A 57,671-nucleotide genomic window follows, 5' to 3' on the forward strand; every position below is an offset into this window, starting at 1 on the left:
ACCCGCAGAATCAACGTAAGAATTTGCTCGTCTCCTCCATGTTCTCCTCACTCGCCTACGGCATTGGTCGGAGAACTGTCGTCAACTCACGCGCATTCATCCCACACTCCTAAAAGTGAGATGTGGGACTTCTGCTGAAACTAGTTAAAAAGAAATGCGTGGAGCATTTCTTATTTCTGGAGTAGCTTCGGCGAGCAATTCTGCAACAGTAAAGTTAAAAGTATTCGCTACAAGATTGCTGGGGAAAGATTCGCTTTTGGTGTTGTAAAGTGTTACAGCATCATTAAAAGCCTGACGTGCAAAAGCAATCCGGTTTTCAGTGGAAGATAATTCTTCCATCACCTGAGTCATGGCGCGATCGGCTTTCAATTCTGGATAAGATTCTGAAAGTACCATCAAGCGGCTTAATGCACCCGTCAGCGCCCCTTCAGCATTACCCAATTGTTGCATCGCTTGAGGATCGCCAGGATTTTGCACAGCACGACTGCTAGCATTAATTGCAGAATTTCGGGCAGCAATAACTGCTTCTAAGGTTTCTCGTTCATGTTTCATATAACCTTTCGCAGTTTCCACTAAGTTGGGAATTAAATCATAGCGGCGCTGCAATTGAACATCGATTTGAGAATAAGCATTTTTGTACCGATTCCGATATTTTACTAAATCGTTGTAGCCATTAATGATAATTACAGCAAGAATGGCAACCAAAGCAACAGAAAATATTAAAAGCCCCATATTTTTAGATTATTTCCATTAGATACTTACTTTATATCCAGCAATATTTATGTGGATATAAAGATGAGTCTACTTGTAGGAAGTTGGCTTCGTCGTCTGTAAAATTAGTTACGCAATTGCACTGATATAGATAATTTGTAGGATTTTTTAAATAACCACAGAGGCACAGAGAAGCCAGTGTATTGCGCGGGTTCCCCCCGTTGTCGCAACTGGCGCAACGCAGAGAGAAAGAAAAGTAAAAAATAGCCCAAACCTTGAGTTTCCGGTAGGGGCAATTCATGAATTGCCCCTACCGCGTGTAGTTTTGCGTAAGTCCTAGATAAGAGAAATAATTTTTCGCAATTCTAAATTTTTATAAATTATATAATCTTCTCTGTGTACTCTGTGTCTCTGCGGTTGATTAAAAATTGTAATCAGTTAAGTTACCCATGAATATGAGTAAAGAGTGAATAACCACTGATAGCAAAAATAAAAAGGATGGCGGCAGGAAAAATTACTACATCCCTGACAATAAATAAAATCCAATCTTTTCTTAATTCCTGTTTAAACTTGAGTTCTCGTAGTTTTCGCTCAAGTTCTACGTCTTCTTGTGGCTGCAAGTTTTCAGTTGACATAATGAGTGGATCGTCACCTTTACTGGCAATTATTTCTGATAAATCTTTTATATCTGTCATGCTGTTCAAATACCAATAATTTCTAGTTTTAAGATTGTAGTTATGACCATTCTGCCCTGTACAATTTTTCATGCGGAATATGCCATTTTATGTAAAGCTTCATTTATCCGCATCAATTCCGTTTCACGCCTTACCAAAAGCGCATCAGCAATTGAGCAAACACTTTACCTACATTGAACCTGGCTATATGATGCTCTAGACTCGACCTTAGCGCACCTTTATCAGATCGTGAAAGAATGATTGAGAAAAACGAGTATAGACAAACATGATAAAAATGCTAGCTGAAAACTTGATGGGAATTGAGGCAGGATTACAAACTAATTGGGTTTGGCTAAATGCCAGCTTGCAGTTTGTTAGCTGGGGACTTTTTTCACTTTTACTTGCTGAGGTCTTGAGAGACAGCTACCATGCTTTGTGTCACCAAGTCAATTGGCTTGCTAAATGGCACAACAAGCACCATAGCGCCTATCGCCGCGATTTATCGATAGTTTCCCTGAAAATTTACCAAGAATCCCAACTCTATCACGACATTTTAGAATCGAGTCTACTGCTGGTGATATTGGTAGTCATTGCCTTAATTGTCCAGCAGATGGGGTTTTGGTTGGGAGTAGCTTATGGTTGCACCTTCTTATATGGCGCGTCTGTGCGATATTTCCAGGGAAAAATTGATACAGATTTCAACCACCTCCCCGGCCCTTTAGAGACAATACCATCCATTTGGTGGGTGAATCGGTCTTACCATTGGCGGCATCATTTTGATGATGTCAACGCTTATTATAGTGGTGTCTTTCCCTTAGTGGATAAAATTCTTGGTACAGGACTGTCTCTCAAGGGTAAAACTATCGCTTTAACCGGAGCATCAGGAGCGTTAGGGCAAGCGTTGGCGGCTGAACTTGTAAAGAATAATGCTAAAGTCGTGGCGTTAACCACTAATCCAGAAAAATTAGTAGAGCAAGTTGGGGTGAAGGTGGTTCCCTGGCAATTAGGTAATGAAGCTGAACTCAAGGATAGTTTAGAGAAAGTAGATATTTTAATTATCAACCACGGAATTAATGTCTATGCCACCCGCACACCAGAGGCTATCAATTCCTCTTATGAGGTGAATACCTTTTCAGCATTACGGCTGATGGATATATTTGTGACAACTGTAACAGGGCCACAGGCAAAAGCAACGAAGGAAATTTGGGTAAACACTTCTGAAGCTGAGGTTTCTCCAGCACTGAGTCCGCTTTATGAACTCAGCAAAAGAGCGTTAGGAGATATTGTTACCCTGAAGCGATTGGACAGGGATTGTGTAATTCGCAAGTTAATTCTTGGCCCATTCAAGAGTCAACTTAATCCCTATGGTGTGATGTCTGCACAGCAAGTTGCTCGTGCTATCTTATTTTTCGCACGGCGAGACTTCCGAAATATTATTGTGGCAATAAATCCTCTTACGTATCTGCTGTTTCCCTTAAAGGAAACTAGTACATGGCTATACTATCGAGTCTTCAGCCGCACAGCGAAAAGTGAACAGGACTTACGTAAACAATAGCCGAAACCCTGATTTTAGGTAGGGGCAATTTATGAATTGCTCCTACAGAGTTTAGTTTTGCGTAGGCGTAGCCCGCCGCAGGCATCGCTCCGAGTGAGTGCTGATTATTTAATGTTGAAAAAAGCATACTCTTATGGAGTTTTAAAATGTAAAGGCTATTCTATTCTGTTTCATTTACCCTCAAAACTATTTAAAATCTCTTCAGGTAAGGGACTATCAAAATTATCTGGAACAATGAACTCCCCAGCACATAAGCCATAAGGTCTAATTTGTTGAAAGGTGGCTGAAACTGGTTTAATTTCTGCAATAGGTAAACCTGCTTGCATGATAATAATACTTTCTCCTGCTGCTACTTTTTGAAGATAACTAGTTAGATTTCGCTGGATTTCATTAATTGTTACGCTTAACATAAGATGTATGTGTAGAAATATTTCTAGTATATGAAGTTGAGAGTTTTAAGTTATAGCAATGACTATTCTAGATTTAGCAGCAGCTTTTATGCTTAATTAACTAACTGCAAATTCAGTATACTGTCTGATATCGGCTGGTTGGAAGGCAAGAACAATTTGATTTTTAGGAATACCAGCGTTAACAAGTTCGTTGGCTATACCGTATTCTGTACCGTCTCTTTGAATCCATATTTTGCCGTTGATAATATCAAGATGGACTAAGCAACCATGCACCCGTTGATTATTTTCCCAGCCTAATGTTAGTAGTAGGTAATGGTTGGCGGTTTGGTCTATAATTAGTTGTCTTTCTAGTTCTCCGTAAGCATAGGTAAGTTGGGCGTATTCGGTTAATATTTTTTGAATGACTTGGCGATAGTTATCTAAGGTATCCATTGCAGTATCACTTCTCGTTTTGAGTCGAAGACAAGTAAACAAATTTTATCTCACGCAAATACGCAAATGCAAAAAGTAAGAATACAAAAATATAGTAATATTTTAAATTAGTAATGTTTCTGAAAATATAAATAATTACTATGTCAAATCCAATTCTAATAAGTTTAAAAATTTATCTTGAACAATATTGCTGTGATTTTTTCAGTAAAAGGCAAATAGACACTATTTTTTCAGGTGGAGGCTTTACCAGGGATGAATCAATAAATTGTGAGTATAAACGTGATTTAATAAATCAATATTATAAATCAGTCGATTGGGAAAGTCCAGTAATAATACCCAAATTGAATCAAGTTATAGAAACAATATTGTATTCTATTCATTTATCTGATGATGCAAAAAATAATTTTCGTAAAACACTATCAGACATTGGCTTTAAATTTGATGAAAATAAAGTAATTTATCAGCCAATTATTCCTAATAATAGTTTATTTATATCACAATTCCCTGTTGGATTGCCATTTGGAAAGCCCAAACCAGAGTTTGCTGTTCAAATTGATAAAGGTAGCCAAAAGTTAAAATTTGAATGGAAAAATGGTATTGGAATTATAGACTTTAATGTTTATCCTGATTTAACTTATCAAAAATTAGCACAAAACTTTAATTTACATTTAGGAACAACAGATGGAAGTTTAAGAAGAGCCTTGAAAGACATGAATCAAACTGAATACGAAACAAAATTTTTTCTCCATTATGCTAACAAATTTAATATGGCGAATCAAAATACAGCATTTACGGCTGTTATGAGGTACAGTAGCAGCAACTAGCAAACCAGTTTCTTAAATGTTGAGGATTTATTAAGTCAAGTGCAACAGAGATGAGTTTATCAACCATTTCTGTTGTAGTTGGAGAAAAACTGCGTAAAAAAGATTTAAGTTGTGACCACCATAATTCAATTGGATTAAAATCGGGAGAATATGAGGATAAACAAATAACTTTCGCACCTACAGCTTCAATCATTGGCACAATTGAGTCTAGTTTATGTGCGGATAAATTATCCATCACTACTACTGCTCCTGACCATAAATTTGGCACTAAAAACTTCTCAACAAATAATTCAAATGCAATACCATCCATTGAATTATTCATTGTCATTAATGCCACTACTTTTGTAATACTAATTGCTCCAATTACTGTAACTTTTGAGCCTCTATAAAAGGGGTTGAGAGAGTAGGCTCTTGTTCCCATTTGTGAACGAGCATGAGTCCTTGTTAATCCAAGTAGAACACCAGTTTCGTCCAAAAATACTAAATTTTCTGGCTCTATATGTTTGACTTCTTCCCAATAATCTAATCTTAAATTCAGGACTCAATAGTCCCCGCTTGGGTACTCCGCTTTGTTTTTTTTTCCGATTTAATCCTAATTTCTGTAACGCACGACACATTGCACTTTGACCTACCCAATTGCCAGTCTTGTCTGCAAATAATTCACACAACTCTATCAATGTTGCATCGGGATGTGATTCAACTAATTCTCTCAACTCTATGTCAGCATTTGTTAGATGACTAAATTGTGGCTTTCCTCGCGGCTTGGATTGTAAATTCCCTTCAAGTTTTTGTTGCTTTACAAGCTTTTGAACTAAACTTTTTGAGACGGAAAATATGTTAGCTACTTTTCTGATTGAGATGTTTTTTTGAAGATGTGCTGCAACTATTTTTTCTCGAAGATCGACAGAGTATGACTTCATTTAAAGGTATTTATATTTTAATTTATTGTACCTCATAACAGACGCAAGTGCTGTATACCTATACTCATACCTCAAGCTTGGATACAGTGGCATTCACAATCAAAAAAATATTTAAATCCTACTTCATCTCTGAATATTAATGATATTTATAGGGTTGACTTTGTAGCTTTCTGGAAGAATAAAAAATTTGCTATTTTTATTGACGATATTAGTCATTATGCAACTCGTAAGCACAATCAGGAAACCTGGTTAGCTAGTGAAGAAGAATATTATAAAAATATACAGCAAGATAGAAAATTGATGAAAGAAGGATGGTTTGTAATTAGATTTAGTAATTGGGAAATAAAACAAAAAGAATTATTTGATAAAGCAATGATTGATTTACAAGAAATAATTGCCTTTTCTTGATGTTTTACTCTTCTTCCTTCGTGCCTTCATAGTTAGTTCAATCCATAACGCCGAACAAGAAAGAAGGGATAAGCTTTGGCTTATCCACAAAAAATCAACTAATCAATCATGGAGTTCTCGATACCCAAGAATTGATATACTCAACTTTTAACTTCAGTCGGGATAAAATGCAAAAAATTAAACAGATGCAAAACCAGTAAATTGCCGGACATAAGGTGATCTAAAACCCAAAACAATATCTGTTTTCGGTACTCCTAACTCTACTAATTCATTAGCTATTCCTTCCTCAGTCAAATCGCGCTGAATCCAAATTTTTCCATCTTTAATGTCTACATGAACAACACAACCATAAGCGCGTTCTTCATTTTCCCATCCCACATGAACTAGAAGATAGCGATTTCTTTGACAATCAAAAATTAACTCTTTCTCTGTTCCTTCAGATAAATGATTTTCTGTATGTCTTCCTAAAACTGTTTGCACTAATTCTGAGTAATTCATTGCTTCCATAAAACAATCTCCTGTTTAATAGGTTCAAATATCAGCAACTTTAATTGATGTTCAGTAATTACTTCTTGAATAAACGGAATCAGAAAAAAATCTTTATATATTTCATAACCAATCGCTAAATATAAAATGCGGTCAGATTCTTTTTTTCTTAAAACAGAACGGTAATTAAGTGTTTGTCCTAACGCTGTATGAAATTCACTTATTTCTGATTTCCCTAGAAAAGATTTGACCTCAACTGCTATCTTTTGCCCCTCCTTTTCTGCTGCTAAAAGCCTTTCTGCTCCTAAATCGATACGAAATTCAATACCATCTACTGTAATAGATAAAGGATCATGGGTAATTAACCAATTATCTTTTTCTAAAGCTAAACGAACTGCATTGTGAAAGAAATCTTTCGCTGACATGGAAAGTTAAAATAATCATCTAAATCCTATCTTACCTAATTTTAAGTAAGGTGTTGCACTTTGCGCTCTTTGCGCGAAACACAAAAAAAAGGGATAAGCAAAACGCCTATCCCCGAAAAAATCAACTAATCAATGTATCAAGTTCCACTTGTCCAAGAATTGATGTACTCAATTTGATCTGCTGTTAGGCTATCAATTGTGATACCAATAGCTTGCAACTTCAACCGAGCAATTTCTTGATCTACTTCCACAGGAATTGAGTGCAAACCAGGGGCTAACTTACCCTTATTCTTCACCAAGAATTCACAAGCCAAAGCTTGGTTGGCAAAACTCATATCCATTACCGCGCTGGGGTGTCCTTCAGCCGCAGCTAGGTTAATCAAGCGTCCTTGTCCAAGAACGACAACTGATTTACCATTTTTCAACTTATACTCTTCAGTGAAAGGACGAACATCTTTAATTTCCTTAGCTTGTGCAGCCAAGTATTTCAAATCAAGTTCTAAGTCGAAGTGACCAGAGTTACAAACGATCGCACCGTCTTTCATGACATCGAAGTGTTCGCCGCGAACGACATGCTTGTTACCAGTCACAGTGATAAAAATATCACCTTCAGGTGCAGCTTTAGCCATTGGCAGGACGCGGAAGCCATCCATTACGGCTTCAATTGCCTTGATTGGGTCGATTTCGGTGACGATGACGTTAGCACCCATCCCACGGGCGCGGAGGGCTGTACCTTTACCACACCAGCCATAACCGACGACAACAATGTTCTTCCCAGCCAACAAAATATTTGTGGCGCGGATAATGCCATCTAGGGTTGATTGCCCAGTACCATAGCGATTATCAAAGAAGTGCTTGGTATCAGCGTCGTTGACGTTAACTGCGGGGAAGGTGAGAACGCCTTCTCTAAACATGGCGCGTAGCCGCACGATACCGGTGGTGGTTTCTTCGGTGCTACCAATCAAATCAGCGATTTGGTGTTGGCGGTGTTGGATTAAAGCCGCAACCACATCGCTACCGTCATCAACAATAATGTTGGGGCGATGATCTAAAGCTATTTGGACGTGGCGGTTATAAGTTGCGTTATCTTCGCCTTTTTGAGCAAAGACAGGAATTTCATGATCGGCGACGAGGCTAGCGGCTACGTCATCTTGAGTTGATAAGGGGTTACTAGCAATTAAAAGCGCATCTGCACCACCGGCTTTCAGAGCGATCGCCAAGTGTGCTGTTTCTGTTGTAATGTGGGCGCAAGCTACAAGGCGTAAACCAGCGAAAGGCTTTTCGATCGCAAAGCGATCGCGGATTTGCTTCAAAACCGGCATTTCGCGTCCAGCCCATTCAATGCGCTGTCTTCCCAAGGCAGCTAGGCCGAGGTCTTTAACCTCGTGCTTTAATCGGGGAGAAGTTGCGGTCATCAAAAGTTACCTCAAAAAATTAAAAAAGGCACGTAAAATTTACGCACTCTACTAGGTTATTCTACTACTGGCGATTTTTGCTTGGATGAAAGCAAATCACTAGTTAATAGCCCTCAAAACTAGCTTGACGTTTGATCGGTGGAATGTCAACTTTCTCTCCAAGTTCTTCCTTTTTGTTTTATCTTTGGTAAGAGCAAGACTCTTATCAGCCTTACCTGCTGATTCTCAGTACCTTGTCACCTGTCTAAAGATAGAGGACAAACAAAAAAACATCAAAATTTCATTGTCTAAAGGGAAAACCTCAACTTTAGATAGGTACATCTACCCAAAGTTATTGCGGAGGATAGTTATAGAAGTAGTCACCAGTAGATTTGATTTAAGGAGGTGTTTGAGTGCGTTTTCAATTTTTGGCGATCGCCAGTTCAGTAGCTATAGGCGTTGTATCTGTGCCAAAAGCCACAGCCCAGATTCCTTTTTTACCGCAGCTGCAAGCTCCCAGCAGTGTGAGTAATGATTCAGATAACAGAGTTGTTTCGGGCTGGATTTATTTAGATGGTCGTCGGTTATTTCAAATAGCGGCATCAAGAACCAACTTTCCTGAACGTTCAGAAGATATTCAAAAGAAGTTGGAGAAAATTGGTCAAAATTACTTTCAGTCACCAGCAAAAACAGCAATCAAGGTAGAAGTTCGGAAAGTCAACGAATTACCAGTAATTTATGTCAATGACCAATATCTGATGACCGTTACTTCAGAGGATGCTGGACTGCGACAAGTAGATATATCGACATCGGCAAATCAAGTCGCCGAATCGTTACAAGAAGACTTGCAACAAGCAAAACAAGAAAGACAAACTCAATCTTTAATCGACCAAGGTAAAATTGCTACGGGTACCGGAGTGGTAATGGTGATTATGAGTTTGGGTCTATATGGCTGGCAGCGACGTTCCCAAAAGGATTCAGGTTCAGTCAATCCTATTGCCTCCCAACCCCCCAGAGAGCTGCTAAACTCCCCAATTTCACCAGCAGCAAATCAACCAATTACAACACAACTGAATCAACAGCAAAAGAAGCATCTTCAAGAAGTCAAAAGACGATTATTTCAGCTAAGTCAAGCCGGGATTTGGGGAGGTGGAAGCTTTTTTATTTTGGGTCTATTTCCCTATACACGAGGGTTTCAGGTAGGAATTCTTAATGCTTTCCAATTCCCTTTGCGATTAGGTGTTGTATGCCTGGGAATCTATGTAGCCATCCGTTTGACATACGCCCTAATTGACCGCTTCGCCTCCACTCTGATCAGCAGTGGTGCTTTCCTGACTCCAGAAAGTTCTGCACGGCTGCAACTGCGAGTTTCCACATTTTCTGGTGTGACTAAAAGTATCACTACTGCTATCTGGATAGGAGTAGGTTTTTTGCTAGCGCTAGTATCTTTGGGGATAGATATTGTTCCCTTGCTAGCGGGTGCTAGTTTAGTTGGTGTTGCATTATCTTTGGCCTCGCAAAACTTAATTAAAGATGCGATTAACGGTTTCCTGATCATTTTAGAAGACCAGTATGCTTTAGGCGATGTGATTAATGTGGGAGACGTGGGAGGCTTAGTAGAAAATCTGAATCTGCGGATGACCCAAGTGCGGGATTCCGAAGGGCGCTTGATCACAATTCCCAATGGTGAAATTAAAGTTGTAGCCAATCTTTCTAGTCGTTGGTCACGTGCCGATTTAACGGTTCCCATCGCCTATCAAGCCAATACAGAAGAGGCTTTGAAGTTGATTGAAACAGTTGCTTTCGAGATGAACCAAGAAATGCAATGGCAGCGTCAAATTTTGGAACCGCCGCAAGTTTTGGGAATAGATCAATTTGGCGATCGCGGTTTGATTATTCGTGTCTGGATTAAAACACAGCCCCTCAAGCAATGGGATGTAGCACGGGAGTTTCGCCGCCGCCTGAAAGTTGCCCTAGACCAAGCCGGAATTTCCATTTCTGTACCTCAACAAGCGATTTGGGTAAATGACGAGCAGTCGTTAAATTTTCAGAGTAACGGCAAATCTCATTAGAAATAGGACTTACGCACTTAAAACCTGAATGAAACCTCGATCCTCCCTTTTTTAGGGGGGATTATGCTCCAAACTAGGGAAAAAAGGAGAATAACCCATACCCAGGATCTAAAAGTTTGTGCGATCGCCAACACTAAACCTTAATAAATTCTTATATTAATAACAAGCTACTCTGTCCATAACCAGTATTAAACTGTTCCTGGATTTATGTTTGTCAATACCTTCATCAAACGTCCAGTCCTAACTACGGTCTGTACGTTTATTATCTTGCTGCTGGGAAGCATCTGTATTCCGATCCTGCCCATTTCTCAGCTACCGGATCTCGCCCCGGTGCAAATCACCGTTAGCTCCAACAATACTGGTGCGGATGCTCAAACAACAGAAAGTACTGTCACCAATATTATTGAGCGACAAATTAATGGTGTTAAAGGTGTATCCTATATATCTTCTAATACGGGTAATGATGGTTCCAGCAATATAACTGTCTCCTTCCCAACTGATGTAAATAGCGATATTGCTCAAGTAAACGTTCAAAATAAAGAAGGACTTGCTTCACCTCAATTGCCAGATACTGTTCAACGAACAGGTGTCACCGTCGAAACGGCATCGAGCAGTCTGCTTCTCGTCTATGGGTTTTACTCAGATAATAATGAGTATGACAACATTTTTATCAGTAATTATGTCGATCTGTTTATTCTCGATCAGGTCAAACGGCTTCCTGGTGTAGGAAAAGCTACGATTTTTGGGGAGCGCAAATATGCTATGCGTCTTTGGCTTGATCCCAACAAGCTTGCTCAACATAAACTAACTCCTCAAGATGTGACAACTGCCCTGCAAGAACAAAATATTCAGGTGGGTGCAGGGGCAATTGGTAAGGAACCAGCACCAGATAATCAAAGCTTTGAATTTGCTTTACGGGCAAGCAGTCGATTTAAAGATGCGGCTGAATTTGAGGATATGGTGCTGAAGGTGAGTCAAGGTGGCACTAATGGCACTACTAATAGCACCACTAATAGTACCAGCACCACTAATAGCAGCAGTAATAGCACCCTAGTTAAGCTCAGAGATATCGGTCGAGTTGAACTGGGAGCCGAGAGCTATCTGGCTGATGCCAAATTCACCATTCCAGGGAATGCTCCCAAGCCAGCCGTGGGTTTGGGGATATATCAACTTCCGGGTAGTAATGCCCTAGACGTTGCCCATGCTGTTGAAGACCAAATCAAAATACTAGAGAAGAGTTTTCCACCTGGACTAAAAGGACAGGTGGCATTTGATACCACTCCATTTGTAGAAATTTCTTTAGAAGAAGTTCTACAGACTCTGGTTGAAGCGATTATCCTGGTAGTCTTGGTAATTTTTGTCTTTTTACAAGACTGGCGTACCACGATCATTCCCACTGTGGCGATCCCCGTTTCCCTGGTTGGGACGTGTGCGGCTCTCTTGGTTTTAGGATTTCAGATTAATACACTGACCTTATTTGGTTTTGTTCTGGCCATCGGTCTTGTTGTCGATGATGCCATTATTGTGGTGGAGGCAGTTGCAGTCAAACTGGAGCAGGGCTTGAGTCCCTTGGAGGCTGCGATGGAAGCCATGAAAGAGTTGACTGGGGCAGTCATTGCCACTTCACTTGTACTTATGGCGGTATTCATTCCAGTTACATTCATTCCGGGTACTACTGGGATTGTCTACAAACAATTTGGGTTAACCGTTGCTTGCTCTATTGCCATTTCGACCTTCAATGCTTTAACTTTCTCTCCGAGTATGGCAGCCATCCTCATGCGCCCGGCTCAGACTCCACGGGGCCCTTTGGGGTGGTTTTTTGGGCTGTTTAATCGGGGATTTAGCTGGTTTACGCGGCGCTATGTCGGCTTTGTTAGCTACCTTACCCATGTCAAGCCGATTGTAATTGGGGTTTTCATTACTGGTTTAGTAGCAACGGTTTTGATGTACAAAGCAGTGCCTACTGGATTTATTCCAGAGGAAGATCAGGGTTACTTCTTTGTAGTTGTCCAAGGGCCTGATGGGGTTTCTTTGAAATACACCGAATCTGTGATGGAGCGGGTTGCCAAGGAAGTAACATCGCTTCCCGAAGTTCAAGCTAGTTTTATGATCAGTGGTTTTGGTTTCGATGGCAATGCTTCCAATTTAGGCATTGCCTTTGCTAACCTAAAACCCTGGAAAGTGAGAACTGAAGAATCTCAGTCTGTCTATGGAATACTTCAGAGGATGAACAAAAAGCTCTCTGCAATTACAGATGCTAGAGCGATCGCTGTCAATGCTCCGCCAGTTAGAGGATTAAGTAGTACAGGCGGTTTTGAGTTTATCATTCAAGATAAAACCGGAAGTGCGCCGATTCAAACCCTGCTTGATACTGCTCAAAAATTCATTGGGGCGGCCAATAAAAACCCTGCTCTCCAACGAGTCTTCACTCAGTTCACCGCAGACACTCCTCAGTTTGACATCCAAGTGAACCGCAACCAAGCCAAATCTCTCGGCGTTGAACTCAACGACATCTTTGGGGCGTTGCAAAGTTACTTGGGGTCGCAATATGTGAATGACTTTGTGCAGGGACAGCGACAGTATCGAGTATATGTGCAAGCAGATGGAGTTTTCCGTTCTAATCCAGATGATATTGGCAAGCTCTATGTTCGCTCTGCAAGTGGGGTGATGATTCCGTTGAGCAATTTGGTGAAGGTTACTCCCTTTGTGGGGCCGAAAACCATCTCCCATTACAACTTATACAGGTCAATCAAGGTACAAGGCGCTCCGGCTCCCGGTGCTAGTTCTGGACAAGCGATTCAAGCGATGGAGAAACTAGCAGCAGAGGTCTTACCTCAAGGGTTTGGTTACGAGTGGACAGGGACTTATCTCCAAGAAAAGACATCTGGGGGATCTACGGGCTTGATTTTTGCCTTCGCCTTCGTTATTGTCTTCCTGGTGCTCGCGGCTCAGTATGAAAGCTACGTTGACCCGATCATTATTTTGCTGACAGTTCCCCTGGCAGTATTGGGAGCGATGACGGCGATTTGGCTACGTTCCAATATTTTCATGGCAGGTAGCCTCTTCCCCAAAGTGGTGGATGATATCTATTGCCAGGTAGGTCTGGTGACTTTGATTGGTCTAGCTGCAAAGAACGCGATTTTAGTCGTGGAATTTGCTAATCAGCAGCATGAGCAGGGCATGAGCTACACACGAGCGGCAGTGAAAGCGGGGCAAGAACGTCTGCGACCCATCTTAATGACCTCCTTTGCAGCGCTCTTAGGATTTTTGCCCTTGGTGATCTCTCAAGGGGCTGGAGCCAGCAGCCGTTGGTCTTTAGGAACAGCGCTCTTTGGGGGGCTGATGCTTTCAACGTTCTTGAGTTTGTTCTTGGTGCCAATTCTGTACATCTTAGTTAAGACTCTGGCTCAAGCTATATTTTCTCGGAAGCGATCGGGTGGCTCAAAACCTCCAGATTATCCAGATGGAACTTCGGCATCTGAACATAGGGCTTTACCTTCTGGTTCAAGTCTGCCAGAGACACAACTCAGGTCTCAGCAAGATGGGATAACCTGAATTTTATGATTCACCCTTTCCCTGAAACCCGCTAGAAAATGGCTTTGACAAAGAGTACTGGCCTGAATCCAAGCGTATTGCATTATGGGTGAAGCCTTAATAAGACTTACGCAAACAATAGCCAAAAAGAAAAATTTTTTTCTTAGAGCAATTCATGAATTGCCCCTAGTGCGTTAACTTTTGCGTAAGTCCTACTTAAGTAGTGAGAGCGTGATGTTCATAACATCCTCCAACTTTGATACCATTTTCTGTAATTTCCTGCTTGCTAAAAAAGTTAGTCGAATAGAAATTAAGTACTTAGATAAGGAAAAGTGAAATGGGACTTAGCGAAGGACTTTCAAACCCGACCAAAAAGGCTATGGTCATAGATGAATGTTGCAACATGATAGAAGTACAGCTGGCATCCAAGTCAGGTATGAGCGGTATTGCTTTGAAAACTGCCTTCGCCGCCCTGAAGGGAGTCAAGCCAGGGTATATCCCCTACGTAGTTGAGCAGATCCTGCCGCAGTGCTTCACGGCACTCGATCCTATTTGGAGTGAAGGCGTAGAAAAAGGCGATCCGGTTGGACACCTGAGTAAAAATCGCTCTCATACAGCAGATGCGCTACTGAGTGTCACTGATGCTAGGGTCAAGAACGCCAAACGCCAAATTGTGCGAGGAACCTATGAAAAATTTCGCGGTTCAGCTAAAAAGCACGTGGAAGAAGCAGTGCCAGATTTAGCCAAGGTAATCGATAATTACACTAAGGTTTAAGGCAGAAGGCAGGAGTAATATCACTTATAGGATTCGACACTTATGTAAGCTCAGTGACTGCCCCTCCTGAAGTAAGAAGGAAGCTGACGCAACATTGGGAGTCTTAAACCCTTGTTCTCTAGCGATTGATAAACGTATGCTGCCATTCGGTGCGCCGATGGCTGGCATACCGGGCAAATATTGTACTTGTAGTACCAAGGTGTTTGGTGAGGATCTCGATTTTAAAGATGCTATATCTGCTAAACGTCCTGATATTTTCCGAGTTAGCTTGAAACAGCAAATAATCAGAAACTATCTGAATTATTGTTTTAATAAGCTTGCAATTTATGAAAAAAATTACTGTTTATCGATACCGCACTTATGGATTAATTGGGTTAATATCCTTAACCGTCGTATTAAATACAACTACATCTGCCCTAACACAGTTAGCAAGTGATTCTCCAATACAGCATACTCCTATCCCTGCTTCTAACCTGATTTGGCCAACCCAAGGGTTTATTTCTCAAGGCTTTCGCAAATATCAACATGAAGGAATTGATATTGCAGGGGCATCTGGAACTCCGATTATTGCTGCTGCATCGGGTAGGGTTGTAAAAGCAGGTTGGGATAATTGGGGATTAGGCAATGCGATAACTATTAAACATCTTGATGGCAGTATTACTATTTATGGTCACAATCGCCGTTTGTTGGTGAGCAAGGGTCAACAGGTCATTCAAGGTCAAATTATTGCTGAGATGGGATCTACGGGCAATAGTACAGCACCTCATCTCCACTTTGAAGTTCATCCAAATGGTCAAATAGCAGTTGATCCCCTTCGTCTGTTGACATCCTTAACTGCAAGTGTTTTTCCTGCTTCTAAAGTTCAACAAGTTGATAACCCTAACCACCCAGTCTCGACACGCCCAGTAGCAAAGCAGGCTTCACCTTCACAGCTAATTCCAATAGCTTTTGCACCTATTAATAATATTCAGTGTAATGGAGTTATCATCATTGAGGGTGAGACTGCAAATATTCGTGTAAAAGTATGTGAAGAAAATGGTCAGTTATTTTATATTGGGCAGTTGAAGCAAGACCCAAGCAAGCCGATAAAAATTGCAGCTTTAAATATTGGTCAAGGCAAATATCGAGCAGATAATGGTAGTTTCTATTATTTAGTCAGCCCTGAAAAAGTGGAAGTTTGGCGAAATGGCACTCAGATGCGTTCTGACAGATTTTATACTTTAACCAAATCGCCATAAAGTTAGCATCTAAGATTCGTCAATAGGGATTTTAGTTGATTGCGATTTGGCATAGAGATAATACAACAGTAGTGCCAATAGGTTTCAATCCCTAATAGGGATTTTAGTTGATTGCGATGTGTGTGGCATAAATGGTGAGTACAGGATTTTACCTTGCGTTTCAATCCCTAATAGGGATTTTAGTTGATTGCGATCTATATGGTAGGGATAAACCCTACCGATTACTTTAGTTTCAATCCCTAATAGGGATTTTAGTTGATTGCGATCTAGAAATTAGAGAAGAATTACGTCGGATTCAATTTGGTTTCAATCCCTAATAGGGATTTTAGTTGATTGCGATGGGTATGGCAGGGTTAATAAGTCTTGTAGATTTCGTTTCAATCCCTAATAGGGATTTTAGTTGATTGCGATGCGAAAGTATTCCTCGCCACATCCCGGATAACGGTTTCAATCCCTAATAGGGATTTTAGTTGATTGCGATGCTATCAGTTATCAGTTTACTGAGTTCCCCATAAGTTTCAATCCCTAATAGGGATTTTAGTTGATTGCGATAATGTAATAATAGGTAGAGAAAGAATTGTAATCAAGTTTCAATCCCTAATAGGGATTTTAGTTGATTGCGATTATTTATCGCTTGTTGGCGGCACGACCATTATAAAGGTTTCAATCCCTAATAGGGATTTTAGTTGATTGCGATCCCAGTAAGTTTAAATCTGGGGTAAACGACGCATTAGTTTCAATCCCTAATAGGGATTTTAGTTGATTGCGATTCGCCGTTTCCATCAGGCTTTCCGTAATGCCGAGTTTCAATCCCTAATAGGGATTTTAGTTGATTGCGATCATCTTTTACATCTCCTATCCACTGTTCTCTGTTTCAATCCCTAATAGGGATTTTAGTTGATTGCGATCGCTGGCATCTGAAAGCCTTCTGTTATTTGGTTTTCAAGGTTCAATAGCGCGAATAGGAAAATCATAACATGAGGAGTGGCAATTGTGCCAGACGAAAATAGCTGAAAGCCAGTCCATATAAGGTGCGCGGATGGCTTTAAGATTCTACAGCCGTCAAGTTCTTGCATACACGGCAATTCAGCCATTTTTATAGTAACCTCTTCACCAACACCTACCCATTCGCGCACTTGGCAAAAAAACTAGTCTGATTGCAAAGTAGTTTACGATCTATGAGCTTACTACAGATGGGAGCATCCAAATTTGGCAAAAATATACGGAACTGACGTAAAAACCCTTTTAAATCCTCTTCCCTTTGTGTCCTTTGTGTCCAACTCTTACGAGACGCTGCGCGAATGCGGTTCGTTTTTTATCCTCCAAGGTAAGTCAAAATTCCGTATGTAAACTTAAACTTGCACATTTGGGATGCTCCCACTACAGACTTTCTTTTATTTCTAGCGAAAACAATTGCCACCTCTCAAACTTCTGCATCTTACATTTGTAATCCTCAATTTGTTATAAAACTTAAAATTTTTCCTTAGCAGCTAACATTTGTAAAATCTTTTCTACACGATCCAACTCTCCAACGATTCGCCGAATTGGGTGAGGCCAAACCTTGACCAGGGTAGGCGTTGCAGAAACCTGATTGAGTTCTGCTTGTTCTGGATGACTTAAAACATCAATCACTTTCAAAGTATAAGGATGTCCCAGCGATCGCTCCAACAATTCGTGTAAATTTTGCAGAATACGTTCGGTTGTACTGCTATGTCCTGCTACAAACAAGCGGAGAACATAGCCTTGTGTAATTACTTCCTTTTTTTGTACTATTACTGGCTGGTGGTATTTTGGTACAGGTTCAGAAAGGTCTAGACGAACAATTAAATCGCGATCTTCCCAAAGCTGCGGGAATGAGGAACGATAAGTTGTTAACACCATGCGATCGCACAACCCCTCTTGCCAAGGAGCTGCTTGCCATACTAACTCCCCTGTGCCAAAAATGGCATTAAGCAAAGCTTGATGTCTAATTACAGCAGGATAAGCTTCAGCAAAAGTTCGCACTTGTTGAGTGCGCGGATCTAACCAGTGGTCAATAGTCGCAGTATAACAAGGCACTAAAAAGTGCGGCGGCTCTGGTAAATCTAGGATTTCTTGCAAAGCCGAACATAAATGCAAGTGCCATCGACCCTGCTTGCTAGGATCGATGCAGTAAATTAAATCTCCTCCAGGTGTAAATAGGGCAATGCCTTTAAACAACTGGGGTGTAGATAGTTTGTTTGTTGTCAAGTTATTCACAAAGGCTAGCTAAAAGTAAAAATTCTCTCTTTTACCTTTTACCTTAGCTATAACTGCAACCAGGATCGGAAAGATATTTGGAATTGGGGACTGGAGACTAGGTACTGGGGACTGGGGACTGGGGACTGGGGACTGGGTGGAGATGAGGGGGATGAGGGAGAATAAATAATTACTAACTACTAACATTGACCAATTCCCAATTCCCAATTCCCAATTCCCAATTCCCAATCTTAAACTCGACCTCGGAGAAACTGGGCCATTTCGTTAGGAGTTGGCGACATTTCTAGAGCAGTTTCTTCAGTGATACGACCGTCTTGATAGAGATTGAGCAATGACTGATTCATCGTAATCATCCCGTCAAAGCTAGCTTGTTTCATCAACTCGCCAATTTCATCATACTTGCCGTCTTTGATCCATTCTTTAATCGCCTCAGTATTGATCAGCACATCGTGGAAAGCAGCCCGCTTCCCGTCAGTTGTGCGACACAAACCTTGGGCAATTACTGACACTAAAGACTCGGAAATTGCCACTCGCATTGCATCCTGTTCGTCACCAGAGTAGAGATTGAGAATCCGCTCAATGGTTTTGACAGCGCTATTGGTGTGCAGGGTTCCCATGACTAAGTGACCAGTCTGAGCGGCTTTTAGGGCAGTGTTGACTGTTTCCTTATCGCGCATTTCTCCCACCAGAATCAAATCTGGATCTTCCCGCAAAGCTGCTTTCAAAGCGTTGTCAAATTTTCGGGTATGCATTCCCACTTCCCGTTGTTTGACTAAAGACTTGCGGCTTTGATGGATAAATTCTATCGGGTCTTCAATGGTGATGATATGCTTGGCCATTTCCTTGTTGATGTAGTCAACCATCGCTGCCATTGTGGTGGACTTACCAGAACCAGTGGGCCCAGTCACCAAAATTAAACCTTTGTGGTGATGACAAATATCCCGAAAAATTGGCGGTAAATTCAACTGTTCCATAGTTAAGATTTTCAGTGGAATCAACCGCAAGACCATCGCAGGTCCTCTAAGGGTGCCAAAAACATTAATCCGCACGCGAGCAAAGTCGTATTGAGTTGCTCCGTCAAATTCTAAATGTTCTTCAAAGCGCTGAATTTCCCCCTCACTCATCACTTCCCGCAACCAACTCATGAAAGCTTCTTTATCTGTTTCTGGATAATCCGTTGATTGAATTTCTCCTCGGCTGCGGAAGCGGGGTATTTCACCTACACCCAAGTGCAAGTCAGAATATCCCTGATCGTAAGCTAGCCTGATTAACTTCTCTAAAGTCGGCCCCGCACTGCTGTTTTTAGAGGTAACTGAACTAGGTATTGGCGGAGGAGCAACCGGACGATGACCTGCAACAGGAGCGTTAGTACTCCTCTCCATTGACATATCCAATGTTTGTGTCATCTGCCTCTGTGTACTAAAGGTTGGCGGAGGTGGCGGCATTGGGGGCAGGTTACGTTCGGTAACAGAGTTAGAATTTGATGGAGACTGTGATTCTGTCATATATCTTCACATTTCGCGGTTAAAAAGTTGAATTAGCGAGAAGTCAAGTCACTTACCTTGATGACTTTTGGAGAATGCTTGCGTGCAAGCTCTCATGGCGATGGGAGGCGATTGAAATTCTAGAACCACGGTCAATCCATTTCATCCACCTCGATTTGTATCTTTTTTTCCAGAAATTTTGCTAATCAGAAAATTTAGAGAAATTATTTAACCTATCTAAACTGGTTTAACACACCCGATGGTTCAAAAGACCTCAGCAATAGCACAGAGATTGATTTGTATTTTATATAACATTTGTTTAAACATAAATATTTTCAGTCCTTAGATGAGAAATTTATCCCAGACATGGACGCAAATTACCAGCAATTAACAACACAAATACTGATTGTTCATTTATTCAGCCCATTTTACAATTATGAGAATAGCTATTAATTTTTATAAGAAATGTTAAGCTGAGTAGGAGCAATATCTGGGGATCAAGGTTAAAAGCTCATACCTTTGAGGTTATACACCTGAAGATAGATGCAGAGAACAAGTTCTTCTAATAGATGTAAGGTCAAGTTTACATCCACAATTATAAAAAACTAACTGTAAACTTTAGTAAATAAATGCTCATTTTTCCGATTAGTTTTTATATACTGGATTTCACTGAGAAAGAAAATCAGTTGACTCGCGAAAAGCGGAATCTAACTGAAATTAAAAATTGTTGTGTATTGTTGGGAGGAAAAGTCAATGGTTTCTGCTCAAAGCTCTAATCTAGGAAAGACCTACTCCTTGTTGATGATTAAAAGCTTTTTAATATGGACTTTTACATTAGCAGTATGCTTGTTAGTTGTGGGTTTTCCACTAGTTGTCTTGATGGCTACGGTCGGATGTCTGTTGTCAATCGTTTTGCAATCTGTGATGCCTGTTAGTGCTGTTTTGCTTGTAGCAGGCGCTTTAATCATGTTTAATGTCATGGCAGTTGTATTGGCTGCGGGTGTGCTAACTCTTAAAGGAGTTCATCCTAATGAAGTCAAATGGTTAAGCTGGCTGCATGGAGAGGCAGACCAAATGCAGGCTACTGTTTACGCTGCTTGCCCTTTAACTTGTGAGATTAAAATTTAGTCATTACAGGTAAATACGACAAACAGTGCGTCTGCCCGGTTAAGCCGGGTTTTTTCATGCTTTTTAGTTATGCGATCGCATTTTAATTCGATAAACAGTGCATCTACCCGATTAAGCCGGGTTTTTTCATGCTTTTTATATGATTTATCCTTTTATATTTATGATTTGTGTGATGATTGACTGCCAACTCTTGACTATTTACCATAGACCATTGACTATAACCATTGGCAAATGACAGATGACTAATGACTAATGACTAATCAAAAACGGGTTTGCATTATCTTGGGTACTCGTCCCGAAGCGATTAAACTCGCTCCAGTGATTCAGGTTTTCCAGAAGTCTTCAGCTTTTGAGTCGCAAGTAATTTTAACTGGACAGCATCGGGAGATGGTTGAGCAAGTTATGCAACTGTTCAACATCAAGGCAGATAATGATTTAGAAATTATGCAGGTTCAGCAATCTCTGAATGATATTACCTGCCGCAGTTTACAAGGGTTAGAAGCGTTATTTAAAGAGAAAAAGCCAGATTTAGTGGTGGTGCAGGGAGATACTACAACGGCTTTTGCGGCAGCTTTGGCAGCGTTTTATCAAAAAATTCCTATTGGTCATGTGGAAGCAGGTTTAAGAACTGATGATATCTTCAATCCTTATCCAGAAGAAGCTAATCGGCGGTTGATTTCTCAAATTACTCAGTTGCACTTTGCGCCGACTCCTTGGGCTGTGGAAAATTTGCACCGTTCTGGTGTTTTGGGTGAAATTCACATGACGGGTAACACGGTAATTGATGCGCTGTTGAATGTCGCTGCAACCCAATCTGTTTGTAATGTACCAGGCTTAGACTGGGATTCATATCGCGTTCTGCTAGCAACAGTTCATCGGCGGGAGAATTGGGGAGAACCCCTCTTAGCGATCGCTCAGGGCTTTTTACAAATCTTAGACAAGTTTCCTGATACAGCAATGCTTTTACCATTACACCGCAATCCGACAGTGCGAGTCCCATTACAAGAGCTTTTAGGGAATCATCCGCGAATTTTCTTGACAGAACCTCTCGATTATGGCGAACTGGTGGGAGCAATTGGGCGATCGCATCTTTTGCTCACTGACTCTGGTGGCTTGCAAGAAGAAGCCCCCAGCTTGGGAAAACCAGTATTGGTTTTGAGAGATACCACCGAAAGACCAGAGGCTGTTACAGCCGGTACAGCCAAACTTGTAGGGACTACGAGTGAGAATATTTTTGCAAATGCTGCTGAGTTACTGAGCAATTCAGATGCTTATGAAGCAATGGCAAATGCAATTAATCCCTTTGGAGATGGTCATGCAGCAGAGCGCATTTTACAGATTGTGCAAAATTACTTGGGTCTTTTATCAGAAACATCAACTTAGGAACTTAGATTAAACTTCCCGCCAAATTTCTGTTTTTTAGGGTGCTTGAAGAAGAATTCAGGAGTCATAATCGGCTAAACCTTAGCTATCCGCTAACAGGAGTCAGAATATTTGTTACTCTCCCAGAAACCGCTTTGCATCTACAAGACACGACACGCTGATTAAATCCCCTAAATTTATTTATGGGGATTATGTTTTGACTTCTTAAAAAGAGCATAGAAAAAGTAATTAGCTACAAAGCCACAAAACAAGGCGTATTTTTGTGTATGCTTTGTGGCCAAGTGCCTTAGCGATACCTTTCTGGGAGTAAATATGGAACGCGCCATCTCTGCGTTGGGAATTTTAGTTTTTATCGGTATATCCTACGCCTTTTCGGTTAATCGTCAAGCGGTGCGTTGGCGGATAGTGGGGTGGGGTTTGGGATTAGAATTTGCATTGGCACTAGTGATTCTTAAAACTCCTTGGGGTTTGAATGTGTTTAAATTTCTGGGAGATTTTGTCGGCAAATTTTTAGCATTTTCTGATGTTGGTGCCAAATTTGTCTTTGGAGAAAATTTTAAGGATCATTTCTTTGCCTTCCAAGTGCTACCGACAATTATCTTTTTCTCTGCCTTCATCAGCGTCTTGTATTACTACGGCATTTTACAGCGAGTGGTAAATGTGATGGCGTGGGTAATGATGAAAACAATGAAAACATCGGGTTCTGAATCTTTATCCTGTGCAGGTAACATCTTTTTAGGGCCAACAGAGTCGGCGCTGATGGTTAAACCATACATAGCGAAGATGACGCAATCAGAACTTCATGCTGTGATGACGGGTGGTTTTGCCACAATTGCGGCTGGAGTACTAGGGGCATACCTTTCCTTTGGGATACCAGCAGAACACTTAATTGCTGCTTTTTTTATGACTGCTCCTACATCGTTGGTGGTATCAAAATTACTCTATCCAGAAACAGAAGTATCAGAAACGGTTGGAAAAGCAAAAGCAAATGTAGAAACCAATTATGTAAATGTAATTGATGCTGCTACTACCGGAGCAATTGACGGCGTGAAGCTAGCAGTTAATGTTGGGGTGATGATTATCGCCTTTTTGGGATTATTGGCTGCTTTAAATGCACTGCTGGGATGGTTGGGGGCATTTGTAGGTTTACAACAACTGTCATTACAGTGGATTTTATCTTTTGTTATGGCTCCAGTGGCGTGGTTGATGGGCGTACCTTGGGCTGATTGTCGGCAAGTGGGGGCGTTATTGGGTACAAAGACAATTCTCAATGAGTTTATTGCTTTTCTGGATTTGAAGGCATTAATTGAAAGTGGTAAAATTTCTCAACGGGCAGTAATTATTGCGACTTACGCCTTATGTAATTTTGCAAATATAGGTTCAATTGGCATTACAATTGGCGGCATTACTGGGATAGCACCTAATCGCCAGCATGATTTAGCTCGGATGGGTTTAAGAGCGATGATTGGCGGATTGTTAGCGGGTTTTATCACCGCTTGTATTGCTGGGATATTGATTTGAAAAAGCTCAAAATCTATCAAAATAAAAGTTGATGATTTTTATTTGATGAGAGTAATAAAAAGGCATAGACTACCCACTTATCAAGAAATAAACCAGCGATCGCAGTAGCACCGTAATTCTTCAGTCATAATACCCACTAGCTAGTAATATTTAGGCTAGAATTGACAGAAATTGCCCTAAAATCTATGTAAACACGATCTGCTAAATCCTACGTTAAATTTAAATTTATTTAACTTTATAGAATGCCAGACGCGGAAAAGTCCCAAAGTCAGATGGCTAATGAGAAACTGCTGCACCAGGAAGTTAGTAACAAAGCAGATTATTCGCTGCGAGCCTGGAAAGAAGAGGGAATGATGCTTCTGTTGGCTGATGGCACTATTCAGGCTTGCAATACAGCTGGTAATCGCATTCTGGGACTAACCGCAGAACAGCTTGTAGGGCAAAATTTGCTCAATCTCAAGTGGCAATTTATTCATGAAAATGGCTCTCCAATGCTGCGTGAGACTCACCCGGCGATCGCTGCTCAGAAAACAGGTAAACCTTACTTGAATGTCGGATGTGGCTTTTATAAGCCCAATGGTGAGCTAATCTGGCTATTGTTGTCTTCACAACCTCTATTCCAAAGTGGAGGAACCACTCCCTACGCCATCGTCACAACTTTTTCGGATATTACAGGATCTCAGACCGCACAACTTGAGGAAAACTGTAACTGTACTGAAGATACTCAACAAGTTGATGGAAATGAATTTCCGGCACTGTGGGACAGTCAAAGTTTGTTTAAAAAAATTGCTGCCACTCTTCCAGGGATACTCTATATATATGACCTAATTGAGCAGCGAAATGCTTACGTTAATTACAAAATTGCTCAAGGTTGGGGCTACACACCAGCACAAATCCAGGCAATGGGAAAGGAGTTATGTTCTCAACTTCTCCATCCTGAAGATTTGGCCCGACTCCCTACCTATCTTGAAAAATTTAATTCTACTTGTCAGGGCGAAGTTCTCAGTTTTGAATATCGGATTCGACATGCTAATGGAGAGTGGCGTTGGTTTTGTAGCTATGACACTGTGTATAGCAGAACTGCTGAAGGATTCCCACAATATCTTTTGGGAATCGCTTTTGATATTACAGAGCGACTACACACAGAAATTTCTCTGCGCCAAAGTAATGAAAGGTTTGAACTAGCGGCGGCGGCGGTTAATTGCCTAATCTATGACTGGGAGATGCAAAGAAATACTGTGGAAAGAACTCAGGGTCTAACTGAGGTTTTTGGCTACCCGCAACAAGAAGCTGAACCAACCTTTGAGTGGTGGCAAAAACTCATCCACCCTGATGACCAAGAAAGAGTTAATGACCAGTTCATGGCTAGTATGGCCAATGGCAACCGTTATAGCATTGAGTATCGAGTCCGTCACCAGGATGGCCGCTATTTGTGGGTGAAAGACCAGGGGTTTGCTGTCCGGGATGGAAATGGTCAGGTAGTCCGGGTAGTTGGTGCTAGTACTGATATTACCGAACAGCAAGCTGCGCTACGCGATCGCCAACAAATTGAAACAAACCTGCGCGAAAGTGAAGAACGGATTCGGTTAGCGACTACCGCCGCAGAACTGGGTATGTGGTTTTGGAATATCACTACCAACGAGTTAATTTGGACAGAGAAATGTAAGCAGCTGTTTGGACTAAACCCAGAAGTCGAAATGGACTATGAGCTTTTCCTCAACTGTGTACATCCAGAAGACCATCAACGCATCAATCAAGCGATCGTTCGCTGTTTTAAAGAAAAGGTAGAGTATGACATTGAATACCGCAGCCTTTGGTCTGATGGTAGCATTCATTGGATTGCTGCTAAAGGTCGTATTTTCTGTGATGCTGAGGGTAAGCCAGTCAAAATGATGGGTACTGCTCAGGATATTACCCAGCGCAAACAGGTAGAAAATGATTTGCGCCAGCGGGAAACTCAGTTAAGGCGCTTAGTTGATTCCAATATTATTGGCATTATGTTCGCCAATCTTGACCACATTACTGAGGCGAACGAGGCTTTTTTAGAAATGGTGGGTTATACGCGAGAGGAACTATTCGCAGGTAAAGTACGCAGACAACAAATGACTCCACCGGAATATCACGCTCTCGATCGCCAAGGGCTAGAGCAACTTTTAACGGTTGGAGTATGTAATCCTTTTGAAAAAGAATACATCCGCAAAGATGGCTCGCGCATTCCGATACTAATTGGTGGTGCTTTGGTGGAAGAAGATCCGGTATCTTGGATCTGTTTTATTCTTGACTTAACCCCAAGGAAGCAATTAGAAAAAGCACTTAGACAACAAGCAGAAGAACTCAAACAGGCAAACCGGAACAAAGATGAGTTTCTCGCTATTCTCTCCCACGAATTGCGATCGCCCCTCAACCCTATTCTCGGCTGGTCATCCCTCCTCAGAAGCCGCAAGTTTGATGAAGTTACCACAAATCGGGCCTTGGAAACCATCGAAAGAAATGCTCAATTGCAGATTCAATTAATTGATGAGTTGCTGGATGTCTCCCGAATTATTCGCGGTAAGTTGAACCTAACTTTTGCCACTGTTAACCTGGCATCTGTAATTAATTCTGCATTAGAAACAGTCCGGTTAATAGCAGAAAGCAAATCTATTCAGATAAAAATGCAGCTTGACTCCAATGTTGGTAAAGTATCAGGCGATCATTATCGCTTGCAGCAAGTTGTGGGGAATTTACTCTCCAATGCTGTCAAGTTCACTCCTGCCAATGGTTCAGTGGAAGTCAACCTATCATTGAGTAGGGAATTGACTTCCCATTCAGCGCTGATTCAAGTTAAAGACACAGGTCAAGGTATTTCCCCCGAATTCCTACCCCACGTATTTGAACATTTTCGTCAAGCCGATAGCAGCACAACCAAAAAAGTTGGTGGGCTGGGACTGGGATTGGCAATAGTTCGCCATCTGGTAGAGTTGCATGGTGGTATTGTCACCGCAGATAGTCCAGGAATTGGACAGGGAGCAACTTTTACTGTTACACTGCCCCTGATGCCAGAAAGTATGGTGACAGAGCAAGCAGAGGAAACAGAGAAGAAATTTAACTCGTCAGCGATCGCCGGAATACGGATATTGATTGTCGATGATGATGCTGACACCCGGGAGTTTTTGCATTTCTTGCTACAACAAAATGGGGCGCTGACAAAAGTTGCAGCATCGGCAAATGAGGCGATAGCTGTCATCGTCAAGACCTTACCTGATTTATTAATCAGCGATCTAGGAATGCCGGAGATAGATGGCTACAACCTAATTAAGCTACTTAGAGCTATGCCCAAGGAAAAAGGAGGGAAAATCCCTGCGATCGCTCTTACCGCTTATGCTGGAGAAAGCCATCGGGAGCGAGTCTTAGCCGCTGGTTTCCAGAAACACATTGCCAAACCGGTAAAACCAACTGAACTACTAACCTCAATTGCAGATTTGCTAGAGCAAAGATAAGTAAAGCTTCTGACTTGCTCAAAACACGAAGAGACGTTGCACTTCTATGAAATTCAAAAACCCTAGTTTATCCTTGGGTTGATTTTTAGAAAACTGTCTTTTGCAAAAGAATAATTCTTAGCCAAAAATCCCCGCGCAATCATGCCCCTAATTTCTGATTGCGATCGCTAATTTCCAGTTTATTATTTGAAATTTTACCATCAAGGGCAACTATCTAAAGAGTGAAAGTTTTTCCTCAAAATCCAGCCATTAGTTAGTTGTATAATATTAATCAAAGATTAATAATAACAGCATATCGCCAAGACACATTTTATTTCTTAAATCTTGCTAAAGATCGTGGTACATTGAACTTGACGGTATTAACCATCCTCGGCAATTATAAAGATCCGGCTATTAAAAGCCAATAACCTTGCTGCTTGACTGCGATTTTATCAGCTATAAAATCGCCTACTCGCACTAATTATCTTTATTGTTGCAACATACTATTTTACCACAGTAACGCTGCTTATGGTTATTAGTGTGACCTGCGGTTCTTTAAAAATCAAATAGGAATCCTAATACTATGTGTGGTGAACATTTGGATAAATGTGGTGAGGTGTCAGAGCAGCTACTCATAATGTCCAACATTTAAATTTTCCAGAGTTAAGGGTTGTATTTGTGGTTCCCATGTCGAGGTAAACCAAGCAACCATCTGGATACTTAATATTCACTTAACCTTGCATCCAGTATTTTCCAAGAGTCAATCCAAGAATTTCAAAAGAGGGTATTTCCATGTTTAGTTTTTTTCGTTGGCCATCAGCAAGGGTTGCTTTACTAGTTCTAGGAATGACAGCTGCTACAATAACTCCTATCGTAATTTCTACCCCAGCTTCATCTCAAAATACTGTTCCATCAGCGACACCATCGCCTACTTCAACAGTTAACTTGTCTGATGTCTCCACAGATTATTGGGCGCATCCCTTCATTCAAGCCCTAGCTGACAACAATGTGATTGCTGGCTTTCCTGATGGCAGCTTCAGACCAAATCAAGCTGTGACTCGTGCTGAATTTGCTGCCCTGATTCAAAAAGCTTTCCCTAACCAGAACCGAGTTCGACAATTAACCGCAGGCGGATTTAGTGATGTTCCTGCTGGCTATTGGGCGGTTTCTGCAATTCAGTTCGCCTACGAAACTGGATTTTTGGCAGGCTATCCTGGGAACGTATTTTCACCAAATCAACAAATACCCAAGGTACAGGCGATCGTTGCTTTAACAAGTGGTTTGGGTTTGACTGCTAGCAGCACTGGAACCAGTACTGACCTCAGCACCTACTACACTGATGCCTCAAGTATCCCGAACTATGCTGTTGCAAGTGTTACTGCTGCCACACAATCCAATATTGTTGTTAATTATCCAGATGTCAAACAACTCAATCCGCAACAGTCCCTGACTCGTGCTGAAGCTGCGGCACTCTTATATCAAGCTTTGGCTAAACAGGGACGGGTGCAACCCATTGCTAGCAATCTTCCAGCTAGTCAGTATATTGTCGCTGGAACTCAAACCGGTAGCGATATTGTGGCTCTTGCTTCATCCAGTAGTTCTCTTACAACTCTGACTTCTTTATTAAAGACAGCTGGTTTAACAGATATTCTTCAACAGGCGGGCCCTTATACAGTCTTCGCTCCCACCGATCAAGCATTTGCCGCTTTACCTGCTGCGACATTACAGCAGTTACAGCAACCAGAGAACAAACAAGCATTGATTAAGATTTTGACATACCATGTAGTTCCTGGTGCAGTAACTTCTAGTCAACTCACGGCTGGGGAACTGAATACTGCTGAAGAAAAACCGGTAAATATTCAAATCGATCGCGCTAGCAATCAAATCTCGGTGAATAATGCCAGAATTATCCAAGCAGACGTTAAAGCAAGCAATGGTGTTATCCATGCAATTAACCAAGTTCTTGTCCCGCCTGATGTTAACATCAGTCAATTAAATCAACCACCAACAGGAAATGCAGATGGCACAACGCCGAGTGTTAGACCAGGTAGAACTACTCTTGGTGGCCCTAGCTATATCGGGGTTGGTGGTAACATCGGTTTGAGCGGTAACGATTCAGCTTTAAGCGATAGTAACTTTGCAGTATTCAGCAAAATTGGTCTGACACGCAATATCTCAGTGCGGCCATCAGTCATCTTTGGAGATGATACATTGTTTATGGTTCCCTTGACTTTGGATTTTACTCCTCGCGCAAGTGCTGAAGTGGGTCAACGAACCTTCTCTATATCTCCTTATATCGGCGCTGGCGTAGCCATTGAAGCTAATCTCGATACGGATATTGGATTACTGCTAACTGGTGGTGTAGACGTTCCTCTCGGTTCTCGATTTACGTTAAATGGGGCTGTAAATGCTGCTTTTTTGGATGATACTGATGTCGGGCTACAATTAGGGCTTGGCTACAACTTCTAACTGAAGATACAACTAGGGGCAATTCATGAATTGCCCCTACGTGGAAATAATGGTTTTGGCTATTGTTTTGCTAAGTAATTAATTTGGAATCAAACTATATTAAGGTCGCTTGATAGCTAAAGTCAGCCCATCGGCGATCGGGACAAGGGAGAGTGTAACCCGTTCATCATAATGTAACTTTTCGTTAAGCGCCCGGATAGCTTGGGTGCTTTCATCTTGGTTTTGCGGGTCAGCAACTTGCCCTGACCATAAAACATTATCAATAGCGATCAATCCGCCTGGACGAACTAATTGCAGCGATCGCTCATAATATCCATCATAATTTTCTTTATCAGCATCAATAAAGGCAAAATCAAATGTCTCGGCTTGGTCAGTTGCCAACAGTCGATCTAAAGTTTCCAAACCTGGTGCTAGTCGCAGATCGATTTTATCAGCAACTCCGGCTTGCTGCCAATATCGCCTGGCGATCGCAGTAAATTCTTCACTCACATCAGCAGCGATAATCTTACCATCTTCAGGAAGCGCTAAGGCTACTGAGAGGGAACTATAACCTGTAAATACGCCAACTTCCAAGGTTTTCTTGGCTCCAATCAGCTGCACCAGTAGTCTCATAAATTGTCCTTGTTCTGGTGAAATCTGCATTGTGCTTCTGGGATGGCTAGCGGTTTCTTGGCGCAACTTCAAAAGAATCTCCGGTTCCCGCAGCGAAACCGATAAAAGGTAATTATAGAGTTGGTTATCAAGACCTAGAGACTGTTTTGGCATGATAGATGAGATAATTTCAAGAATCTACAGCTATACTATCGCCTAAGAGCAGTTTAATAATATACTAACTAAATTTTAGAATTTATCTGCTAAACAGTCGCTACTTTTACACTTTATTTAATCCACGTTCCTTAGAACAATTAATAAAGTTTTGTAATACTCATAAGTAGGCAGGCACAAATAAATATAACTATGTAACGAAAAGTAAAAGCGGTGAAAACCTTGTGATTGCTTCACTCCACTTCGTTGCGTTCGCAATGACATAGTTATAAATTTTCTCACCCACCTACTTATTTGAGGCTTGGACAACAGCTAGTGTTACCGCTCCTGGTTGCCCTTTTTGCTGGAAAATTTGTTTAGGAACTAAGAATTTCACTCCCAATGCTTCTGTGCTGGTAAAAGGGGAAGCAGTTGGATTAGCTGCAAGAATAGCAGCCGCCTCTGCTACGCTAGGTGTACCTACTTTATGGTCAGTAATTATCGCAGGGTTGGGGACACAGACAGAGCAAAGGCTTTCCGCAGAAAAGGTTTTTAGCGTTAGATTGCGTAGCTGGCAAAGTTCTACTAAGCCAACTTCTGAGGCTTTAGTGTCAATGGTAGCAATCCCTGCGATCGCACTTTGACAAAGTTGATTTTCTCGAAAGACTTCCTCAATTGCCCAATCAATCAATTGCCATGAGGTTCCCCGTTTACAACCGATTCCTACCCATAAAACCTGTTGCACTTGGTATATTTCCCTATTTTACTCCAACAGCCAACCAAATAAATCTCTTACTGTCAGCCTCAACTCACTGGCGAAATCTGGCACAGGAAGTAAAGCATCTAGTTCATCTAACATGATTGGCTGTTGATTGCGGATATACACAAATACCGTTTGTTCTTCTGGATCGATCAGCCAACCCATTTGTGTTTCATAATTCAGGCAATGGAGAATATTTTTTGTAACTTTCGTTTGTCTTTGGTCAGGCGATAGAATCTCAATAGTCCAATCGGGAGCGGCTTGGAAGACGTTGGCAACTTCACCATTTTCATCGCGGGGAATTCTTTGCCAAGTAAACACAGCAATATCTGGCACTATTGACCTTCCACCAAAAGTACACCGCAGTTCTGGAAAAGCACGAGCAATTCGCTTGGGTTTCACCGTTAAGTTTACAGTGCTAACCATTTCACCTTGAATTATACTGTGTTTTCCCTGTGGCATAGGTTTTTGAATAATTTGTCCATCGATGTATTCACTAGCGGGCTTTGTTTCCGGTAATATTAGAAACTCTGCCAAAGTTATATTTTTTGATGTTGTCCGTACCATAAGCGATCGCCTCCAAATTCAAAAATTATGATTAACGAACCGCCAAGACGTAAAGGACACCAAGAAGAAATTAACTTAACTCTTACTCAGCGTACCTTTACGTTAAAAAATATTACATCCTCTCCAACACCTCAATTCCCAATAAAGATAATCCCAGCTTCAGGGTTCTAGCAGTCAAATCACACAGAATCAAGCGGGATGTTCGCTGTGGTTCCTGTGCCTCCAAAACCTGAACTCCCTGATGGCGATCGTAAAACTGATTAAACTTCTTACTCAGTTCGTACAAATACTCACATAAACGATTAGGCATCAAGTCTTGCTCTACACTACTAATAACTTCATCCAGTTGAAGTAAATATTTTGCCAGCGCTAATTCTGTTTCATGCTGCAATAAGACGGCATTATTTCCCAACTTGTTAAAGTTAATCTCACCCTTGCGGCTAATCCCCTGAATCCGCGCATAAGCATATAGCATATAAGGTGCAGTATTACCTTTGAAATCCAGCATTTTGTCGTAGCTGAAAATGTAATTGCTAGTGCGATTTTGGCTTAAGTCTGCATATTTAACTGCACTGATTCCAACTACCCTAGCAACTTCATTAATAAATTCTTCAGTTTCTTGGCGTTCTTCTTCTTGTAATCTACTTTTTAAGTCAGCATGGGCACGAGAAACAGCTTCATCTAATAAATCTCGCAACCGCACAGTATCCCCAGAACGAGTTTTGAATTTCTTCCCATCTTCTCCTAACACCAACCCAAAGGGAACATGCACTAATTCCACATCATCGGGAATCCAGCCAGCTTTGCGTGCTACCTGGAAAAATTGGGTAAAGTGGTTTGCTTGTCCAGTATCTGTTACATAAATTATCCGCTTTGCTTGATCCTGTTGAATCCGGTAGCGGAGGGAGGCTAAATCAGTTGTGGCATAGTTATAGCCACCATCTGATTTTTGTACAATTAAGGGCAAAGGTTCACCTTCTCTATTTGTAAACCCTTCCAAAAAAACGCATTTTGCGCCCTGATTTTCTACCAGTAAACCAGATTTCTCTAAATCTTCCACAACTTTTGGTAGTAAGGGGTTGTAGAAAGATTCGCCCCGTTCATCTAACTTGATATCCAGCAACTTATAAATTACTTGAAACTCTTTTCGAGAAGCTTCACAAAGAAAAAACCAAGCGTGTTTTGCTGATAACTCATTAGATTGTAGTTCTACTACTGCTTTACGTGATCTTTCTCGAAAATCAGCATCTTCATCAAATTTTTTCTTAGCTTCTCTGTAAAACTGAACCAAGTCTCCTATATTTATAGAGGGAGAGTTAATGAAACCCGGTTGATCGTTCTCCTCATAATATAGACTATTCCAAAAGGAATTATTTTCAGAATCAGATTCACGAAGATGAGTAATTAACATCCCAAACTGCGTACCCCAGTCACCAACATGATTTAACCGCAGCACATCGTGTCCAAGAAATTCTAAAATCCGGGCGATGGAATCACCAATGATCGTAGAACGCAAGTGTCCGACATGCATTTCTTTAGCAATATTCGGACTGGAAAAATCCACAATTTCCCGCTTCGGCGTTTTCGCGGCTGGAACTCCCAACCGACGATCGGCTTGAATCGTATTCAATTGTGCTTCTAAATATACCGTTTTTAGTTTCAGATTGATAAATCCTGGGCCAGCAATTTCTGGCGGTTCGCAGATTTCGGATACATCTAGTTTCTCAACGATCGCACCTGCGATCGCTCTTGGTTGTTTTCCTAACTTTTTACTCAGCGATAAAGCCACATTCGCCTGATAATCACCAAATTTAGGATTGCTAGCAGAAACCAATATTGGATCTACTCCCGCCAAGTCAGCGCCAAAAGCCGCAACTATTGCCTGTTCAAGCTGAACTTTTAGTTTTTCTTGTGTAGCGTTCATATATAAATTTTATCTGTGAGAGAGACAATGTAGCTCTGGAAAAGCTTGATTATTAACTTTAGCATTTCATTTTGAGCCACTCGATCCATGAGAAATCTTTTTGTCCATCTACTTACCAATGCCAAAACCCACGACAAAATGACGGACACAATTGCGACATAATTGTGTTTACTTTGCTTTTTCAATAAGGCACTCTATCTGTAACAGAAATTTTCCCTGTAGAGATAAGTAGTAACATGAAAGTACGTGATGCGATCAAGCGAGTGGAAGCTGATGGTTGGTATCTTGATAGAACTAAAGGTAGTCATCGACAGTTCAAGCATCAGGGTAAACCAGGTTTAGTTACTGTTCCAGGTAAATTATCTGACGACTTAGCCCCTGGTACTCTCAGTAGTATTTGGAGGCAAGCACAATTATAAGGAGAATGGCAATGCATTACGTAGTGGTGATTGAAAAGGCGGATAGTAATTACTCTGCTTATGTGCCTGATTTACCAGGTTGTGTAACTACAGGTGCAACCTTAGAAGAAGTCAAGCAGATGATTGCAGAAGCTATTGAATTTCATCTAGAAGGAATGTTAGAAGATGGTTTACCTATTCCGAAACCTACAAGCATTGCTCATGAGGTTGAAGTTGCAAAAGAATTATTTTCCAGCAGTACAAATATTGTTAATAATTTTACATAATTCATTCACTGTGTAACTGCAAGCCACACAGTGAATGAATTATAGGGATGATGAAAGAATCAAGTTGTGTTGAAGCTTGCCTCCTGCCGCCCAAGCAAGGCACAACTGACGGAAGCGATCGCCCCGCACTTCAAAATTGGGGTACTGATCGAAACTGGCACAAGCTGGAGATAGTAACACCACAGGCGCTTCATACTCCTTAGCTAATTCCGCCGATTTGGGGATTGCCCTTTCCATAGTTTCCACAATGTGGTAAGAATAATACCCTATTTCTTGGAGGCGTTGGGCAAATGCGGGTGCAGCAGAGCCAATCAATAACACAGCAGCAGCTTTGGTTTGAATTTGTGCTAACCAGCCACTATCATCACCTGCTTTAGCTTCTCCACCAGCAATTAAAATTGCTGGACTTTTCACAGATGCTAAACCAACTTCGGCAGCATCGTAGTTAGTGGCTTTGCTGTCGTTAATGAAATCAATGCCTTCCCAAGTGCAGATATGCTCTAAACGATGAGCAACACCGGGGAATTCACTAATTGCAAGTGCGATCGCATCACGATTAATTCCTGCTAATCTTGCCGTGGCTACTGCCATCAAAAGATTTTGCTGGTTATGTTCTCCCACCATTCGCAAAGTAGATACTTTCACAATCGGTTCTGGTGTAGAGGTTGCAGTCAATTTTTCCACAACCCAGTCGTCCTCGATGTAAAAACCTTTTTCGCTAATCAGGAAATCTTTTCCTCTGACACTTGTCCAATAAGCATTAGGCCAAGCACTTAAACCTTGTTGCCTCAAGTACGCATCATCGCCATTGAACACCTGCAATTCTGACTGATGCAATAACTTTGCTTTGATATTGTAATAATTCTCTAAAGTCTTATGACGACTCAGGTGATCCGGTGTGAAAGTTGTCCAAACACCGATACGGGGTGCTAGAGAACTGGAAGATTCTATTTGATAGCTGCTAAGTTCCGCAATCACCCAATCGAGTGAGGAGCTACGGGAGACGCGATTAATCGCGTCTGTACAAGAATTATCAAATGTTTCTCTTACTCCCCCTGCTCCTTTCCCCCTCCAAGATAGGGCAACTTCACAAGCTGCGTAGCCAATGTTACCGCAGGCAGGCGCGTTTAATTCTGCTGCTTGGAAAATGGCAGCAATTAAAGCTGTGGTAGTAGTTTTACCGTTAGTCCCAGTAATTCCTACCCAAGGTAGCGATGCCTGCGGCTGGCTACGCCAACGCAAATTTCGCCAAGCGAGTTCCATTTCGCCAATGGTTTCTATACCTAATTGGCGTGCCTTAATTAATATGGGAATATCCCAAGGTACGCCAGGACTAACAACTATTAACTGGGGTAAATTATCATCATTCAATTCTAAGGATTGGCCTAGTTTAACGGTTATTTGCTCGGCAGCGAGTTGTTGTTGTTGTTGGAGGAGGGTTTCGGAGGTGTTGCCATCACTTAGCTCTACCTCCCAACCTTCCCGTTTCAACAATCTCGCCGCAGCAATACCGGACTTTCCCAATCCAATAACAGTAGCTCTAGGCATAGATTGCAGCAGAGTCCCTGGTTAAGCACTCCCTATAGTAGCGTTTCTTGGCAAAAATTACACAACTTTTTGTTTACCTACGTTACAGATTTTTGACGATCGCCCCAAAGTCAGCGAGAACACGGGCATGATTCCGAACTAATCCCAGCAGATGTAATCGATTCCGCTTAATTTCTGGATCGGAGTCCATAACTAATACGCTATCTGGGCCATCAAAGAAGTTACTAACTGTCGGAGCAATTTTTGCTAGTGCCGCTACTAACAGTTGATAATTTCGTGTCTGCTGTGCTGTTTGAGTTTGCGGTACTGATTCGATTAAAGCATTATACAAAGCTGCCTCAGAGGGCTTTTGGAATAATTCTGAACGAACTACCGTTTTCGGTTCTAGCTGTTTTGTATCCAAATCACCTTGGGCGGCTAATCGTGTGGAACGGTTAACGGTTTCGTAGATGTTATCTAAGGTACTATCGTTACGGATTTGTTGTAAGTATAAGGCGCGATCGCGGACATCCAATAAATCCTTTAATGTCCGTTCTGTATATTCTGGGTCATTTTCTCCCAAAACTGCATTTACCAAATCGTAATCAATCTGTTTTTCTTCTTGTAATAAGGTGCGGATGCGTTGTAAGAAAAACTCTTGTAGTGCCGTGGTTAATGATGCCCGATCTTTGTTATATTTCGCGGCAAAATCTATTGCTATTTGTGCCAATAAATCATCTAAATTTATCGGCAAATTATAGAACCAAGTAATTTTTACTACAGCATTGGCAGCCCGACGCAAGGCGAAGGGATCGGAGGAACCAGAGGGAATTAAACCTAAACCAAAGATACTCACTAAGGTATCTAATCTATCTGCCAAACCGACAATTTGACCTGTGAGTGTATCGGGTAAATTGTCACCGGCTCCCGTTGGCAGATAATGTTGAAATATTGCCTTTGCTACTTCGGCATCTTCACCACTAGCTAAGGCATATTTTTCTCCCATAATGCCTTGCAATTCGGGGAATTCATACACCATTTGAGTTACCAAATCTGCTTTACATAATAAAGCAGCCCGTTGGATTTTTTGGCTTTGATTATCTGCTAATTCTAATTGGGTAGAAATTTGCTCGGCAATCTTAACTACTCTATCTATCTTGGTACGTACCGAACCCAATTCTTCTTCGAAGGTGACTTTTTCTAACTGTGGTAAAAAGCTATCTATTGGCTTAGTTAAATCAGCTTCGTAGAAAAATCTGCCATCAGCTAATCTAGCACGAATTACCCTTTCATTCCCGACGGCAACAATATCTGATTTCTTCGGATCGCCGTTAGAAATGGTGATGAAATTAGGTAATAATTCTTGCTCAAAACTACCTGGTTTGAATACAGGGAAATAACGTTGATGAGTCACCATGACTTCAGTAATTACCTCAGTTGGTAATTCCAAAAATTCTGGTTCAAATTTACCAACAACTGTAGAAGGATATTCAACAAGATTGATTACTTCGGCTAACAAATCGGGATAAATGACTGTATACCCGCTTAAACTCTCTGCTACTGCCTTTACTTGCTCTTTAATCAGATTTTCGCGTTCTTTTGGGTCAACGGTGACATAAGCAGACTTGAGCGCAGTAACATAATCAGTGGCTTGGGCAATTGTCACAGGTTCAGGATGTAAGACGCGATGACCTTGGGAAATGCGATCGCTCTGAATCGTTTTAGAACCATTTACCAATTCTAACGGTAGCACCGTCTCATCTAACAAAGCTACCAGCCAGCGAATTGGTCGAGAAAACCTCCCATCCCCATCTCCCCAACGCATCAACCGCTTACCTTCTAAACCCCAAATCCACTGGAAAACAAGTTCTGTCAAAATTTCCGCCACGGAACGCCCAGGAATTCTTTTCTGCACAAAGACAAATTCCCCTTTGTCAGTGGGGCGAAGGAAGAGTGCATCTAGTTCCACATCTTGCTTTTTGGCAAAGCCTACTGCTGCTGCTGTTGGCTGACCATCTTTAAAGGCAGCTTGGGCGGGGGGGCCTTTAATTTCTTCTTCTCGGTCTGCTTGCTGTGATGGTAGACCGGTAATCAATACCGCCAAACGCCGGGGAGTACCGTACACTTGGACACTTTCACTCTGAAGGCTATTTGCTTCCAAACTTTGGGGAATGCGTTCTCGCCACTGTATTAAGGCATCACTGAGAAAGCTTGCAGGTAATTCTTCTGTACCAACTTCTAATAAAAACGCTAAATTTCCTGATATATCAACACTCTTAATCTTTGCCATCATAATACTACACAAAAGATATACGATATTAGACTAGTTAAATATGTAGCGCTACTCATTAAGTATTCTATTATACTTAATTGCGACACAAATTTTTGTACCACCAAAATTATATATCTGTTGGATATTGAAAGTTTATTCTCGGACTTGAATCAAAAGATAATTTAAATACATTTACAAGTGGAACCTATGCCGATTTATGATAAAGACTCAGCCTCAGCAACACTTGGAAAAAGATGATAAAATCATTTAAACAGGCACTTTTAATTATTTTAATACTGTCGGCTGCTGTGGGTTCTATAGCACTTGTCTCAACAACAAGTTTTGCTATTAACGAGGAACAGCAACAGCCAGAAACAAATCCTCCTTTACCTGCAAAATATGGCGATAACTCAAACAAATCTGATAGCGGATTCAAACTAAAAACACAAGATGAGGTAACTAAACTTTTAGGTAATCGGAAAATTAAAGAAATTAAATTCCTCAAGTGGAAAGATGCTAAACCTGCAACAGAATATAACCCCGATATTGACGGGAACCGTAAGGTTTGGAAAGTTACGGCTGATTATGTAGGTGGCATCGATTTTGATAGTGGGCGTTGTAAATCAAATGCCAAATTGACTCAAGTGCTTGATGCCGAAACTGGTGATAATCTAATGTTTGAAGTCCGTTGTCCTAAAGGTAGCTTTGAGTCCGATCTCCCTAAGCCTACAGCTGAAGAATTAAGAATTTTAGAAAACTCTAGGTAACAGTATTTCTGTTTTTAACTTTGGCTTAACTTTATCAGTTCCGATCGGGCGATCGCTCGTGATTTTTAGTTAACTGGGTTTTGGAAATCACTTAAAAAACCTTGCTGCATACATCAAAATAGATAGAGTTGAGCTTGGGTTTGTTGGATAGACTTGGCATTTTTTTCCAAAACTTCACAAAACAAGTGTTTATCTTCATTAATTTATTACACTTAACCCCGTGGCTTCATGCAGTATTTACCTATACGTATTGATAGCTACTCAAGACTTAGTGTTGAGTAGTTAGTGTCTTTGAACTACTGAAAAACTTGGATGCTGATCAATCAACGCAATACTGATGACTTAGTTAAAAATACTTCATGTGCCAGTTGAAAAGGCGGAATATTGGTTCTATACATGAAATTAAATATAATGCTACAATCCCCTAAGTGTAAAATTAACGATTAGATTCACTTTCAAATAAGTGAAGAGTTATCACATAATATATGGTGAGAAACTTAAATCAGTAAATAATTAACATTTATCAGCGATCGCTGATAAATGGAAACCCTATGTAGAGAAATCTTACTCAAGTAACAAAACTAATACCTTGTTAAAATTGATTTTAGTTGTGATTTACAAAATCATAATCTAATTACAACCAAAATTTAAATAATACAAATATTCAGATACTACTGAAATCAGTAATAAATTCGCCGTTCTCAGGTTGTGTTCACAAAATTCACAAATAGCTCATGCACATTCTGATCTATTCCTACAACTATTATCCAGAGCCAATTGGAATTGCTCCGTTAATGACTGAATTGGCAGAAGGACTAGTAAAGCGAGGTCATGAAGTGCGAGTGATTACCGGAATGCCTAACTATCCTCAGCGCGAAATTTACGATGGATATCGGGATAAATGGTACGTTACTGAACAAAAAAATGGCGTGACCATTCAGCGAAGCTACCTGAGAATTAAGTCTAAACCTAACCTTGTAGATCGGCTGTTACTGGAGTTGAGCTTTATTTTCACAAGCTTACCCCAAGCTTTTACAGGTAAACGTCCAGATGTGATTATCTTAACCGTTCCACCTTTATTAGGTATTTTGCCAGCAACAATATTAAGTTGGTTCTATAACTGTCCACTAGTTCTGAATGTGCAAGATATTTTACCAGAAGCTGCTGTGCGTATTGGGCTACTGAGAAATAAGTGGATGATCCGAACTCTTGCAGTTTTAGAAAAATTTGCATATCGGACTGCACACACTATTAGCGTCATCGCCGATGGGTTTCGTGAGAATTTAGTCAGGAAGGGAGTACCTGTTAATAAAATTGTTTGTATTCCTAATTGGGTGAATGTAAATTTCATCCGCCCTTTACCGAAACAGAACAACTCTTGGATATCTAGTCATCAACTAGATGGGAAATTTATAGTCCTTTATTCGGGCAATATTGCTCTAACCCAAGGTTTAGAAACAGTAATAGAAGCAGCAGTTTGCTTACGTCATATCAGAGATATTGTCTTTGTCATTGTTGGTGAATCAAAAGCATTGCAAAGGTTACAGGAATATTGTCTATTACATAGAGCAGATAATGTTTTGCTGCTACCGTTGCAATCACGAGAAAAACTACCCGAAATGCTAGCAGCATCTGATGTGGGATTAATTGTGCAAAAGCGCAATGTGATTTCGTTCAATATGCCCTCAAAAATACCACTGCTGCTAGCAAGTGGTCGTCCGATTGTAGGTTCAGTTCCTGCCAATGGTACTGCTGCTAGAGCGATCGAACTTAGTGGTGGTGGAATAATTGTGGAGCCAGAATCGCCTGATGCAATGGCTGCTGCGGTGCATGATTTATATACCGATCCGATTGTAGGTGTGAGGCTAGGTCATGCAGGAAGACAGTTTGCTGAAGAAAACTATTCTTTAGAACAAGCACTCGATCGGTATGAATGGCTCTTTTCTCATATTGTTGCTAATCGAAAATCAACTATTGGTATTTTGCCAAAATTCAATTCCAAGGAATCAGTTGTTGATGTGTGAACTACCCATACCGATCTGACGGTACAGTATGGGCTTCTGTAATCATGGGTGAGTGTCACAATTGGGCTTTCGGCTACACATACAAAACTCTGATTAGGATAATTTAAATCACCCGATCGGGTGATTTTTAAATCATCCGATCGGGTGACCTAAGTGTAGGAAGATGAGACTGCTCAAAAATAGGATTCTAGAGGACATTAATTGATTGGACGTTGTTCTTTGTGAGGATAACTTGATGCAACTCTAGACCTTGCTTAATAAAGCTGAATTAATCAGCGTAGCCCGCATTCCGCGTAGCATCTCATAGAAAAGACATCGCTCCATACCTTTTTCTTCCCTAAGTTTAGTATTCAATCCGACTCAAGAGGGATAAACTCATCTATAACTTATACCAATATTGTCTGCTGTGTAGTTATAATGCAAGCAAGTACTTAGAATTGCAAGCAAGTGCTTGCAAACGCTTATGGAAAACTTAACATCAAGGAGGGCACAAACTCGCGCCCGCTTGATAAAGGCAGCAACTAAAGTGTTTGCAACGGCGGGTTTAACTGGAGCGACAACGCGAGAAATTGCTCGTGTTGCTGCGGTCAATGAGGTAACATTATTTCGTCATTTCCAGAACAAAGAGCAATTACTAGCTGCTGTAATTACCGAAGCGATCGCTTTACAGTCCCAAGCCTTAGCTCATGATGACAACTGGACTCAAAACCTACATGTTGACCTCAAGAATTATGCAAGGCTTTGCAACCAGATGATAGAGGAGCATGAAGACCTAATTCGGACATTTATTGGGGAAGCAAAGCGACATCCCCAAGCCGCCCGTCTGATCTTATATGAAACTGACAAATCGCTGCGCCAACAGCTGGTTGTGTACTTGCAGAAAAGTCAAGATCGGGGCGCAGTATCTTCAGATATAGATTTAAAAGCATCTGTGGATAGTTTCATGGGGATGTTGCTTCACGGTATTCTGCGTTTTAGCGATATTCCTACCACACTAGACTACAGTCGCGAATGCTACATGGAAACTTGCGTCAATTTATTTGTCCGCGGTATTAGCACTTTGCCATTGCAACAGATAGGAAGTTTTGTTAATTCGCCGACAACAAGATGAACTGTGTTTTCTCTCTAACTTAAAGACTGAGCTTTTACTGACTAAGACAGTTTTATAAATTACACTTTCAAAAAACCATCGGAGTTAAGCAATATACAAATTAACCAGAATACGCTGAATCATATTTATGCATTTTAGGTGCTAGACATCGTGAGCGATCGCCCAAAGACCCAAACCTATATTTGTCACCAACATCAAGAAAAAAGGGCTAAAAAACTATTCAAAATAATGCTTTTTTAGCGAAGAGTAGATTGCCCAAGTCTAAATCCACAAGCTGAGTAACTGAAGATGTCCCATTCTGAGTTCCCTGATTCTCCCCGTCCAATTGAAATACAACAGCCTACTGTTACTGATTCTAGTCAAGAGTCGCAACCATTGGTAGAGCGATCGCCTAAGCCACCTCAAAAGCGGCGTTGGCCTCTAATTTTGGGAATTATCCTATTAATTGGAGGCATTGGTTTTGGTTGGCGCTGGTGGCAAACTAGTCATGCTAGCAATTCACCACCAGGAGGGGCAGCTGCTGGTCAACCGATGGCAATTCCTGTCCAGCTAGCAACTGTGGAAACTGAAACTGTGCAGGATAGTTCGGGGTTTATCGGCTCCTTAGAGGCTCCACAGTCTGTACCAATAAAACCACAGATTGGAGGGCGAATTAGCCAGATTTCGATCAAAGAGGGCAATCGCGTTCAACAAGGGCAAGTAATTATTAGCCTAGAAACTGATGATGCCCAAGCCGTGCTAAGAGAAAAACAAGCAGCACTTCAACAAGCACAGGCAAATCTTGCCGAACTCAAAGCAGGGACTCGAACAGAAGTAGTTTCCCAAGCCAAAGCCCAGCTAGATCAGGCCCAAGCAAAATATCAAGATGCCGTATCTGGATCGCTACCACAGCAAGTTCAGCAGGCTGAAGCTCAAGTTAATTCTGCCAAATCCGATCTTGTACTAGCGCAAGCACGAGCAACGCGATATGCACAATTAACAAAAGAAGGGGCAACTTCTCAAGATACCCTAGACGAATACATCAAAAACAAAGATAGTGCCCAAGCAGCGTTAGTTGCAGCCGAGAAAAACTTAGAGCAACTCCGCAAAAGCAGAACTGCTAATATCCAGCAGCTAGGTGCTGCATTAGAACAACAGAAACAATTCTATAGGCAACAGGTGAACGGCAACCGCCCAGAAGATATTGCCCAAGGGCGATCGCAAGTAAGCCAAGCAGCCGCTCAAGTCCAGTCGGCTCAAGTCCAACTGCAATACACAAAAGTCTTAGCTCCTTTCACAGGTATTGTTGGTGATATCCCAGTCAAGGTAGGACAGTATGTTGCACAAGGGGATCAACTCACCACATTGACTAAAAACGACTCTTTAGAACTGAATATATCCATTCCGCTAAATCAAGCCAGAAAGTTGCGCTTAGGATTACCTGTGCAAATGCTAGATGCCCAAGGCAAACCCACAACAACGGGTAAAATCAGTTTTATCTCCCCAAATGCCAGTTCCGATTCGCAGACAGTTTTGGTAAAAGCCAACTTTGGCAATTTGAGAAATCGATTGCTTAATCTTCAGTCAGTGCAAACTAAAGTGATCTGGGATGAACGTCCAGGAATCTTAATTCCAGTTACAGCAGTATCTCGCCTGGGTGGAGAGACTTTTGTGTTTGTGGCTCAAGCGCCAGCAGCAGAGAACTCTAAACCTGGAGCGCCAGCAGCAGAGAACTCTAAATCTGGAGCGCTAGCAGCAGAAAACTCTAAACCTGGAGCGCCATCTTTAGTGGCTCAACAAAAGCCCGTGAAATTGGGAGTTATTGAGGGGAATAATTATCAAGTTCTCGAAGGACTAAAAGCTGGAGAGAAAATTGTTGTTTCCGGTATTCTCAACATCAGGAATGGCGCTCCCATTACTCCTGCACCAGCAGAAGCGGGTAGTCCGAAGCCTTAATTGAAGAGGGGAGACGAGGGGGACAAGACAAAGAGAATAACCAATACCCAATTTCCCTGTCTCCTAATAAACATCGTAGTATGAGGAGATGGGGAAGACTAATTTTAAGGGGGAATGCATGAAAATCGCTATTGGCAGTGATGAACGCACCAACCTTACCGATCGCATAGTGGAAGAACTTCTGCAACGTGGGCATGAAGTTATACCCTTCGGTTCTTTAGCCGAGAATGATTTAGAAGTAGATTGGCCCCTCAGTTGTAGTAAAGTTGCTTTGGCAGTAGCAACCCAGAAAGCAGATGAGGGAATTGTCTTTTGTTGGACTGGGACTGGCGCATCTATTGCCGCCAACAAAGTCTCTGGTATACGTGCAGCATTATGCCATGATGCTGAGACTGCACGCGGGGCACGGATTTGGAATCATGCGAATGTCCTAGTATTGAGTTTACGTGCGACTACAGAAGCGATCGCCAAAGAAATACTAGATGCCTGGTTCACCACACCCTATTCTGAAGATGAGTGGAACATCCTGCAAATGGAACGGATTAGACAGTTAGAGAAAAGTGCTTTATTTCAGCAATCTTAGACCACTGAGGGTAACTAATACTGTAGAGCCTTCATGTCCAATCACGCCAATGGGTAAGTTAATACTTCCGAGAAAGTTGCCCACCAAAAGCAACATAATGAAACCCAACGCTACGACTATATTCTGTTTGACTATAGATTGCGATCGCCTCCCCAAATGTATCGCCACCGCAATTTTTTCTAGCTTGTCTGCCATCAGTACTATATCTGCGGTTTCCAATGCCACATCACTACCAGATATTCCCATCGCTATACCCACAGATGCTTGGGCTAAAGCTGGTGCATCATTAATTCCATCGCCCACCATTGCCACAGTTTGATACTTTTGCTGTAAAAGGCGGATAACGTCTAGCTTATCTTCTGGTAGAAGTTGAGCATATACTCGATCGATTCCGACTGCTTTGGCGACACTGTGAGCAGTTTCTTCATTATCCCCGGTTAACATGACAATTTGTTCAACTCCCAGTTTCTTTAACCGGGTAATGGTTGCGGATGCTTGCGATCTGACTTCATCTGCGATCGCAATTACACCCATTACCTCTGCTATATTTCCCTGTGCTACCCAAACCACAGTTTTACCTTCTTGCTCCAAAGATTGAGCCATTTCTCGCAATTCTTCAGGTAAATTTGTCACATATTGCTGCATAAAAACGGCATTGCCCACAATTACCTGTTGTTCTCGAGCAATTCCGACAATTCCCTGTCCAGGGATGGCTTGCACTTGGATTGCACCAACCAAATCAAAATCACCCTTCGGGTTCAACAGTTTCGACTCGACGGGAACCGCCAAGACTCGAACTGTTTCACCAGCCGCCTGCACAATTGCCTTACCGATGGGATGTTCTGAATAGGATTCCACACTAGCTGCGGCTTTTAATACATCTGCTTGAGTGTATTCACTAACTGGAATTACTTGGAATACCTGCAACTGTCCTGTTGTCAGAGTACCAGTTTTATCAAATGCGATCGCTCTCACTTTGCCAATCTTCTCCAACTGCGCCCCATTTTTAAACAAAATCCCCTGTTTTGCACCATTGGCGATTCCTGAAAGCAGTGTGGGCATAATTGCAGCCATCAGCGCACAGGGAGAAGCTACCACCAAAAAAGTAAGCGCCCGATAAATTGTCGTTTCCCAATCCCAACCCCAAATAAATGGCGGTAAAGTTGCCAGCAATACCCCGGCTACTACAATTACTTTGGCATATCCTTTTTCAAAGCGATCGATAAACTCTTGCGAAGGTGGTGCTTCTGTCTGTGCTTGTTCTACCAAGCGAATCACACGCTGGATTAAACTGCTTTGGGCTGGTTTGTGTACCTTAACTTGCAATGCGCCATAGCCGTTGAGCGTACCGGCAAATACTTCTGCACCCACTGTTTTCTCTACAGGTAAAGACTCGCCTGTAATTGCAGCTTGATTGAGACTACTGTAACCAGATAAAATTATCCCATCAGTAGGAATTAGCTCTCCAGGTTTGACGACAATCTCATCACCGACTTTTAGCTGACTAATCGGAACTTCCTCTTCCCTTCCCTGAAGCAAAACTCTGGCTGTATCTGGTGTCAAACTCATCAAACTCCTGATACTGCGCTCAGTTCGCGCCATTGCATAGCCTTCTAATGCGCCACTGATAGCAAAAATCAAAATCAAAATTGCCCCATCAATAATTAGATGATATTCTCCTCGCCATAAGCCGAGGCTAGCAGCACCAATCGCCGCCACAATCATCAGCAAATCTACATCGAGTTCTTTTTCCTTGAAAAGGGTAGTCAATCCTTCCCGCGCACTTTCGTAACCACCAATTACATAAGCAGCAGGTAGCAGCAGGAATGCGAATCCCAACCAACCGAGATGCAAGGCGAACCATCCGAGAAATAGCAGTAAGCCACACGAAATGGCTGCTACAGTATCTGCGTGTTCTCTGGTGAATTGGTTGAAACGTTGGGGGTAGAGCATGAGAGATGAATTTATAGTGACTCTCTCACGCTAAACCTTGACATTAATGTTAATGTCAAGGTTTATAATGATTTTGAAACACAGAGTGAGTAGGTTCGCAGATTGATTTTCTATGTTAGTGTGTGTTTTATTCTGGGTATAGTCCGCTAATTTGTAAATCTTCAAATTTTTGATTAGAGGATGAAAATGATTGCTATAGAACACTCCAAAATCGCAAAAAAGCGCTAAATTTTGTTGATACCAGTGTTAAAGTTCAAGATATAAATAAATAATAAATATCTGTAATAGTTGGAGTTATCTTGCTGTTAGAGACTAAAAACCAACCAAATTTAATTCTTTATGTAACCACGATTGATGATAATCTCTATCACTTTAATAAATTATTCAAACTCAGGGATGAAATTGAGCAGCTACCCCAAGATTGCTTAAATATCAAGGTAGATTTTCACTACTGTGAATTCTTGGGACACTATGGCGTTGCTTTTTTGGGGGGACTATTCCGTTTTATCGAAGCTCGTGGCGGCTCTCTCGCTTTCGATTGGAATACACTTCCAGAGAAAATTAGTATGAACTTGGCTCAGAATGGCTTCCTGTGTGATTTTGGTTGTGACAGGAAACCTTGGGACGGCAACTCCATACCTTACCGGAACGATCTTCATCAGGATTTTAATGTTATTGCAGATTACCTGAAATATAATTGGCTGGGCAAAGGTTGGGTCAATATCAGTCCAAGACTACAAGATGCAATTACAGGGCGAGTCTTAGAGATATATTTTAATGCATTTGATCGTAGTCAATCTACTGTGGGGGTGTTCAGATGTGGTCAGCACTACCCCAAACTTGGTTTTCTTCATCTGACAGTCATCGACTTTGGTATTGGTATCCCTACTAGTGTTCGCTCTCTACCTCAGAACTTAGACATGACTGCGAATGAGGCTCTAGAGTGGGCATTTGAGCCGGGAAATAGCACTAAGCAAAACAGTGTCTCCCGTGGCGCAGGCTTAAATTTATTGCAGGAGTTCATCGTAAAAAATCATGGAAACCTTACAATATTTAGTAATGACGGATATGTCAATATAGGCGATAATATTATATATGAGAACAAATGTACTAACTTTAAGGGAACCCTGATTAATATTGCACTTCGGTGTGATGAATCTTACTATTGCCTAGCAACTGAAGCTCATCAACTTAAGAAGCGGTTATTTTAAAGACGGAGATAGAGGAATGGCATACAAAATTTTTGATCTCGTCGGGAAATACGCCATCAGCGCTGAGAGTGGGCAGAAGGTATATGACCAGATTCATCCAGTTCTGATTGCTGGCAACCCTGTAGAATTAGATTTTACTGGAGTTCAGGTGTTTGCTTCTCCTTTTTTCAACTTTGCGATCGGTCATCTCTTGAAAGATATTCCAGCAGATAACCTTAATCGGCTAGTTGAATTCACTGCCATAAGTTCTGAGGGGTGGAATGTTCTTGAACGTGTGATTGCCAATGCGAAGCATTACTATTCTGATGAGCAATTTCGTAATGCGGTTGATGAAGTAATCACAGAAAAGGCTGCAACTTTTTAAGGCATGGTGGTTAATCTTAACATCCAAGCTGATATCATCGATATCAAAACTGATAATCCCCAGCAGGATGATATTTTTCTTGTAGATACCAACGTCTGGTTTTGGCAAACTTATACAAATGCTGGATTTGGTACTCAAACTTCCAGATTCAGCAATTATCTCAAATATATTAATCAAGCTCTTGTAAATGGAGCGACACTGACATATTCAGGGCTAATTTTGGCTGAATTGGCTCATATCATTGAGAAAACTGAATATAACATTTATACAAAATCGCATGGGCTTTTGCCACTTAAAGAATATCGTCATAATTACCCAAATGAACGGATGAATGTTGTTGCTGAAGTTCAGTTAGCTTGGAGTCAAGTGAAGGCGCTTGCTGTTCCTGTTAATCTGACAGTAGATGACGCAACAACTGATGCAGCACTAAACAGATTTCAAACTCAAGCTGTTGATGGCTATGACCTACTACTCCTCGAAGCTATTAGCAGGGCAGGAGCAGGGAAAATTAAAATTATCACAGATGACATGGATTATACTGTTGTTCCAGGTATTCAGGTATTTACGAGCAATAACAACGTCATCCAAGCAGCTAATACACAGAAAAAATTATTGGCTAGCAGGTAGTTTGACTAAGCTAAGTTAAAAGCGTAGACACGCAGTGGCTTATCATCATACATCGCCTTTTCTAAACGCCCTCTCAACAATAATTAACTTCTTTAAAACTATAATTTGTGGAAATCAAAAGCAGCGATCTAACAATTAAGCAGTTAACGCATTTGGTAGGCGGCGGTTTAACTCCGCGGATGGTGCGACATTATCATCAATTGGGATTGTTACCGCAACCAGTACGATCGCACAGCAATTACCGTCTCTACACTAAAAAAGATGTTCTGCGGTTGCAAAGGATTGTTGCACTGAAGCAGCAAGGGTTTCAGCTAAACCACATCCGCAATATTTTGGAAGTGGAACCAGAAGCTGACACAACTGTTAACCTCATGGGACAACTCCAGCAGCAATATCGGGCGGTGATGCAACAAATTTCGCAACTGCGCCAAACTGCATCAGCATTAGAAGGATTATTGGGGCGCGATCGCCATTGTCAAGTTATCCAGGCGGAAGTTTTGGCACAACTGAAGTTACTTGATGTCGAAACTCAAGCCGGATTGGGGGGATTGGAAAACCTCTGGAGTGGTTTGGATGCCGAAATTCATACTCATTCGGAAGCTTTTTCCGAATCACTACAACGCTTACTACCAGATTTGTCTCAGCGTTCGGAAATTGAACAACACTTAATTTCTCAGTTGGTTTTGGCTTGTGGCGATGTCAGTTTAGTGTCCTTTGTGAAATTGAGCCGAGGTGCGATCGCAGCTAGTCGAGAAGCCTTATCTTCAGGCTGTCAAATTGTTGTCGATACCCAAACCGTTGCTGCTGCTTTAGATCAAACCCGATTACTTCACTTGGGATGCCACACTGAAACTTTGATTGATAATCCCCATATTACCACCGCCACAGAAGCAGAAGTTGCTTTTTGGCAACATCGACAATGGCGAGAAAAATTGCTGCAAGTAGATCGGGGTTGCGTGTTGGTAATTGGTTATGCTCCCTCAGTCCTTGTAGAAGTTTGTGAAGCGATGTCTAACCAAAAAATTCAGCCTGCATTAGTAATTGGAATGCCTATTGGCTTTAGTCATGCTCCCGCAGCCAAGCGACAACTGATGCAACAAGGGATACCTTTTATTACAGTTGAAGGAACTTTGGGAGGTGGCGCTTTAGCTGCTACTGCTTTAAATGCTTTGGTGGAGTCACTGATTGATAAGCCCGATTGCCATTGTTATCTCAAAAATATAGTAGATTCCTCTGAGTGCTGAACAATTACCCCTCCACAACGCACTGGCTTCTCTGTGCCTCTGCGGGTTTAAAAGTAATTTATATAACCGCAGAGGCGCAGAGAACACAGAGGCAAGAGTTTAAAGAGGAATTTATTGTCCAAAATTTTTATCCACCTTGAACAATCAAGTACTCGGTTAAGACATTAGGATACCCAGTACTTAGCACTAATGAAAATAATATTGTTAAATAATATTGAATTTGCTAGACTTTACCAGTTTTAATAATTCAATAATTCATAATTGTGGCCATAAGCTTGCAATTTGGTATAAGTTGCAATATAAATTAGAACATTTTATAGTAAACAGACTCTGGCAATTAGAGTATAAATTATCATGTTATACAATCTCAGTCACAGTATAAATCAATACAAACGCGCTGAAGGAACTTAGAAGTAAAGATAACTCAGATGTATAATTAGCGCGTCTCCTCCATAATCCCTAACAAGATTGTGATTTAAGACTGGTAGGCTTTCTATTTTTTACTTTAATTAAGAGGCTTATGTGGCAACAAGAAAAAAAAGATACTTCGATAATCAGGCTGGTACTATGGATTTCCTTAGCTACCACTCCAATGGCAGCAAGTTTCCTGGTATTACAACCCATACTGGCTCAATCTAAACCTAATTCTCCTGCTTTTACACTGCCGCAAACAGTGCAAAATGGGACGACAGTTCGGATTGATGGTTCAAGTAGCTTGGGTGCAATCAACCAAAGCCTGAAAGATAATTTTGAAAAACAGTTTTCGGGTACTAAGGTCGAAGTTGCTGCTAATGGCACTGATACAGCACTGAAAGAGTTACTAGATGGCAAAATCGACATAGTAGCAATGGGGCGTGGGTTGACACCAGCAGAAAAAACCCAAGGACTAGAGCAAGTCCGCTTGCGCCGTGAGAAAATTGCGATCGTGGTTGGTGCTGATAATCCTTTCAAAGGCAGCTTGACTAGTAGGCAATTCGCCCGGATTTTCCGGGGACAAATTACAAATTGGTCACAACTGGGTGGGCCTCCAGGGAAGATTCGCTTAATCGATCGCCCGAATACAAGTGAGACTCGCAATACTTTTCGCACTTATCCAGCCTTTAAGACTGCTGAATTTGCTACAGGGTCTAATGCTACCCAGCTAACAGAGGATAATACCGCAGAAATCATCAAACAACTGGGCAAAGACGGCATCAGCTATGTGTTAGCTAATCAGGTGTCGAAATTGAAAGATGTGCGAGTTCTGCAATTACATCAAGCCTCCCCAGATGATGCAAAATATCCCTTCTCGCAACCTTTAGTTTACGTTTACAAAAAAAATCCCGGCTTAAGCATAGTGGATTTTCTCGGCTTTACCCTTGCACCGCCAGGACAGCAGGCTATAGAACAAGGTATAACGGCAGAAGCAGTTGCGATCGCAGCCAATGGATCGCAACCTATTGTCACCCCTTCCCCCATTGCCCAGACAAAACCTGCTGCTACAGCTTCCCCTAATGCCACTGCTTCTGCATTTGGCGACCAACCTTTTGTCGCTCCTGCTACTGCACAAAACAGTCCAATTGTAAATAAGGAAACACCATATTGGTTGCTCCTACCTTTATTTTTTATAACTGTAGGTGGATCTTTACTATGGTGGATTCTAGGAAAACGCCCATCGCCCTCCGATCGAACAGACAACTTACCAGAATCAAATCCTCATCCACCTAAGACAGAGGATGAAGAAATGGCGGTACTCAACGCCAGCACTGTTTCTTCTCTTAACGGAGCGATGCTAGAGGAACAGCCAATAGCACACTTCCAAGATCAAGAAACCCCCGATCGCACTCCCTTCAATATCTATGCTCAAACACAATCTGACCTGAATGAGAATAGTCCTCAAGGGACATCAAATTTAGTCCAAGAGGCAACTAATGGCACCTCTAACCTTTATGAAGGTACAGGTACAACCTCTAGCGTAGCTAATGGATCGGGAGCCGCAGCTTTAACCGGTGGTGCAGCTATAGCAACGGGCATCGGGGCAGCTACCTGGTCTACCTTTAATAACAAAGAAACAGAAACAGACGCAATTGATGAGACGGTCGAGCTAAATAATTATCCGGAGACAAATCCCCCTGATTCTAATGAGGTTGCATGGGACATAGAAGCCCCAGCAGCTGTAGTAAATACTTCCTATCCTCACCTGGCTAATATTCCAGAAGAGGCATCTGGTGTGGAACTGCCTTCATCTGAACTAACAAGCCCACTGCCAGAATTGCCAGATGTGCCAGAAGCAACATCTGATTTTGGATATTGGGACACAGAAGTTAGTGAAGATGAGATAGATGACGAACTTCAGGCAGAATTGAATTGGCTAGAGAGTATAACCTCAACTGAAGATATAGCCCCAGTAGATGAATTGCCCTTTCCAGAGTCTGGTGAAGCAGAACCATCACCGTTACCAACATCTTCACAGGTCGATTTACCAGAATTGTCAGAAGAAGATGTATTCAATGTGGTAGCGGATGCAGCAGAACCTCCAATCGATATGGTAGACGAAAAATCTCAACCAGAGCCAACCGTTGGAGAAGGTGTTGCTGAAAATGACTCCATAGATTTTGCAGACGTTGCGGCTTTAGCAGCAGGTGCAGGGATTGGAGCCTGGGCTACCAATCTTGCATCAGATACCCAAGGAGAAACTAATACTCCGGTTGACAATGTACCGATCGCAGCCGAAACAGCTATTGACGATGATGAAAGCAGTATTTTGCTCACAGCGCATACCTTTACATTGGCTCATGTCTCTTGGGAAATTTCTGAAACCAAGAAAGCAGCACTGCGTCAACAGGGCGGCTCTCAATTGGTAGTGCGGCTCTATGATACAACTGGCATTGACTTGAGTTATCAAAGTCCTCAGCTTGTAAAGCAGTATGAATGTGAAGAGACAGCACACGATCGCTTGCTAGAGATTCCCCTCAGCGATCGCGATTACATCGCTGAAATTGGTTATATCGCTGATGGCGATGCCTACGGCGGTAAACTACGCTGGTTGTTTATTGCCCGTTCAGGAATTGTTCGTTTCTTCAGTCCTGTGCATCCAGATCCAATCGTCGATCGTCTGACGACTACGGATGAAACAGATATTCACTTAGAAGAAGAGAGCAGTATTTCTCTCACACCTTATACTTATACATCGGCTCATGTCTCTTGGGAAATTTCTGAAACCAAGAAGGCAGCACTGCGTCAACAGGGCGGCTCTCAATTGATAGTGCAGCTGTATGATGTCACAGGCATTGACTTGAGCTATCAAAGTCCCCAGCTTGTCAAGCTGTATGAATCTGAAGAGACAGCAGACGACGGACTGATAGATATTCCCCTCAGCGATCGCGATTATATCGCTGAAATTGGCTATCTCGCTGATGGCGATCGCTGGTTATTCATCGCCCGTTCAGCAGTTGTTCGTTTCTTCAGTCCAGTGCATCCAGATCCCATCGTTGATGTAGCGATTGCAGATGAAACAGATATTGACTTGGTAGATACCCAAGAAGAGATTGGTGAAGAACACAGCAGTATTATTCTGACACCTCGCACTTCCCAATGGGCTGATGTCTCTTGGGAGATATCCGAAACCAAGAAAGCAGCACTGCGTCAACAGGGCGGCTATCAATTGGTAGTGCGGCTGTATGATACAACTGGGGCTGACTTGAGTTATCAAAGTCCTCAGCTTGTCCAGCAGTATGAATGTGACGAGACAGCACGCGATCGCTTCGTGGAAATTCCCATCAGCGATCGCGATTACATAGCTGAAATTGGCTATGTCGCTGATGGCGATGCCTACGGCGGTAAACTACGCTGGTTATTTATTGCCCGTTCAGGAATTGTTCGTGTCTTCAGTCCCGTTCATACAGATTCCCCCATTGAAGATGTAGCGTTAGCCAGCGAAACAGCTATTAACTTTGAAGATGTAGCATTAGCGGGCGAAACAGCTGTTGACTTGGTAAATGTAGAAGAAGAGAGTAGTGAAGAAGAAAGCAAAATACTGCTCACAGCCCGTACTCCCAAATGGGCTTATGTTTCTTGGCACATTTCCCCGACTCAGAATGAAGCACTGCATCAACAAGGTGGTTCTCAATTAGTAGTGCGGCTCTATGATGTGACAGGGATTGACTTGAGTTATCAAAGTCCTCAACTTATCCAGCAGTATGAATGTGAAGAAGTAGCCCGCGATCGCTTTGTGGCCATTCCCGTGAGCGATCGCGACTATATGGTTGAAATTGGTTATGTTGCTGATAGCGATGCCTACGGCGGTAAACTACGTTGGTTACTCATCGCCCGTTCGCCTAACGTTCGCGTTTTCAATCGTTCCCACGAAGATTTTTGGTTTGTAGCAGATGCTGAGTTAATTATTCACGGAGCAACCCAACCAAATACAAACGTCAACATTAGTGGACATCCCGTCAAAGTCAAACCCGATGGAACTTTCCACCTACGTCTTCCCTTTTCAGATGGTTTAATGGACTATCTCATCACAGTCGCGGCTGATGGGGAATCCACTAAAACCATCCATAAAAAGTTCTCTCAGGAAACTTCAGAGAACTAGTAATTACGCTAAATTATCCCTTTTCACCCTATTCTCCCTTTTTAGGGGGAAATAGGGAAAGGGTTAATTCGCTCAAAGTCTTGCATGATAGAAATTAAGAAAAATATATGTACAAAATGACAAGGGAACCGATAAGGGTATGTTTCCATTAATTCCGCTTCTCCGAAGAGAAGCGACTTACACACCACGGACAGCGTATACGTAGGATGTGTTAGCGACAGCGTAACGCGATTTTTATTACTAAAGCCAAGCCAGCAATTGTAAGGCGTATACGTAGGATGTGTTAGCGACAGCGTAACGCATCAAACCCGTGATAATAGTGCGTTACTAAAGCCAAGCCAGCAATTGTAAGGCGTATACGTAGGATGTGTTAGCGACAGCGTAACGCATCAAACCCGTGATAATAGTGCGTTACGAACTCCGTTCTAACTCACTCTACAATACTTAACTTCGTTCAAAAATCAAATAGTAATCCTATATATCTTTATCCCTTAAATAAGAGACTCAGCTATTTCTTGAAGTTTCTTATTCAACTTCTCCCTTTTATAACCAAGCTTAAAATAATTAATAGCATTCAAAAATGGTTGCTTAACATCATAAACATAAGCTGACATAACATCATTAACTTGATGATTTTTATATCCCAATAAATAATCAATTACTTCCCTATCTTCAACACCACGCAAGTTATGCATTAGTTGGTTACGAAGGTCATCATTAGCATATCTGTCTTTATTACAATACCATCTCAGTAAAGGCCAATCAGAAAAACTATTATCTAGCTTTTTTAACCAATCAATTAATGAATCATTTTTATTTATTATTCCAAAATTATTATTTTTAATTTTCTCAATAGGAAATTGGAGACTTTGTAAAACATTGATTTTAAAAGTACTCGTTTCATTTTTGATAGATTTGGCTAAAGATAAACCTAGTGGAACCCATTCAATTAGCTCGGAGACATTTCGAGAGTCCCCATTTAAAGTAATAGTTTCATTAATCATCGCTACTTGTGATAAAATAGCCACCTTTAAAAAGGTTTCTTGAGCAGCCGCCAGAAGAGTAATTCCTTGAAGATAATTTCTTTGATTGAAGAAAAATCCTATGAGGTCAAGAGCATCAACAATACGCTGGGTAGCTTGAGGAATGGCAAAATCTTGGCTGCTATCTGTTAGAGGACTATGGAGATTAAAGAAATCAACAATATTTTCTAATTCAGTAATGGCAGCTTTTTCTATTCCGGTTATATTTTCTAATATTTTGAGTGCAGCACCAGGGAAGCCACTTGTAATTAACTGCTGTGCTTTTTGAATCTGCATTCCTCGCCAATAGTTAGAACTTTCAATAGCTTCTGATTTAGATTTTTTATCGTAATTTTCATCAAAATATTCATTACTAACTAAAAACTTAACTTTCTGGAATCGACCTAAGCTGACAAATTGCACAGCCGAAGATATGGCTGGTGTCCCTGCTTGATGGCTAACATAAACTGGTTTGAGTGAATTATAGTCTAATTTGCAGAATGCTTCTTCTACCAAAGAAAGGGTTTCATTCCAATTATCTATACCTTTATTTGCGTTGATTGGTATTATCTCTAAAAATTATGGCTGAGACTTAAACTTATCTTTCAAATACCACTCTAATAGAGGTTTAAGCGTACAAGTATCTTGCCAATAGGGACACTTTTCATAAATAATTTGGTCTTGTTTAAATATTTTAGTTTGGTCTGTCAACAAAATAATAATTCTTTCCGGCTTGATATTGTTATCTTCAAAATATTGATAATAAGTATCAAGAAGCGGAAAATTTAAATCTGACTTGTAATAATCAGGCTGCTTTTCATATACTAAACCTAAAACTCTCGCAGGTATAGTATAACCAGCACTTTTATCTTTGGGGTCTAGTGGTAGAGGTGAAGCAAATTCTGTACATTCTAAATCATATCTAATTTCATCGTACAAACTTCCCCAACTTTTATCATTTTTGAGAATAACATCACTATTACCTGTGGTGACAATCCAAATAGTCATAATTTACTCTCCCCAAAGTTTGGTAAAGTCGCTGGTTGCTAAGAAAGTTAAAAATTCTTGTGTTCTCTCATCTTTTTTATCAGGGAAAATTGTGAGTAACTCTACAAATTCTCTTCCCTTCCGCTTCATTTCTCCTTCTTTGTTTTTGATGTAGCGCGGGTACATTCGATGCCAAATTCTCCCAATCTGACTCATTTTACCTGTGAGACTTGAGCCTTTAATTGAGTTGCTTCCTTGGTAATTACCGTGAAACCATCTCACAGCTAAACTATCATCTTCATCTTGGGCAATGCGTCCCCAGACTTGGACTTTTTGGGGATGGAATGATTCACGCCAAGAAGTTAATTTATTAGTTGGGGTTTTTTCTTTTAATTTCAGCCAGTTATTTAGAGTTTTATGAATATCATTCAGGATATTAGTGATATGACTGAGACTATTTACTGGGAAGTAGTATTGATTTGATTGTTTGGTCAATTCCCAATGACAGCCTATCATGGGTTTACCATTTAAATAGTCTGGAAAAAATATCTGGTGGTTAATGCGTCGCCACGATTTACCAAAACCACCAAGCAGCATCGCAAATCTTAAAATTTGGGTTGCTAAGGTTTTTAATTCTTTTTTGTATTCTTTTGAAATCTCACCCATGCTGAGAATATTTAAAGTCCCTGTATTTAATTCATAAATAGGCATGGTTACATTCCCATACCGATATACATCCATCTCTAAATCAACAGCATTAAAAGCAATTCCTAACTGGCCGACAACAGCACCATTTTTCCCTGCAAATCCTCCCCAAAGTTCTCTGGTTAATTCTTCGGCTGTATTTTCATCGGTAACGCCACTAAATAACCGGAGTGTGTGACCGCGTAAAGCAGCTTTAAAAATATTGGGACGAAATTCGCCTGTTTTATCGATTAATTGTGAGGCTAATCCTCGTCCACGCAGATTAACGCTGACTAATTTGGTTTCTGGGTGATTTATGGGTTGACCGTAACCTGCACTAACCCTAGAACCAATACCTCGTTCTATGGCTTTATCCCAAATACTCCAGATAGTCTCCCATTCACTAAGTTCTATTTTTTTAGTGCTGGAAATGCCGAATATTAAGGTAGGTTGATAGAGGGATATCTGAATAAATGCTGAATGGCTATCGTTATTTTTAATTTGCCAATTTTGTTGGGGATGAACTACATCAATTAATGGTTGTTCAACCCAAGTTTCATCTTTG

At 41.4% G+C, this 57,671-nt stretch carries 44 protein-coding genes and 1 CRISPR repeat array (1 of these 45 running past the window's edge); of the genes, 23 read left to right on the plus strand and 21 right to left on the minus strand.

Annotation, left to right across the window (positions count from 1 at the left end; translation table 11 throughout):
* Nucleotides 1–144: 144 nt before the first annotated feature.
* Together CDG79_RS15815 and CDG79_RS15820 are read right to left on the minus strand one after the other, a co-directional pair.
* Nucleotides 145–732, minus strand: a complete 588-nt coding sequence (locus tag CDG79_RS15815; protein WP_094342943.1) for a LemA family protein — start codon at nucleotides 730–732, stop codon at nucleotides 145–147.
* Between the two features lie 422 nt (nucleotides 733–1,154).
* A complete protein-coding gene (locus tag CDG79_RS15820; RefSeq protein ID WP_223278166.1) occupies nucleotides 1,155–1,478 on the minus strand; it encodes a hypothetical protein in 324 nt (107 codons plus the stop codon).
* A 193-nt stretch (nucleotides 1,479–1,671) separates the two neighbouring features.
* Here CDG79_RS15820 and CDG79_RS15825 point away from each other — a divergent pair, with 193 nt between their 5' ends.
* On the plus strand, nucleotides 1,672–2,940 hold the full coding sequence (locus CDG79_RS15825) for a bifunctional sterol desaturase/short chain dehydrogenase (protein ID WP_094342944.1): 1,269 nt from the start codon (nucleotides 1,672–1,674) through the stop codon (nucleotides 2,938–2,940).
* 170 nt (nucleotides 2,941–3,110) lie between these two features.
* On the opposite strand, the gene CDG79_RS15830 is transcribed toward CDG79_RS15825, so the two are convergent.
* A complete protein-coding gene (locus CDG79_RS15830) occupies nucleotides 3,111–3,350 on the minus strand; it encodes a type II toxin-antitoxin system Phd/YefM family antitoxin (protein WP_094342945.1) in 240 nt (79 codons plus the stop codon).
* A gap of 96 nt (nucleotides 3,351–3,446) precedes the next feature.
* Nucleotides 3,447–3,782: a XisI protein gene (locus CDG79_RS15835; RefSeq protein ID WP_094342946.1), complete on the minus strand. Its 336-nt coding sequence runs from the start codon at nucleotides 3,780–3,782 to the stop codon at nucleotides 3,447–3,449.
* Nucleotides 3,783–3,922: 140 nt separating this feature from the next.
* Here CDG79_RS15835 and CDG79_RS15840 point away from each other — a divergent pair, with 140 nt between their 5' ends.
* Nucleotides 3,923–4,606: a hypothetical protein gene (locus CDG79_RS15840; RefSeq protein ID WP_094342947.1), complete on the plus strand. Its 684-nt coding sequence runs from the start codon at nucleotides 3,923–3,925 to the stop codon at nucleotides 4,604–4,606.
* Here CDG79_RS15840 and CDG79_RS15845 read toward each other — a convergent pair.
* The 5 genes from CDG79_RS15845 to ahcY form a co-directional block, all read right to left on the minus strand.
* Nucleotides 4,581–5,081 (minus strand): transposase, encoded by a 501-nt coding sequence (locus CDG79_RS15845; protein WP_189525018.1) that lies wholly within the window; start codon nucleotides 5,079–5,081, stop codon nucleotides 4,581–4,583. The genes CDG79_RS15840 and CDG79_RS15845 overlap by 26 nt on opposite strands.
* Entirely contained in the window at nucleotides 4,990–5,526 is a 537-nt protein-coding gene (locus tag CDG79_RS45490; RefSeq protein ID WP_094342949.1) for a helix-turn-helix domain-containing protein, read from the minus strand. Before CDG79_RS45490 ends, CDG79_RS15845 begins: the two co-directional genes overlap by 92 nt.
* 585 nt (nucleotides 5,527–6,111) lie before the next feature.
* Nucleotides 6,112–6,441: a XisI protein gene (locus tag CDG79_RS15855; RefSeq protein ID WP_094342951.1), complete on the minus strand. Its 330-nt coding sequence runs from the start codon at nucleotides 6,439–6,441 to the stop codon at nucleotides 6,112–6,114.
* Complete coding sequence (locus tag CDG79_RS15860; protein ID WP_094342952.1) at nucleotides 6,429–6,845, minus strand: XisH family protein; 417 nt, start codon at nucleotides 6,843–6,845, stop codon at nucleotides 6,429–6,431. Before CDG79_RS15860 ends, CDG79_RS15855 begins: the two co-directional genes overlap by 13 nt.
* A gap of 137 nt (nucleotides 6,846–6,982) precedes the next feature.
* Nucleotides 6,983–8,260: an adenosylhomocysteinase gene (gene ahcY / locus CDG79_RS15865; protein ID WP_094342953.1), complete on the minus strand. Its 1,278-nt coding sequence runs from the start codon at nucleotides 8,258–8,260 to the stop codon at nucleotides 6,983–6,985.
* A gap of 392 nt (nucleotides 8,261–8,652) precedes the next feature.
* On the opposite strand from ahcY, the gene CDG79_RS15870 reads away from it, so the two are divergent.
* The 4 genes from CDG79_RS15870 (at nucleotide 8,653) to CDG79_RS15885 (ending at nucleotide 15,858) form a co-directional block, all read left to right on the plus strand.
* Entirely contained in the window at nucleotides 8,653–10,311 is a 1,659-nt protein-coding gene (locus CDG79_RS15870; RefSeq protein WP_094342954.1) for a mechanosensitive ion channel family protein, read from the plus strand.
* Between the two features lie 207 nt (nucleotides 10,312–10,518).
* Complete coding sequence (locus tag CDG79_RS15875; RefSeq protein ID WP_094342955.1) at nucleotides 10,519–13,866, plus strand: efflux RND transporter permease subunit; 3,348 nt, start codon at nucleotides 10,519–10,521, stop codon at nucleotides 13,864–13,866.
* 316 nt (nucleotides 13,867–14,182) lie between these two features.
* Nucleotides 14,183–14,620, plus strand: a complete 438-nt coding sequence (locus tag CDG79_RS15880) for a DUF6918 family protein (RefSeq protein ID WP_094342956.1) — start codon at nucleotides 14,183–14,185, stop codon at nucleotides 14,618–14,620.
* A gap of 326 nt (nucleotides 14,621–14,946) precedes the next feature.
* A complete protein-coding gene (locus CDG79_RS15885; protein WP_094342957.1) occupies nucleotides 14,947–15,858 on the plus strand; it encodes a M23 family metallopeptidase in 912 nt (303 codons plus the stop codon).
* An 81-nt stretch (nucleotides 15,859–15,939) separates the two neighbouring features.
* Nucleotides 15,940–16,766: a CRISPR direct-repeat array (repeat unit 37 nt; unit sequence GTTTCAATCCCTAATAGGGATTTTAGTTGATTGCGAT).
* Between the two features lie 562 nt (nucleotides 16,767–17,328).
* On the opposite strand, the gene CDG79_RS15890 is transcribed toward CDG79_RS15885, so the two are convergent.
* Nucleotides 17,329–18,096 (minus strand): circadian clock KaiB family protein, encoded by a 768-nt coding sequence (locus CDG79_RS15890; RefSeq protein WP_094342959.1) that lies wholly within the window; start codon nucleotides 18,094–18,096, stop codon nucleotides 17,329–17,331.
* 230 nt (nucleotides 18,097–18,326) lie between these two features.
* Nucleotides 18,327–19,601: a type IV pilus twitching motility protein PilT gene (locus CDG79_RS15895; RefSeq protein ID WP_094342960.1), complete on the minus strand. Its 1,275-nt coding sequence runs from the start codon at nucleotides 19,599–19,601 to the stop codon at nucleotides 18,327–18,329.
* A gap of 732 nt (nucleotides 19,602–20,333) precedes the next feature.
* Here CDG79_RS15895 and CDG79_RS15900 point away from each other — a divergent pair.
* The 5 genes from CDG79_RS15900 to CDG79_RS15920 all read left to right on the plus strand — a co-directional run bounded on the left by CDG79_RS15900 (nucleotide 20,334) and on the right by CDG79_RS15920 (nucleotide 29,539).
* Nucleotides 20,334–20,708, plus strand: coding sequence for a hypothetical protein (locus tag CDG79_RS15900; RefSeq protein WP_094342961.1), 375 nt, complete (start codon nucleotides 20,334–20,336; stop codon nucleotides 20,706–20,708).
* Nucleotides 20,709–20,960: 252 nt separating this feature from the next.
* Nucleotides 20,961–22,091: a non-hydrolyzing UDP-N-acetylglucosamine 2-epimerase gene (gene wecB, locus CDG79_RS15905; protein ID WP_094342963.1), complete on the plus strand. Its 1,131-nt coding sequence runs from the start codon at nucleotides 20,961–20,963 to the stop codon at nucleotides 22,089–22,091.
* A gap of 312 nt (nucleotides 22,092–22,403) precedes the next feature.
* On the plus strand, nucleotides 22,404–23,612 hold the full coding sequence (locus tag CDG79_RS15910; protein WP_094342964.1) for a NupC/NupG family nucleoside CNT transporter: 1,209 nt from the start codon (nucleotides 22,404–22,406) through the stop codon (nucleotides 23,610–23,612).
* Between the two features lie 242 nt (nucleotides 23,613–23,854).
* A complete protein-coding gene (locus tag CDG79_RS15915; protein WP_094342965.1) occupies nucleotides 23,855–27,091 on the plus strand; it encodes a PAS domain-containing protein in 3,237 nt (1,078 codons plus the stop codon).
* A 771-nt stretch (nucleotides 27,092–27,862) separates the two neighbouring features.
* Nucleotides 27,863–29,539: a fasciclin domain-containing protein gene (locus tag CDG79_RS15920; RefSeq protein ID WP_094342966.1), complete on the plus strand. Its 1,677-nt coding sequence runs from the start codon at nucleotides 27,863–27,865 to the stop codon at nucleotides 29,537–29,539.
* Nucleotides 29,540–29,638: 99 nt separating this feature from the next.
* Here the strand turns inward: CDG79_RS15920 and CDG79_RS15925 are convergent, their stop codons facing one another.
* The 4 genes from CDG79_RS15925 to argS form a co-directional block, all read right to left on the minus strand.
* Nucleotides 29,639–30,304, minus strand: coding sequence for a class I SAM-dependent methyltransferase (locus CDG79_RS15925; RefSeq protein WP_094342967.1), 666 nt, complete (start codon nucleotides 30,302–30,304; stop codon nucleotides 29,639–29,641).
* 286 nt (nucleotides 30,305–30,590) lie between these two features.
* On the minus strand, nucleotides 30,591–31,028 hold the full coding sequence (locus CDG79_RS15930; RefSeq protein ID WP_094342968.1) for a cobalamin biosynthesis protein: 438 nt from the start codon (nucleotides 31,026–31,028) through the stop codon (nucleotides 30,591–30,593).
* Between the two features lie 18 nt (nucleotides 31,029–31,046).
* Nucleotides 31,047–31,610 carry a Uma2 family endonuclease gene (locus CDG79_RS15935; protein WP_094342970.1) on the minus strand — a complete coding sequence of 188 codons (564 nt, stop codon included), beginning with the start codon at nucleotides 31,608–31,610 and terminating at the stop codon, nucleotides 31,047–31,049.
* 112 nt (nucleotides 31,611–31,722) lie between these two features.
* On the minus strand, nucleotides 31,723–33,534 hold the full coding sequence (gene argS / locus CDG79_RS15940) for an arginine--tRNA ligase (RefSeq protein WP_094342972.1): 1,812 nt from the start codon (nucleotides 33,532–33,534) through the stop codon (nucleotides 31,723–31,725).
* 236 nt (nucleotides 33,535–33,770) lie between these two features.
* Here argS and CDG79_RS15950 point away from each other — a divergent pair, with 236 nt between their 5' ends.
* Both CDG79_RS15950 and CDG79_RS15955 read left to right on the plus strand, forming a co-directional pair.
* The gene (locus tag CDG79_RS15950) at nucleotides 33,771–33,953 is read left to right on the plus strand and encodes a type II toxin-antitoxin system HicA family toxin (protein WP_094342976.1); all 183 of its coding nucleotides are present in this window, start codon (nucleotides 33,771–33,773) and stop codon (nucleotides 33,951–33,953) included.
* A gap of 11 nt (nucleotides 33,954–33,964) precedes the next feature.
* Nucleotides 33,965–34,219, plus strand: coding sequence for a type II toxin-antitoxin system HicB family antitoxin (locus tag CDG79_RS15955; protein WP_094342977.1), 255 nt, complete (start codon nucleotides 33,965–33,967; stop codon nucleotides 34,217–34,219).
* 39 nt (nucleotides 34,220–34,258) lie between these two features.
* On the opposite strand, the gene murD is transcribed toward CDG79_RS15955, so the two are convergent.
* Together murD and glyS are read right to left on the minus strand one after the other, a co-directional pair.
* The gene (gene murD, locus CDG79_RS15960; protein ID WP_094342978.1) at nucleotides 34,259–35,767 is read right to left on the minus strand and encodes a UDP-N-acetylmuramoyl-L-alanine--D-glutamate ligase; all 1,509 of its coding nucleotides are present in this window, start codon (nucleotides 35,765–35,767) and stop codon (nucleotides 34,259–34,261) included.
* An 82-nt stretch (nucleotides 35,768–35,849) separates the two neighbouring features.
* Nucleotides 35,850–38,039, minus strand: a complete 2,190-nt coding sequence (gene glyS, locus CDG79_RS15965) for a glycine--tRNA ligase subunit beta (RefSeq protein WP_223278167.1) — start codon at nucleotides 38,037–38,039, stop codon at nucleotides 35,850–35,852.
* 233 nt (nucleotides 38,040–38,272) lie between these two features.
* Here glyS and CDG79_RS15970 point away from each other — a divergent pair, with 233 nt between their 5' ends.
* From CDG79_RS15970 to CDG79_RS15990, 5 genes are all read left to right on the plus strand, one after another.
* Nucleotides 38,273–38,785, plus strand: coding sequence for a hypothetical protein (locus tag CDG79_RS15970; protein WP_094342982.1), 513 nt, complete (start codon nucleotides 38,273–38,275; stop codon nucleotides 38,783–38,785).
* Between the two features lie 734 nt (nucleotides 38,786–39,519).
* Complete coding sequence (locus CDG79_RS15975; protein ID WP_094342983.1) at nucleotides 39,520–40,809, plus strand: glycosyltransferase family 4 protein; 1,290 nt, start codon at nucleotides 39,520–39,522, stop codon at nucleotides 40,807–40,809.
* A gap of 463 nt (nucleotides 40,810–41,272) precedes the next feature.
* Nucleotides 41,273–41,920 (plus strand): TetR/AcrR family transcriptional regulator, encoded by a 648-nt coding sequence (locus CDG79_RS15980; RefSeq protein WP_094342984.1) that lies wholly within the window; start codon nucleotides 41,273–41,275, stop codon nucleotides 41,918–41,920.
* Between the two features lie 288 nt (nucleotides 41,921–42,208).
* Nucleotides 42,209–43,855: an efflux RND transporter periplasmic adaptor subunit gene (locus CDG79_RS15985; RefSeq protein WP_094342985.1), complete on the plus strand. Its 1,647-nt coding sequence runs from the start codon at nucleotides 42,209–42,211 to the stop codon at nucleotides 43,853–43,855.
* A gap of 118 nt (nucleotides 43,856–43,973) precedes the next feature.
* Nucleotides 43,974–44,438, plus strand: coding sequence for an RpiB/LacA/LacB family sugar-phosphate isomerase (locus CDG79_RS15990; protein WP_094342987.1), 465 nt, complete (start codon nucleotides 43,974–43,976; stop codon nucleotides 44,436–44,438).
* On the opposite strand, the gene CDG79_RS15995 is transcribed toward CDG79_RS15990, so the two are convergent.
* Nucleotides 44,421–46,391, minus strand: a complete 1,971-nt coding sequence (locus CDG79_RS15995; RefSeq protein ID WP_094342989.1) for a heavy metal translocating P-type ATPase — start codon at nucleotides 46,389–46,391, stop codon at nucleotides 44,421–44,423. The genes CDG79_RS15990 and CDG79_RS15995 overlap by 18 nt on opposite strands.
* A gap of 299 nt (nucleotides 46,392–46,690) precedes the next feature.
* On the opposite strand from CDG79_RS15995, the gene CDG79_RS16000 reads away from it, so the two are divergent.
* From CDG79_RS16000 to CDG79_RS43770, 5 genes are all read left to right on the plus strand, one after another.
* A complete protein-coding gene (locus CDG79_RS16000) occupies nucleotides 46,691–47,602 on the plus strand; it encodes a hypothetical protein (RefSeq protein ID WP_223278168.1) in 912 nt (303 codons plus the stop codon).
* A 16-nt stretch (nucleotides 47,603–47,618) separates the two neighbouring features.
* Nucleotides 47,619–47,966 carry an STAS-like domain-containing protein gene (locus CDG79_RS16005; protein ID WP_094342991.1) on the plus strand — a complete coding sequence of 116 codons (348 nt, stop codon included), beginning with the start codon at nucleotides 47,619–47,621 and terminating at the stop codon, nucleotides 47,964–47,966.
* A 3-nt stretch (nucleotides 47,967–47,969) separates the two neighbouring features.
* Complete coding sequence (locus tag CDG79_RS16010; RefSeq protein ID WP_094342993.1) at nucleotides 47,970–48,593, plus strand: hypothetical protein; 624 nt, start codon at nucleotides 47,970–47,972, stop codon at nucleotides 48,591–48,593.
* Between the two features lie 113 nt (nucleotides 48,594–48,706).
* Nucleotides 48,707–49,837 (plus strand): precorrin-8X methylmutase, encoded by a 1,131-nt coding sequence (locus tag CDG79_RS16015; protein ID WP_094343004.1) that lies wholly within the window; start codon nucleotides 48,707–48,709, stop codon nucleotides 49,835–49,837.
* A 520-nt stretch (nucleotides 49,838–50,357) separates the two neighbouring features.
* Nucleotides 50,358–54,413, plus strand: coding sequence for a DUF4912 domain-containing protein (locus tag CDG79_RS43770; protein ID WP_223278169.1), 4,056 nt, complete (start codon nucleotides 50,358–50,360; stop codon nucleotides 54,411–54,413).
* Nucleotides 54,414–54,904: 491 nt separating this feature from the next.
* Here CDG79_RS43770 and CDG79_RS16035 read toward each other — a convergent pair whose 3' ends face one another.
* The 3 genes from CDG79_RS16035 to CDG79_RS16040 all read right to left on the minus strand — a co-directional run.
* Nucleotides 54,905–55,951 carry a hypothetical protein gene (locus CDG79_RS16035; RefSeq protein WP_223278170.1) on the minus strand — a complete coding sequence of 349 codons (1,047 nt, stop codon included), beginning with the start codon at nucleotides 55,949–55,951 and terminating at the stop codon, nucleotides 54,905–54,907.
* Nucleotides 55,952–56,014: 63 nt separating this feature from the next.
* On the minus strand, nucleotides 56,015–56,443 hold the full coding sequence (locus CDG79_RS43775) for a hypothetical protein (protein WP_223278171.1): 429 nt from the start codon (nucleotides 56,441–56,443) through the stop codon (nucleotides 56,015–56,017).
* A gap of 3 nt (nucleotides 56,444–56,446) precedes the next feature.
* Nucleotides 56,447–57,671: the 3' portion of a hypothetical protein gene (locus CDG79_RS16040; protein WP_094342994.1), read on the minus strand. It continues 386 nt past the right edge of the window; the window shows 1,225 of its 1,611 coding nt (coding positions 387–1,611); its start codon lies off the right edge, out of view; it ends in the stop codon at nucleotides 56,447–56,449.

Origin of the sequence: Nostoc sp. 'Peltigera membranacea cyanobiont' 232 (assembly GCF_002245985.1) — a bacterium.
GTDB lineage: Bacteria > Cyanobacteriota > Cyanobacteriia > Cyanobacteriales > Nostocaceae > Nostoc.

Excerpts from the sequence above, each read along its gene's own strand:
- CDG79_RS15815 (WP_094342943.1), bottom strand. The coding sequence starts at position 732 with ATGGGGCTTTTAATATTTTCTGTTGCTTTGGTTGCCATTCTTGCTGTA.
- CDG79_RS15820 (WP_223278166.1), bottom strand. The coding sequence starts at position 1,478 with ATGAAAAATTGTACAGGGCAGAATGGTCATAACTACAATCTTAAAACT.
- CDG79_RS15825 (WP_094342944.1), top strand. The coding sequence starts at position 1,672 with ATGATAAAAATGCTAGCTGAAAACTTGATGGGAATTGAGGCAGGATTA.
- CDG79_RS15830 (WP_094342945.1), bottom strand. The coding sequence starts at position 3,350 with ATGTTAAGCGTAACAATTAATGAAATCCAGCGAAATCTAACTAGTTAT.
- CDG79_RS15835 (WP_094342946.1), bottom strand. The coding sequence starts at position 3,782 with ATGGATACCTTAGATAACTATCGCCAAGTCATTCAAAAAATATTAACC.
- CDG79_RS15840 (WP_094342947.1), top strand. The coding sequence starts at position 3,923 with ATGTCAAATCCAATTCTAATAAGTTTAAAAATTTATCTTGAACAATAT.
- CDG79_RS45490 (WP_094342949.1), bottom strand. The coding sequence starts at position 5,526 with ATGAAGTCATACTCTGTCGATCTTCGAGAAAAAATAGTTGCAGCACAT.
- CDG79_RS15855 (WP_094342951.1), bottom strand. The coding sequence starts at position 6,441 with ATGGAAGCAATGAATTACTCAGAATTAGTGCAAACAGTTTTAGGAAGA.
- CDG79_RS15860 (WP_094342952.1), bottom strand. The coding sequence starts at position 6,845 with ATGTCAGCGAAAGATTTCTTTCACAATGCAGTTCGTTTAGCTTTAGAA.
- ahcY (WP_094342953.1), bottom strand. The coding sequence starts at position 8,260 with ATGACCGCAACTTCTCCCCGATTAAAGCACGAGGTTAAAGACCTCGGC.
- CDG79_RS15875 (WP_094342955.1), top strand. The coding sequence starts at position 10,519 with ATGTTTGTCAATACCTTCATCAAACGTCCAGTCCTAACTACGGTCTGT.
- CDG79_RS15880 (WP_094342956.1), top strand. The coding sequence starts at position 14,183 with ATGGGACTTAGCGAAGGACTTTCAAACCCGACCAAAAAGGCTATGGTC.
- CDG79_RS15885 (WP_094342957.1), top strand. The coding sequence starts at position 14,947 with ATGAAAAAAATTACTGTTTATCGATACCGCACTTATGGATTAATTGGG.
- CDG79_RS15895 (WP_094342960.1), bottom strand. The coding sequence starts at position 19,601 with ATGACAGAATCACAGTCTCCATCAAATTCTAACTCTGTTACCGAACGT.
- CDG79_RS15900 (WP_094342961.1), top strand. The coding sequence starts at position 20,334 with ATGGTTTCTGCTCAAAGCTCTAATCTAGGAAAGACCTACTCCTTGTTG.
- wecB (WP_094342963.1), top strand. The coding sequence starts at position 20,961 with ATGACTAATCAAAAACGGGTTTGCATTATCTTGGGTACTCGTCCCGAA.
- CDG79_RS15910 (WP_094342964.1), top strand. The coding sequence starts at position 22,404 with ATGGAACGCGCCATCTCTGCGTTGGGAATTTTAGTTTTTATCGGTATA.
- CDG79_RS15915 (WP_094342965.1), top strand. The coding sequence starts at position 23,855 with ATGCCAGACGCGGAAAAGTCCCAAAGTCAGATGGCTAATGAGAAACTG.
- CDG79_RS15920 (WP_094342966.1), top strand. The coding sequence starts at position 27,863 with ATGTTTAGTTTTTTTCGTTGGCCATCAGCAAGGGTTGCTTTACTAGTT.
- CDG79_RS15925 (WP_094342967.1), bottom strand. The coding sequence starts at position 30,304 with ATGCCAAAACAGTCTCTAGGTCTTGATAACCAACTCTATAATTACCTT.
- CDG79_RS15935 (WP_094342970.1), bottom strand. The coding sequence starts at position 31,610 with ATGGTACGGACAACATCAAAAAATATAACTTTGGCAGAGTTTCTAATA.
- argS (WP_094342972.1), bottom strand. The coding sequence starts at position 33,534 with ATGAACGCTACACAAGAAAAACTAAAAGTTCAGCTTGAACAGGCAATA.
- CDG79_RS15950 (WP_094342976.1), top strand. The coding sequence starts at position 33,771 with ATGAAAGTACGTGATGCGATCAAGCGAGTGGAAGCTGATGGTTGGTAT.
- CDG79_RS15955 (WP_094342977.1), top strand. The coding sequence starts at position 33,965 with ATGCATTACGTAGTGGTGATTGAAAAGGCGGATAGTAATTACTCTGCT.
- murD (WP_094342978.1), bottom strand. The coding sequence starts at position 35,767 with ATGCCTAGAGCTACTGTTATTGGATTGGGAAAGTCCGGTATTGCTGCG.
- glyS (WP_223278167.1), bottom strand. The coding sequence starts at position 38,039 with ATGATGGCAAAGATTAAGAGTGTTGATATATCAGGAAATTTAGCGTTT.
- CDG79_RS15970 (WP_094342982.1), top strand. The coding sequence starts at position 38,273 with ATGATAAAATCATTTAAACAGGCACTTTTAATTATTTTAATACTGTCG.
- CDG79_RS15975 (WP_094342983.1), top strand. The coding sequence starts at position 39,520 with ATGCACATTCTGATCTATTCCTACAACTATTATCCAGAGCCAATTGGA.
- CDG79_RS15980 (WP_094342984.1), top strand. The coding sequence starts at position 41,273 with ATGGAAAACTTAACATCAAGGAGGGCACAAACTCGCGCCCGCTTGATA.
- CDG79_RS15985 (WP_094342985.1), top strand. The coding sequence starts at position 42,209 with ATGTCCCATTCTGAGTTCCCTGATTCTCCCCGTCCAATTGAAATACAA.
- CDG79_RS15990 (WP_094342987.1), top strand. The coding sequence starts at position 43,974 with ATGAAAATCGCTATTGGCAGTGATGAACGCACCAACCTTACCGATCGC.
- CDG79_RS15995 (WP_094342989.1), bottom strand. The coding sequence starts at position 46,391 with ATGCTCTACCCCCAACGTTTCAACCAATTCACCAGAGAACACGCAGAT.
- CDG79_RS16005 (WP_094342991.1), top strand. The coding sequence starts at position 47,619 with ATGGCATACAAAATTTTTGATCTCGTCGGGAAATACGCCATCAGCGCT.
- CDG79_RS16010 (WP_094342993.1), top strand. The coding sequence starts at position 47,970 with ATGGTGGTTAATCTTAACATCCAAGCTGATATCATCGATATCAAAACT.
- CDG79_RS43770 (WP_223278169.1), top strand. The coding sequence starts at position 50,358 with ATGTGGCAACAAGAAAAAAAAGATACTTCGATAATCAGGCTGGTACTA.
- CDG79_RS43775 (WP_223278171.1), bottom strand. The coding sequence starts at position 56,443 with ATGACTATTTGGATTGTCACCACAGGTAATAGTGATGTTATTCTCAAA.